At 70.1% G+C, this 55,162-nt stretch carries 59 protein-coding genes and 4 tRNA genes (2 of these 63 cut by a window edge); 38 read left to right on the top strand and 25 right to left on the bottom strand.

All coding sequences use genetic code 11. The annotated features are described in order from the left end of the window. From IF17_RS0103580 to IF17_RS0103560, 5 genes are all read right to left on the bottom strand, one after another. Positions 1–458, bottom strand: the 5' portion of a protein-coding gene (locus IF17_RS0103580; protein WP_078615772.1) for a helix-turn-helix domain-containing protein. It extends 376 nt beyond the left edge of the window; the window shows 458 of its 834 coding nt (coding positions 1–458); the start codon lies at positions 456–458; the stop codon falls past the left edge of the window. After that, the gene (locus IF17_RS0103575) at positions 455–970 is read right to left on the bottom strand and encodes a DUF6879 family protein (protein WP_030562007.1); all 516 of its coding nucleotides are present in this window, start codon (positions 968–970) and stop codon (positions 455–457) included. Before IF17_RS0103575 ends, IF17_RS0103580 begins: the two co-directional genes overlap by 4 nt. Then, on the bottom strand, positions 963–1,157 hold the full coding sequence (locus IF17_RS0103570; RefSeq protein ID WP_030562005.1) for a hypothetical protein: 195 nt from the start codon (positions 1,155–1,157) through the stop codon (positions 963–965). The genes IF17_RS0103575 and IF17_RS0103570 overlap by 8 nt, the downstream gene beginning before the upstream one ends. A gap of 220 nt (positions 1,158–1,377) precedes the next feature. Then, a complete protein-coding gene (locus IF17_RS0103565) occupies positions 1,378–1,593 on the bottom strand; it encodes a DUF397 domain-containing protein (RefSeq protein WP_030562002.1) in 216 nt (71 codons plus the stop codon). Then, positions 1,590–2,450 carry a helix-turn-helix domain-containing protein gene (locus IF17_RS0103560; RefSeq protein WP_030562000.1) on the bottom strand — a complete coding sequence of 287 codons (861 nt, stop codon included), beginning with the start codon at positions 2,448–2,450 and terminating at the stop codon, positions 1,590–1,592. Before IF17_RS0103560 ends, IF17_RS0103565 begins: the two co-directional genes overlap by 4 nt. Before the next feature lie 73 nt (positions 2,451–2,523). Between IF17_RS0103560 and IF17_RS0103555 the strand changes: the two genes are divergently transcribed. From IF17_RS0103555 to IF17_RS01000000136115, 3 genes are all read left to right on the top strand, one after another. Next, complete coding sequence (locus IF17_RS0103555; RefSeq protein WP_030561998.1) at positions 2,524–2,784, top strand: hypothetical protein; 261 nt, start codon at positions 2,524–2,526, stop codon at positions 2,782–2,784. Continuing rightward, positions 2,781–3,152, top strand: coding sequence for a hypothetical protein (locus IF17_RS0103550; RefSeq protein ID WP_030561996.1), 372 nt, complete (start codon positions 2,781–2,783; stop codon positions 3,150–3,152). Before IF17_RS0103555 ends, IF17_RS0103550 begins: the two co-directional genes overlap by 4 nt. 202 nt (positions 3,153–3,354) lie before the next feature. Next, complete coding sequence (locus IF17_RS01000000136115) at positions 3,355–3,741, top strand: hypothetical protein (RefSeq protein WP_425315157.1); 387 nt, start codon at positions 3,355–3,357, stop codon at positions 3,739–3,741. Here the strand turns inward: IF17_RS01000000136115 and IF17_RS0103540 are convergent. Beyond that, positions 3,738–4,127, bottom strand: a complete 390-nt coding sequence (locus tag IF17_RS0103540) for a VOC family protein (protein ID WP_030561994.1) — start codon at positions 4,125–4,127, stop codon at positions 3,738–3,740. The genes IF17_RS01000000136115 and IF17_RS0103540 overlap by 4 nt on opposite strands. A gap of 101 nt (positions 4,128–4,228) precedes the next feature. Beyond that, on the bottom strand, positions 4,229–4,684 hold the full coding sequence (locus IF17_RS0103535; protein WP_030561992.1) for a VOC family protein: 456 nt from the start codon (positions 4,682–4,684) through the stop codon (positions 4,229–4,231). A gap of 22 nt (positions 4,685–4,706) precedes the next feature. Here IF17_RS0103535 and IF17_RS0103530 point away from each other — a divergent pair, with 22 nt between their 5' ends. After that, the gene (locus IF17_RS0103530) at positions 4,707–5,330 is read left to right on the top strand and encodes a CGNR zinc finger domain-containing protein (protein ID WP_167344502.1); all 624 of its coding nucleotides are present in this window, start codon (positions 4,707–4,709) and stop codon (positions 5,328–5,330) included. 66 nt (positions 5,331–5,396) lie between these two features. Next, a complete protein-coding gene (locus IF17_RS0103525; RefSeq protein ID WP_030561989.1) occupies positions 5,397–5,786 on the top strand; it encodes an SRPBCC domain-containing protein in 390 nt (129 codons plus the stop codon). Between the two features lie 30 nt (positions 5,787–5,816). Here the strand turns inward: IF17_RS0103525 and IF17_RS0103520 are convergent, their stop codons facing one another. From IF17_RS0103520 to IF17_RS0103500, 5 genes are all read right to left on the bottom strand, one after another. Further along, positions 5,817–6,557 (bottom strand): carbonic anhydrase, encoded by a 741-nt coding sequence (locus IF17_RS0103520; RefSeq protein WP_030561987.1) that lies wholly within the window; start codon positions 6,555–6,557, stop codon positions 5,817–5,819. A 129-nt stretch (positions 6,558–6,686) separates the two neighbouring features. Further along, positions 6,687–7,154: a hypothetical protein gene (locus IF17_RS0103515; RefSeq protein WP_030561985.1), complete on the bottom strand. Its 468-nt coding sequence runs from the start codon at positions 7,152–7,154 to the stop codon at positions 6,687–6,689. 18 nt (positions 7,155–7,172) lie between these two features. Further along, positions 7,173–8,813 carry an FAD-dependent oxidoreductase gene (locus IF17_RS0103510; RefSeq protein WP_030561983.1) on the bottom strand — a complete coding sequence of 547 codons (1,641 nt, stop codon included), beginning with the start codon at positions 8,811–8,813 and terminating at the stop codon, positions 7,173–7,175. A gap of 67 nt (positions 8,814–8,880) precedes the next feature. Beyond that, positions 8,881–9,921 (bottom strand): EamA family transporter RarD, encoded by a 1,041-nt coding sequence (gene rarD, locus IF17_RS0103505; protein WP_030561982.1) that lies wholly within the window; start codon positions 9,919–9,921, stop codon positions 8,881–8,883. A 154-nt stretch (positions 9,922–10,075) separates the two neighbouring features. After that, positions 10,076–10,936 carry an SDR family oxidoreductase gene (locus IF17_RS0103500; RefSeq protein WP_030561980.1) on the bottom strand — a complete coding sequence of 287 codons (861 nt, stop codon included), beginning with the start codon at positions 10,934–10,936 and terminating at the stop codon, positions 10,076–10,078. A 101-nt stretch (positions 10,937–11,037) separates the two neighbouring features. Between IF17_RS0103500 and IF17_RS0103495 the strand changes: the two genes are divergently transcribed. Beyond that, on the top strand, positions 11,038–11,466 hold the full coding sequence (locus IF17_RS0103495) for a winged helix-turn-helix transcriptional regulator (protein WP_030561978.1): 429 nt from the start codon (positions 11,038–11,040) through the stop codon (positions 11,464–11,466). Positions 11,467–11,594: 128 nt separating this feature from the next. Here IF17_RS0103495 and IF17_RS0103490 read toward each other — a convergent pair whose 3' ends face one another. The 5 genes from IF17_RS0103490 to IF17_RS0103470 all read right to left on the bottom strand — a co-directional run bounded on the left by IF17_RS0103490 (position 11,595) and on the right by IF17_RS0103470 (position 18,783). Further along, positions 11,595–12,668, bottom strand: a complete 1,074-nt coding sequence (locus IF17_RS0103490; protein WP_030561976.1) for a 2-oxoacid:ferredoxin oxidoreductase subunit beta — start codon at positions 12,666–12,668, stop codon at positions 11,595–11,597. Then, a complete protein-coding gene (locus IF17_RS0103485; protein ID WP_030561974.1) occupies positions 12,661–14,625 on the bottom strand; it encodes a 2-oxoacid:acceptor oxidoreductase subunit alpha in 1,965 nt (654 codons plus the stop codon). The genes IF17_RS0103490 and IF17_RS0103485 overlap by 8 nt, the downstream gene beginning before the upstream one ends. A gap of 337 nt (positions 14,626–14,962) precedes the next feature. Then, on the bottom strand, positions 14,963–15,622 hold the full coding sequence (locus IF17_RS0103480) for a response regulator transcription factor (RefSeq protein WP_018510635.1): 660 nt from the start codon (positions 15,620–15,622) through the stop codon (positions 14,963–14,965). Positions 15,623–15,920: 298 nt separating this feature from the next. Beyond that, positions 15,921–17,300 carry a sensor histidine kinase gene (locus IF17_RS0103475; RefSeq protein ID WP_030561972.1) on the bottom strand — a complete coding sequence of 460 codons (1,380 nt, stop codon included), beginning with the start codon at positions 17,298–17,300 and terminating at the stop codon, positions 15,921–15,923. A 292-nt stretch (positions 17,301–17,592) separates the two neighbouring features. Then, on the bottom strand, positions 17,593–18,783 hold the full coding sequence (locus IF17_RS0103470; RefSeq protein ID WP_030561970.1) for a sensor histidine kinase: 1,191 nt from the start codon (positions 18,781–18,783) through the stop codon (positions 17,593–17,595). Positions 18,784–18,966: 183 nt separating this feature from the next. Here IF17_RS0103470 and IF17_RS0103465 point away from each other — a divergent pair, with 183 nt between their 5' ends. From IF17_RS0103465 to IF17_RS0103400, 14 genes are all read left to right on the top strand, one after another. Continuing rightward, complete coding sequence (locus IF17_RS0103465; RefSeq protein ID WP_018510632.1) at positions 18,967–19,416, top strand: NADH-quinone oxidoreductase subunit A; 450 nt, start codon at positions 18,967–18,969, stop codon at positions 19,414–19,416. After that, entirely contained in the window at positions 19,407–20,099 is a 693-nt protein-coding gene (locus IF17_RS0103460; protein ID WP_030561967.1) for an NADH-quinone oxidoreductase subunit B, read from the top strand. Before IF17_RS0103465 ends, IF17_RS0103460 begins: the two co-directional genes overlap by 10 nt. Continuing rightward, entirely contained in the window at positions 20,096–21,346 is a 1,251-nt protein-coding gene (locus IF17_RS0103455) for an NADH-quinone oxidoreductase subunit C (RefSeq protein WP_030561965.1), read from the top strand. Before IF17_RS0103460 ends, IF17_RS0103455 begins: the two co-directional genes overlap by 4 nt. After that, the gene (locus IF17_RS0103450; RefSeq protein WP_030561964.1) at positions 21,343–22,311 is read left to right on the top strand and encodes a complex I subunit 1/NuoH family protein; all 969 of its coding nucleotides are present in this window, start codon (positions 21,343–21,345) and stop codon (positions 22,309–22,311) included. The genes IF17_RS0103455 and IF17_RS0103450 overlap by 4 nt, the downstream gene beginning before the upstream one ends. After that, complete coding sequence (locus IF17_RS0103445) at positions 22,311–22,877, top strand: NuoI/complex I 23 kDa subunit family protein (RefSeq protein WP_030561962.1); 567 nt, start codon at positions 22,311–22,313, stop codon at positions 22,875–22,877. Before IF17_RS0103450 ends, IF17_RS0103445 begins: the two co-directional genes overlap by 1 nt. Then, positions 22,874–23,530: an NADH-quinone oxidoreductase subunit J family protein gene (locus tag IF17_RS0103440; protein ID WP_030561960.1), complete on the top strand. Its 657-nt coding sequence runs from the start codon at positions 22,874–22,876 to the stop codon at positions 23,528–23,530. The genes IF17_RS0103445 and IF17_RS0103440 overlap by 4 nt, the downstream gene beginning before the upstream one ends. After that, positions 23,530–23,979: an NADH-quinone oxidoreductase subunit NuoK gene (nuoK, locus tag IF17_RS0103435; RefSeq protein ID WP_030561959.1), complete on the top strand. Its 450-nt coding sequence runs from the start codon at positions 23,530–23,532 to the stop codon at positions 23,977–23,979. The genes IF17_RS0103440 and nuoK overlap by 1 nt, the downstream gene beginning before the upstream one ends. Then, positions 23,976–25,976 (top strand): NADH-quinone oxidoreductase subunit 5 family protein, encoded by a 2,001-nt coding sequence (locus IF17_RS0103430; protein ID WP_030561958.1) that lies wholly within the window; start codon positions 23,976–23,978, stop codon positions 25,974–25,976. The genes nuoK and IF17_RS0103430 overlap by 4 nt, the downstream gene beginning before the upstream one ends. Further along, complete coding sequence (locus IF17_RS0103425; RefSeq protein ID WP_030561956.1) at positions 25,973–27,625, top strand: NADH-quinone oxidoreductase subunit M; 1,653 nt, start codon at positions 25,973–25,975, stop codon at positions 27,623–27,625. Before IF17_RS0103430 ends, IF17_RS0103425 begins: the two co-directional genes overlap by 4 nt. Continuing rightward, positions 27,622–29,190, top strand: coding sequence for an NADH-quinone oxidoreductase subunit N (locus tag IF17_RS0103420; protein ID WP_030561954.1), 1,569 nt, complete (start codon positions 27,622–27,624; stop codon positions 29,188–29,190). Before IF17_RS0103425 ends, IF17_RS0103420 begins: the two co-directional genes overlap by 4 nt. 116 nt (positions 29,191–29,306) lie before the next feature. Then, entirely contained in the window at positions 29,307–29,762 is a 456-nt protein-coding gene (gene mscL / locus IF17_RS0103415; protein WP_030561952.1) for a large conductance mechanosensitive channel protein MscL, read from the top strand. 241 nt (positions 29,763–30,003) lie between these two features. Continuing rightward, positions 30,004–30,867 (top strand): zinc metalloprotease HtpX, encoded by an 864-nt coding sequence (gene htpX, locus IF17_RS0103410; protein ID WP_030561950.1) that lies wholly within the window; start codon positions 30,004–30,006, stop codon positions 30,865–30,867. Continuing rightward, on the top strand, positions 30,864–31,256 hold the full coding sequence (locus IF17_RS0103405) for a YccF domain-containing protein (protein WP_030561948.1): 393 nt from the start codon (positions 30,864–30,866) through the stop codon (positions 31,254–31,256). Before htpX ends, IF17_RS0103405 begins: the two co-directional genes overlap by 4 nt. 85 nt (positions 31,257–31,341) lie before the next feature. Next, a complete protein-coding gene (locus tag IF17_RS0103400) occupies positions 31,342–31,614 on the top strand; it encodes a GlsB/YeaQ/YmgE family stress response membrane protein (protein WP_015610677.1) in 273 nt (90 codons plus the stop codon). A gap of 13 nt (positions 31,615–31,627) precedes the next feature. On the opposite strand, the gene IF17_RS0103395 is transcribed toward IF17_RS0103400, so the two are convergent. The 3 genes from IF17_RS0103395 to IF17_RS0103385 all read right to left on the bottom strand — a co-directional run bounded on the left by IF17_RS0103395 (position 31,628) and on the right by IF17_RS0103385 (position 33,557). Then, positions 31,628–32,311 (bottom strand): alpha-ketoglutarate-dependent dioxygenase AlkB family protein, encoded by a 684-nt coding sequence (locus IF17_RS0103395; protein WP_030561945.1) that lies wholly within the window; start codon positions 32,309–32,311, stop codon positions 31,628–31,630. 14 nt (positions 32,312–32,325) lie between these two features. Then, on the bottom strand, positions 32,326–32,853 hold the full coding sequence (locus tag IF17_RS0103390) for a methylated-DNA--[protein]-cysteine S-methyltransferase (RefSeq protein WP_030561943.1): 528 nt from the start codon (positions 32,851–32,853) through the stop codon (positions 32,326–32,328). 215 nt (positions 32,854–33,068) lie between these two features. After that, entirely contained in the window at positions 33,069–33,557 is a 489-nt protein-coding gene (locus tag IF17_RS0103385; protein ID WP_018510616.1) for a YajQ family cyclic di-GMP-binding protein, read from the bottom strand. Positions 33,558–33,724: 167 nt separating this feature from the next. Between IF17_RS0103385 and IF17_RS0103380 the strand changes: the two genes are divergently transcribed. Beyond that, positions 33,725–33,806, top strand: a tRNA-Tyr gene (locus IF17_RS0103380). An 81-nt stretch (positions 33,807–33,887) separates the two neighbouring features. Here IF17_RS0103380 and IF17_RS0103375 read toward each other — a convergent pair. Next, a complete protein-coding gene (locus IF17_RS0103375) occupies positions 33,888–34,544 on the bottom strand; it encodes an SDR family oxidoreductase (protein ID WP_030561941.1) in 657 nt (218 codons plus the stop codon). 34 nt (positions 34,545–34,578) lie between these two features. Then, a complete protein-coding gene (locus tag IF17_RS0103370) occupies positions 34,579–35,856 on the bottom strand; it encodes an amidohydrolase family protein (protein WP_030561939.1) in 1,278 nt (425 codons plus the stop codon). 286 nt (positions 35,857–36,142) lie between these two features. Here IF17_RS0103370 and IF17_RS0103365 point away from each other — a divergent pair. The 6 genes from IF17_RS0103365 (at position 36,143) to IF17_RS0103340 (ending at position 38,791) form a co-directional block, all read left to right on the top strand. Beyond that, a tRNA-Thr gene (locus IF17_RS0103365) sits at positions 36,143–36,215 on the top strand. Positions 36,216–36,260: 45 nt separating this feature from the next. Next, positions 36,261–36,333, top strand: a tRNA-Met gene (locus IF17_RS0103360). An 88-nt stretch (positions 36,334–36,421) separates the two neighbouring features. Beyond that, entirely contained in the window at positions 36,422–36,586 is a 165-nt protein-coding gene (gene rpmG / locus IF17_RS0103355; RefSeq protein ID WP_003956487.1) for a 50S ribosomal protein L33, read from the top strand. A gap of 117 nt (positions 36,587–36,703) precedes the next feature. After that, positions 36,704–37,156 (top strand): MaoC family dehydratase N-terminal domain-containing protein, encoded by a 453-nt coding sequence (locus tag IF17_RS0103350; protein ID WP_030561938.1) that lies wholly within the window; start codon positions 36,704–36,706, stop codon positions 37,154–37,156. Further along, complete coding sequence (locus IF17_RS0103345) at positions 37,156–37,584, top strand: MaoC family dehydratase (RefSeq protein WP_030561935.1); 429 nt, start codon at positions 37,156–37,158, stop codon at positions 37,582–37,584. The genes IF17_RS0103350 and IF17_RS0103345 overlap by 1 nt, the downstream gene beginning before the upstream one ends. A gap of 151 nt (positions 37,585–37,735) precedes the next feature. After that, positions 37,736–38,791, top strand: a complete 1,056-nt coding sequence (locus tag IF17_RS0103340; protein ID WP_030561933.1) for a UDP-N-acetylmuramate dehydrogenase — start codon at positions 37,736–37,738, stop codon at positions 38,789–38,791. A 67-nt stretch (positions 38,792–38,858) separates the two neighbouring features. On the opposite strand, the gene IF17_RS0103335 is transcribed toward IF17_RS0103340, so the two are convergent. Further along, positions 38,859–39,494, bottom strand: coding sequence for an NAD(P)-dependent oxidoreductase (locus IF17_RS0103335; protein WP_030561931.1), 636 nt, complete (start codon positions 39,492–39,494; stop codon positions 38,859–38,861). 85 nt (positions 39,495–39,579) lie between these two features. Between IF17_RS0103335 and IF17_RS0103330 the strand changes: the two genes are divergently transcribed. Then, on the top strand, positions 39,580–40,170 hold the full coding sequence (locus IF17_RS0103330; RefSeq protein WP_030561929.1) for a TetR/AcrR family transcriptional regulator: 591 nt from the start codon (positions 39,580–39,582) through the stop codon (positions 40,168–40,170). Here IF17_RS0103330 and IF17_RS0103325 read toward each other — a convergent pair. Then, on the bottom strand, positions 40,163–41,176 hold the full coding sequence (locus tag IF17_RS0103325) for an adenosine deaminase (protein ID WP_018510608.1): 1,014 nt from the start codon (positions 41,174–41,176) through the stop codon (positions 40,163–40,165). The two genes, IF17_RS0103330 and IF17_RS0103325, sit on opposite strands and share 8 nt — an antisense overlap. 115 nt (positions 41,177–41,291) lie before the next feature. Then, positions 41,292–42,518 carry a pyridoxal phosphate-dependent aminotransferase gene (locus tag IF17_RS0103320; protein WP_030561926.1) on the bottom strand — a complete coding sequence of 409 codons (1,227 nt, stop codon included), beginning with the start codon at positions 42,516–42,518 and terminating at the stop codon, positions 41,292–41,294. A gap of 213 nt (positions 42,519–42,731) precedes the next feature. Here IF17_RS0103320 and IF17_RS0103315 point away from each other — a divergent pair. The 10 genes from IF17_RS0103315 to IF17_RS0103270 form a co-directional block, all read left to right on the top strand. Beyond that, positions 42,732–42,804 (top strand) — tRNA-Trp (locus tag IF17_RS0103315). A 106-nt stretch (positions 42,805–42,910) separates the two neighbouring features. After that, the gene (gene secE / locus IF17_RS0103310; RefSeq protein WP_030561924.1) at positions 42,911–43,198 is read left to right on the top strand and encodes a preprotein translocase subunit SecE; all 288 of its coding nucleotides are present in this window, start codon (positions 42,911–42,913) and stop codon (positions 43,196–43,198) included. 73 nt (positions 43,199–43,271) lie between these two features. Continuing rightward, a complete protein-coding gene (gene nusG, locus IF17_RS0103305) occupies positions 43,272–44,162 on the top strand; it encodes a transcription termination/antitermination protein NusG (protein ID WP_030561922.1) in 891 nt (296 codons plus the stop codon). Positions 44,163–44,337: 175 nt separating this feature from the next. Continuing rightward, positions 44,338–44,772, top strand: coding sequence for a 50S ribosomal protein L11 (gene rplK, locus IF17_RS0103300; protein ID WP_010058817.1), 435 nt, complete (start codon positions 44,338–44,340; stop codon positions 44,770–44,772). 80 nt (positions 44,773–44,852) lie between these two features. Beyond that, on the top strand, positions 44,853–45,575 hold the full coding sequence (gene rplA / locus IF17_RS0103295; RefSeq protein WP_030561920.1) for a 50S ribosomal protein L1: 723 nt from the start codon (positions 44,853–44,855) through the stop codon (positions 45,573–45,575). A gap of 99 nt (positions 45,576–45,674) precedes the next feature. After that, positions 45,675–46,235: an SCO4651 family lipoprotein gene (locus IF17_RS01000000136110; RefSeq protein ID WP_051883858.1), complete on the top strand. Its 561-nt coding sequence runs from the start codon at positions 45,675–45,677 to the stop codon at positions 46,233–46,235. A gap of 363 nt (positions 46,236–46,598) precedes the next feature. Further along, positions 46,599–47,156 carry a 50S ribosomal protein L10 gene (rplJ, locus tag IF17_RS0103285; RefSeq protein ID WP_018510603.1) on the top strand — a complete coding sequence of 186 codons (558 nt, stop codon included), beginning with the start codon at positions 46,599–46,601 and terminating at the stop codon, positions 47,154–47,156. Between the two features lie 84 nt (positions 47,157–47,240). Continuing rightward, positions 47,241–47,624, top strand: a complete 384-nt coding sequence (rplL, locus tag IF17_RS0103280; protein WP_010058811.1) for a 50S ribosomal protein L7/L12 — start codon at positions 47,241–47,243, stop codon at positions 47,622–47,624. Between the two features lie 624 nt (positions 47,625–48,248). After that, entirely contained in the window at positions 48,249–51,734 is a 3,486-nt protein-coding gene (gene rpoB / locus IF17_RS0103275) for a DNA-directed RNA polymerase subunit beta (protein WP_030561917.1), read from the top strand. Positions 51,735–51,864: 130 nt separating this feature from the next. After that, positions 51,865–55,162 carry the 5' portion of a DNA-directed RNA polymerase subunit beta' gene (locus IF17_RS0103270; protein WP_030561915.1) on the top strand. It continues 602 nt past the right edge of the window, so only the first 3,298 of its 3,900 coding nucleotides appear in the window; the start codon lies at positions 51,865–51,867; the stop codon falls past the right edge of the window.

The following is a 55,162-nucleotide window of genomic DNA, read 5'->3' as shown; positions in this document are numbered from 1 at the left end:
AGAGCCTCTTGCCGCTCGATCCGCGCACTGGCTGTGCGGCGGACAGTCTCTTCGGACAGATCGTCGTAGCGGGACAGGATCGCCCGCATGTATTCGGGAGTCTGGAGCAGTCCGGGCACCAGGGCCGGCTGGAAAACCCGCAGGAGACTCATCTGGGCTTCCGCGTCCCGCAGCCGCTGCTGAGCCTTGTGAAGACCCGCGCGCTGGATCAGGCGCCAGGCCGTGGCCTCGGTCGCCACGGCGCGGGCGGCGCCCATGTACTCCGCCTTGACGTCGTCAGAGACGCCTATGGCAGTCAGGATGCGGTTGACGTCGTCTGCGCTCGGAGCGATCTTGCCTGTCTCGATCCTGCTGAGCTTGCTCGGCGACATGACAGCGCTGCGGGCAACTGCCTTGGCTTCCTTTCCGGAAGCGTTCCGCAGCACCCGCAGCGCGATGCCAAGCTCTGAACGGTTCACGTGCCGTGCTCTGCCCACCAGTCTGCGAACGGTACGGCGTGTGCCAGGGCTGTGTTCCTGTGGCCGACGTACTCGTCGGCCCGGTCTCCGGAGAGGACATCGGCCCCGGCGAACTCACCGTCAGAGGTGTAGCGCATGGGTGCCGCGGTGACCGAGTCGAACAGCCAGAAGTCGCCCACGTCTGCGAGCGGGTTGGCCTGCTCTGTCACGTCCAGGATGAAGAACTCCTCGCCGGCCGTGCTGTTCGTGGTGTATCCCCAGCCCAGTTCATACCGCAGATAGGGCGTGAGCGGCCGGGTGACCACGTGTACGCGGTACATTCTCCGGCCGGCGTCGACATTCTTGCGCACCTCGTCCAGCCAGTCGGTGTTGTAGCCCTCCGGCTTAGGCTTGCCATCGAGGAACAGCCGGTACGCGTCCGCGTTGCCCGAGCGGCCGTAGTCGTCGAGGGTCTCCAGGCGGAATGCCTCCTGCTTGAAGTCGTCGAACAGGTCCCCCAAGGTCTTAGGCACCGAGCTGACCTCCGAAAGCTTCGCGGATTAGCTCCATGGGAATTTCGACAAGGGTTTCGTGGGCCGGAATCGTGAGTCCGTGGTCGGTCGGAGTCTCACCCTGAACGATGATCGTGCCCCGGTCCGTCTTGTAGACCGTCGGGCAGTTCTTCTTCTCGCATGTTGTAGCAAGCACCGTCATCTTCACGGGTGTTCCCCTCTGCCGCTACCGATGTCCCGTCCGATCCTTCCGGTCTGCGACGGGCACGGCAAGAGGTTCCGGTTTCCGGAACGGGAAACTCAAGCCTCTTCACCGATCCGGCTGCCCGAGCCGAACTCCGCGCGGCCCCTCGGACAGTGGGAAGCCCCACCGCACACCTGCGGTGGGGCTTCCCTGCCCGGCCGCCTGCGCGCGGCCGGGCGGCTTTTCAGACCGCGCCGAACTCCCCGGTGCGGACGCCCGCGACGAACGTCGTGAACGCGGTGGCGGGCACCGTGAGGACCGGGCCGGTGGTGGTGTCGTTCTTGGAGTCGCGGACGGGCACGATCCCGTGCGGGGCCGCGAGGTTGGTGGCGACCTCGACGCACGCGCCGCCGTTTTCGCTGTACGAGGACGTGAACCAGCGGGGGGTCTCGGTTGTCACGTGATGCCCTTTCGCAACTGCTTGATGATGTCGACGGAGGCCGCCTGAGAGGGCGCTACCGCCTGCATCCGATGGTAGTCCGTGTGCAGGGGGAGCACAGCGGTCATTTCCCGTTCGACGTAGCCCTGTTGTGCGGATTCGGCGTACGACACGAGCGAGCGGTCCACCATGGTCAGGATGTAGACCGGCAGGCTGAACGGGCGGCGCTCTCCCAGGGCGAACGGGACCACCTGAAGGACGGTGTTGGGCAGTTCGGCGAAGTCGATGAGGTGGTCGAACTGCGCCTTCATGACCTCGGGTCCGCCGACCGGGCGGAGCAGACAGCTCTCGTCCAGCATCGCGAAGACCATCGTCTCCCGGCCCGCGAAGACGGCCGCCTGCCGCTGCGCGGTGACCGCGACGCGCTCCTGAGCCTGCTCGGGAGTGATGGTCCCGCGCCGGACGACACTCTCCGCGAGGACCGTCGCGTACTCCGGGGTCTGGAGCAGGCCCGGGATGACACCGACCTCGTACAGCCGGATCTCCGCCGCCCGGCGCTCCAGGCCGAGGAATTCGGGGAAGCCCGCCAGCAGACTGCCGTGCTTGATCTCCCGCCATTCGCGTTCGAAGGACTCGGGGCTGCCGACCAGGCCGAAGATCTGATCGGCTCTCCGGGAGAAGGGCAGGGTTGCGGATTTGCGGCCAGTTTCCATCGCCGAGATATGCCTGCCGCTGCACCCGGCTTTGTCGCCCAACTCGTCCTGGGTCCAGCCCCTGGTGTCCCGTAACTTGCGCAGACGCGCACCGTACGCCGCCTGAGGGCTGGCCTCGGAATTCAGTTCCTTGCGATACACGAACGTGCCCTCCCGAACCGCCATGTTGAAGACACTTCGACGGTAGGTCACGCTGAGCTTCCCCGGTAGTCGTATGGCTACAGAGAGGAGCCTTTTGGTGTACGGCGAGAACGTGTGCCCGAATCACGAGAGGTGCCCACGCGTCCCTGATCCCGGAACTCTCCTTGTGGACACCAGTCGTGGGGACCGCGTGGGGGAGTTCCGAGGGGTCGCCGGCTTCTACTGGTCGCTGCGGCCGGTGGGCGGCGGCAGCGAGTGGGAGGTGGAGCCCCGCTACGTACGCCCCGCGCTCCTCATGGAGCAGCTCCGCGCCCGTACCGCCCGCCTCAACGCCCGCAGCCGGGGAGAAGTGCTGTGAACCCCGCCCAGGCGCCCGTCCGTTGGTACGTCGCCGAGAGCCGCGCGGGAGATGCCGCCCGGTCCGTCCGGCTCGGCGGGACCGTCGCTCCGACCCGGCGGCTCGCGCTCCGGTGGCTGCGGCGGCAGGCGCGGCGGTTCGCGGACGCGCTGGACCCCGACCCGTACGCCCCGTGGATTCCGGCCGGCGCCCTGCACCCGGTCACCCGCGCTCCGCGCGACGCACCGGCCGAACTCCGCTCCTGGGCAGGCAGCTTGCGCGAGCACGACTACGCGCTGCTGCGGCTCGCCGACGGGCTGCCGTACGAGTTCGTCGCCCGCGACGCCCTGGCCTGGTACGGGCTCGTCGTCCGTCCGGTGGGCCGGTAGCCGGAGAGTCTTCCCCTCCCTCCCCTCCCTCCCCTCAACCACCAAGGAATCATCCACGTGTTGCAGTGCACCGCCTTCGCCGAAGTCCCCGAGATGGGCACGCTCGTCGTGCTCACCGCCATGCACGCCGAACCGGGCCCGACCCCGACCCCGGCCGTGCCCGGAGTGCCGGAACTGCCTGAGCTGGACGACACGCTGCTGTGTGAAACTGGGCGAGCACGACGAGAAGACCGAGCACGCCGCACAGTTCTGGGCGGGCGAGATGGCCGCCACGCGGGACCTGTGGATGTTCTGGACCGACACGGACACCGACACCGGCATGCGCCGCAGCTTCCGGTTCGCCGAACTGCCCCCGTGCCCCGCCGTCATGCGCACGCTGGCCACCGATGAGCGGGAGGTGTGCGTCCTGTTCGACCGGCACTCCGCCCCGCACTCCTGGGACGTGACCGACCCCCTCGCGGACCTGATGGCGGAGCGGATGCGGGAGGAGGTGGAGCGCGAGCGGGGCGGCGGGGGCGGAGGTGCCGACGGGGGTGGGAAGGAGGGGGATGCTGATGAGGGGGGCGCGGGCGTGACGCCCTCCGGTTAGCCGCCCTGCGCGATCTGGATCAGGTTGCCGCACGTGTCGTCCAGGATCGCCGTCGTCACCGGGCCCATCTCCAGCGGCTCTTGGGTGAACCGCACGCCGAGCCCCCGCAGCCGGTCGAACTCCGCCCGTACGTCGTCCACGGCGAAGGCGGCGGCCGGAATGCCGTCCTCGACGAGGGCCGTCTTGTACGGGCCGACCGCGCGGTGGCGGTCCGGCTCCAGCAGGAGTTCGGTGCCGTCAGGGTCCTCCGGCGAGACGACGGTCAGCCAGCGGTCCGGGCCGCCCATCGGCACGTCGTGCTTCGTCACGAACCCCAGAACGCCCGTGTAGAAGCGAAGGGCCTTCTCCTGGTCGTCGACGAAGACGCTGGTCAGGTGGATCTTCATGAGAGTGCTCTCCTGGTCGGTCGCAGTCGGGAGGGTCCTTAAGGAGGGTCCTCAAGGGGGGCTTCTTAAGGGGGGTCTTAAGGGGTCACGCGTGACTTGTATTAGTTCACGCAGAACTCGTTGCCCTCAGGATCCGAGAGTACGAGCCAGCTCCCGCCCGGTTCGTCGACCGCGCGAAGGGTGCGCGCGCCCAGCGCCACCAGCCGTTCCGCCTGCGCGTCGCGCTCGCCGGGGGCCGTGTGCACGTCGATGTGGAGGCGGTTCTTGACCGTCTTCGGTTCCGGGACGCGCTGGAACAGCAGCCGCCGCCCCAACCCCGTACCGCTCGTCTCGTCGTGCGGGTCGTCCGGGTGCCGGGCTGCCGCGAGGTCGAGCCAGGCGCGGCGGCCGTGGGCGTGGGTGGTGATGGCCTCGGGGACGGCTCCGGCGGCGAGCAACTGCTCGACCAGGGCGCTGTTGTCCTCGATCAGATAGCCGAGGGCCTCGGCCCAGAATCCGGCCTGGGCGTGCGGGTCGGCGCTGTCGATGACGAGCTTCCAGGACAGTGTGCGTGTCATGGAAACCGTTTATAGTGGTTACATGAGTACGAGCGCAATGGACACGCCGGGACGGCCGGAGCCGACCGGGATGTTGCTGGTGCATCCGGACGGCAGCTCGTTCCGGTTCGACCCGGGCGCCCTGTGTCTGGAGCTCCTGCCGACCGGTGGACCCGGGCCCCTCGCGTACTTCGAGGTGCTGCACGGCCCCGATGACGTGGTGCGCTGGGCGGGGGAGAGCCGGCTGCCCGGCGGGCTGGACCTTGCCGTGAGCCCGGCCGAGGTGGCGGCCGCGCGCCTCCTGCGCGACGCGCTCTGGCAGCTGACGGAGGCCCAGGTGGCCGGGCTGCCGCCCGCGCCGGACGACCTCGCCACCGTGAACGACGCGGCGGCGCACCCGCCCCTGACCGCCCGGCTGACCGCCGAGGGGGCGCGGGAGTGGGCGGCGGGCGCGACCGGGACCGCGCTGCTCTCCACCGTCGCGCGGGATGCCGTCGACCTGTTCACGGGGGCGTACGCCCACCGGGTCCGTACGTGCGGCGCCGACGACTGCCGCCTGCTGTTTGTCGACACCTCGCGGCCCGGCAAGCGGCGCTGGTGCTCGATGGAGCGGTGCGGCAACCGCCACAAGGTCCGGGCCCACCGCGCCCGGCTGACCGCTGACTGAAGCTGACCACTGACTGAAGCTGACCACTGGCCGACTGAAGCTGACCACTGACTGAAGGGGTGTGCCATGCCTACCGGACTCACTCAGGACGCGGGCTGGGAGATCGGTGTCTCCCGCACGATCCAGCAACCGCCGCAGGACGTCTGGGAGTTCATCACCGGACCGGAGGGCGTCGCCCTCTGGCTCCGCGCCGAGGGGCCGCTCCCGACGGAGAGGGGCGCTCCGTACCGTACGGCGGACGGGGTCGAGGGCGAGATCCGCAGCTATCGCCCGGGCGACCGCGTCCGCCTCACCCACGGCACGTCCACCGTTCAGGTCGCCGTGTCGCCCGGCAGCACCGAGGACCGGGCCGTCCTCCGCTTCCACCAGGAGCGGCTGGCGAGCGCGGAGGAACGGGAGGAGCGGCGTACGTACTGGAAGGGTGTGATGGACCGGGTGGTGGCCGAGCTGAGCTGACCTGAGCTGACCTGACGGGCTTCGGCCGGGTTACCTCACCCGGTGCACCAACTGCGTGCTCAGCTCGTAGCGGGCGCCGACGATCGCCAGCTGTCCCGCGTTCACCTTGGCGGCGAGATCGGCCTCCCGCGACAGCCGCGAGCGGACCAGCCGCACCTGCGCGTCGATCGTCGCGTCCACCCGTGCGGCGCCGTGGTGCGTGTGGTCGATCGCGGGCTTGATCTGGTCGGCTATGTACTGGATGTGGGCGGGCAACTCCGCTCCCGTCTCCTCCGCCTCCACGGCGGCGGCGACCGCCCCGCACGCCTGGTGGCCCAGGACCACGACCAGGGGGATGCCGAGCTCCAGGACGCCGTAGGCGATGCTCCCGAGAACGGCCTCGTCGAGGACCTCACCGGCCGAGCGCACGGTCATCAGGTCGCCGAGCCCCTGGTCGAAGACCAGCTCCGGCGGTACACGGGAATCGATGCAGCCGAGGATCAGGGCGAACGGGTGCTGGCCGGAGACCAGCGACTGGCGCAGCGGGCGCGCCTCGTGCGGGTGCCGCTGGTGCAGGGTGCGCCACCGCCGGTTGCCCGTCGAGAGCTCCGCCAGCGCGGCGGCGGGGGTGTCGGGTCTGGGGGAGGGGCGTCTGAGGGCCGTGGCTCCGGCCGGGGAGGCGCCGGTGACGAGGCCGGTTCCGGCGGCTACCGCGGCGGTGGCCACGGAGGCGCGGAGCAGGGCACGGCGGCTGGTGGCCACCCGGATTTGATCATGTGGGGTCGTTTTCACGCACGGACGGTAACTCCGTTGTCGTTACCGGACTTTCGTGGCGCCCAAGTCTTGGCGAACTCTTGAACTCTCCTTGGCCCTGGGGCACTTGGAGTCGGCCGCCCGTGATCCAGTGGTCGTGCGCCGACGTCAGTCCGTACGCGGTCGGCAGGCGGCGCAGACGTGCTCGTCCGTCGCCGCCAGCAGCCGCGCGGCGGCCTCCCGTACGGACTGGGGCTGGGCCGACGAGGTGCCCGCGGCCAGCCGGGCAGCCGTCGGGCGGCCCTCCGCCACCGCCTCGTGCGCCGCGTGCGTCCACTCGGGGTGCTGGGCGTGGCCGGCGGCGAGGATCGTGGCGAGCAGGTCCAGCACGCCCGCCCGGTCCTTGACCGTCTCCGTCGCCGCCAGCTCCCACAGGAACGGCACCGCGGCCACCGTCGCGTCGAACACGGCCGGGGCGCCGATCCACTGGTCCAGGTCCCTCAGGGCGTCCTCGGCGGTCGGGCCGTCACCCCAGGCGATCCGCGACAGCATGCCGGGAACCTGGGACGCGGAGCCGTGCGCATGCTGCAGCTCGTGCCACCGCACGTTCCTCATCTCGCCCAGGACAGTCCCCATCCGGGCACTCAATCAGCCTTATCGCACCGCGTCCACCATGCCGGGTGCCCCGTGCAGCCGCCGCAGGTACTCCCGTACGGAACCGGGGTCGCCGGCCGGGGCCACGATCCCCACATGATGGTCGGGCCGGATGACGACAAGACCGCTTCCACCTGCGCCGAAGCCGTACGCGGCTGCCGCATGCCCCTGGTCGTCGATCAGCGATCCGGGCTCCGCCGTGCCGTGGTCCTCGTCGGCGGCGTACACCCGGCAGGCGCGGACCCCGGGCCCCTCTCCGTACGTAGCCGCCACCTCCCGCAGTACCGCCGCGCTCGCGGGGCCGAAGCCGAGGACGGTGGTGTGCGGGCCCGCGAAGGTGCCGTACAGATGCGTGCGCTCCCCGGTCGCGGCGTCCCGGCAGGGGGCGTCGGGGGCGCGGTCGCCGGGGTGCGGGCCGGTGGCCGGGGCATCGGGCGCCTTGCCGGCTTCCGTGCCCGCTTCCGTGCCCGCCAGGCTGCTCCACCGGTAGCCGATGCCGAGCCCCGCCGTCTCCGGGGTCATCGCGGAACTCAGGTTCCCGCCCGGTTCGCGGATCGCCTCCAGAGTGGCCCGCAGCCGGTCGGAGGTCAGGTCGAGGGTCCAGGCGGCGACGGGGAGCCGCTCCTCCTCGTACGTGTCCAGCAGCCCCGCGTCCGCCTGCCCGGTGAGCACCTGGCCCAGCTTCCAGCCCAGGTTGAAGGCGTCCTGGATCCCGGTGTTCATCCCGAGCCCGCCCGCGATGGCGTGCACATGGGCCGCGTCCCCGGCGAGGAGGACCCGGCCCACCCGGTAGCGGTCGGCCATACGGACGTTCACCCGGTACGTCGACAGCAGCTCGGCCCGGGTCAGGTGGCGGCCCGGCAGGCCGGTGTGCTGGGTCAACAGCCGCCGGAAGCCGTCGAGGGTGGGCGCGAGCGGCCGGCCGTCCGCGTCCCGCTCGGGCCCGGCCTGGAACCACCACCCCGTCCGCGTACCGGGAATGGGGCAGAGCATGACCGCCCCGTCCGCGTCGAACCACTGGTGCCACCGGTCCCGGCCCAGGTCCTCGTGGTCCAGCTCCACATCGCCGCTGACCATCACCTGGTCTTCGGCGGTCGTCCCGTCGAAGGTGATCCCGAGCAGTTTGCGTACGGGGCTGTGGGCGCCGTCGCACCCGACGACGTACCGCGCGCGTTCCGCCCGGCCGTCCGCGAACGTCACGTCCACGTGGTGCCCGTCGGCCTCCTCCTCCAGGCCCACGACCTCGCGGCCCAGCTCGACGCGGACGCCGTGACCCGCCAGCCGGGCGCGCAGGATCTCCTCCAGCCGCCACTGGGCGATCAGCCACGGCCGGTCGAACCGCGTGGCCGGTGTCGGGGCCGCGTCCGCCCAGGGGTCGGTCTCGGCGACCGGGCGGTGGTCGCGGTACACGCGCATGGGCAGCGGCGCCGAACCGGCGGCCAGCACCTCGTCCACCACCCCCAGGTCCGCCAGGATCTCCAGGGACCGGGGGTTGGGGCCCTTGGCGCGCGAGGTGCGGGGGTGGGCGGGGGACTTGTCCACGATGCGTACGGCGGCGCCCCGCCGGGCCAGGTCGAGGGCCAGGGTGAGGCCGGTGGGGCCCGCGCCCACGATGAGTACGTCGGTCGAGGCGTCGGTCATGGCTGCTGCTCCTCGGTCACGGTTCCGTCGGAGCCACCAGGGAAACGTAACTGAGTAATAAAAGCAACTAGGTAATCTTTTGTTGGGTCGCGGTCTCCGGCGTTGCGGTCTCCGAGGTCACGGCCTCCGGGGTTGCGGCCTCCGGGGTTGCGGCCTCCGGGGTCGCCGGTGCCGGGGCCGCAGCCGCGGTCGCCAGCAGCTTCGCCGCCAGGACCCGGTTGCGGCGGGCGTTGCGCAGCGCGTCCCAGGTCAGCAGGGAGAGGGCCAGCCAGACCAGCGCGAACCCGGCCCACCGCTCGGGCGGCATCTCCTCGTGGAAGTAGACGATGCCGAGGACGAACTGGAAGACCGGCGCCAGGTACTGGAGCAGCCCCAGCGTCGAGAGCGGCACCCGGATCGCCGCCGCGCCGAAGCAGATCAGCGGGACCGCCGTGACGATGCCCGTCGCGGCGAGCAGCGCCCCGTGGCCCAGCCCCGCGTCTCCGGCGGTGAACGTCGACGCGCCGGTGGCCGTCAGCCAGAGCAGGAAGCCGAGCGCGGGCAGGAACAGGATGGCGGTCTCGGCGGCCAGTGACTCCAGGCCGCCCATGTTGACCTTCTTCTTGACCAGGCCGTAGGTGGCGAAGGAGAACGCCAGGATCAGCGAGATCCACGGCGGCCGCCCGTACCCGATCGCCAGCACGAGTACGGCGGCCAGGCCGGTGGCGACCGCGATCCACTGCACCGGCCGCAGCCGCTCGCCGAGCAGCAGGACGCCCATGGCGATGGTGACCAGCGGGTTGATGAAGTAGCCGAGCGAGGCCTCGACCACCTGGCCGTTGTTGACGGCCCAGATGTAGAGGCCCCAGTTGAGGGTGATGGTCGCCGCCGCCACCGATATGAGGCCCAGCTTGCGCGGGTCGCGCACCAACTCGCCGATCCAGGCCCAGCGCCGGACGACGAGGAGGGCGATCCCGACGACGGCCAGGGACCAGACCATGCGGTGGGCGAGGATCTCGATCGCCCCCGACGGCTTCAGGAGCGGCCAGAAGAGGGGGACGAGGCCCCACATCCCGTACGCGCCGACTCCATACAGCAGGCCGGCCCGCTGTTCGTTCTTCCCCTTCACGGGCCCCTCCCGGACTGCCTGTGCCGGCGCGTCTGCCCGACGGGATGACGGTAACGCCGGAAGAGCCTCATGTCATAGCCGTCTCAGGTAAACACTCATGACACTCGCGACACAGGTGGGGGGAGGGGCTGGTGAGGGTCCTGCGGGCAGGAGGTCAGACGGCGGCGAGCGCCGCGCGTACGGTCGTGGCCAGCGGGGTCGTCGGGCGGCCGGTCAGCCGGGCCAGGTCGCCGCTCGTCCCCGCCAGCCGCCCGCGCGCGATGGCCTCGTCCACGTCGGTGAGGATCGCGGCGAACCCCTCGGGCAGGCCCGCGCCGACCAGGATCTCCTGGTGCACGGCGGCCGGGACCTCCTTGTACGCGATCTCCTTGCCGGTCACCTCGGACAGCAGGGCCGCGTACTCGGCGAGCGACCAGGCGGTGTCGCCGCTCAGCTCGTAGGCCTTGCCGAGGTGGCCCTCGCCGGTCACCACGACCGCAGCCGCGGCGGCGTAGTCGGCCCGGGAGGCGGAGGCGATCCTGCCCTCGCCCGCGTTGGCGACGACCGCGCCGTGCTCCAGGACGGGAGCGAGGTTGGCGGTGTAGTTCTCCGTGTACCAACCGTTGCGGAGGAAGGTGTAGGGCAGCCCGGAGTCCAGGATCAGTTGCTCGGTGGCCTTGTGCTCGTCGGCCAGCAGGAAGTCCGCGTCGGGTCCGCCGAGGATGCCGGTGTACGCGAGCTGCGCCACGCCCGCCGCCTTCGCCGCCTCGACGATCGCGGAGTGCTGCGCGACCCGCTTGCCCACCTCGCTGCCGGAGATCAGCAGCACCCGGTCACCGGCCCGGAAGGCCTCGGCGAGGGTCTCGGGATGGTCGTAGTCGGCGATACGGAGCTCCACGCCCCGGGCCGCCAGCGCGGCGGCCTTCTCCTTGTTGCGGACGACCGCGACGATCTCGCCGGCCGGGACCGTGGCCAGCAGTTCGTCGATGACGAGGCGGCCGAGTTCTCCGGTGGCTCCGGTGACGACGATGCTCATGGGGGGCTCCTGCTGTCGGTGATTGCTTTCGTGCTTTCCCGATCCAGCGTAGGGCGAGCACTAACTAATGGAAAGTACCCACTTTGAAGTAAGGTACTGGCATGGGAGTGAGTGAGCGCAGTACGGGAGCGGCCTCGGCGGGTCCGATCGGCCTGGAAGGTCTGCCGAAGCCCGTCCAGGACGTCAACCAGCCGATGTGCCCGTCGCGCGGGGTGCTGGAGCATGTGACGAGCCGCTGGGGTGTCCTCGTCCTGGCGGCTCTGCTGGAGCGCTCGTACCGCTTCAGCGAGCTGCGCCGCACGATCGGCGGGGTCAGCGAGAAGATGCTCGCCCAGACCCTCCAGACCTTGGAGCGCGACGGCTTCGTCCACCGGGACGCGAAGCCGGTGATCCCGCCCCGGGTGGACTACTCGCTCACCCCGCTCGGCACCGAGGCCGCCGAACAGGTGTGGGCGCTCGCCCGCTGGACCGAGCGCCAGGTGGACACGGTGCAGGCGGCGCGCAAGGCGTACGACAAGGCCCGGGCCTGATCCCCCTGGTCGTTCCGGTGGTGCCGGTCGTTCCAGTCGTTCTGGTCGGGGGATCGGGTCCGGGCCGTGGCCGTGACTCCGCGGCGGGTCAGTGACTCCGCGGCGGGCCAGCCGATGGCGGCGGCGGGTCAGCCGATGACGGTCCAGGTGTCGGCCCCGGCGAGGAGCGCGCCGAGGTCGCCCTTGCCGTCGCGCTCCACGGCGGCGTCCACCTGGTCGGACATCAGGGTGTCGTAGACGGGCCGCTGGACGCTGCGCAGCACCCCGATGGGGGTGTGGTGCAGGGTGTCCGCGTCGGCGAGCCGCGACAGCGCGAACGCCGTCGTGGGGGAGTCGGCGTGGGCGTCGTGGACGAGGACCTGGGAACGGTTCTCGTCGGTGACGGCGACGACCTCCAGGTCACCGGTGGCCTGGTTGCGGACCACGCCCTTGGTGCCCTCGGCACCGAAGAGGATCGGCTCCCCGTGTTCGAGGCGGATGACGGCCTCGGCGGCCTGCTCCTTGTCCTTGAGGACCTCGAAGGCGCCGTCGTTGAAGATGTTGCAGTTCTGGTAGATCTCCACCAGTGCCGTGCCCGGGTGCTCGGCCGCCGCGCGCAGCACGCTGGTGAGGTGCTTGCGGTCGGAGTCGACCGTGCGTGCCACGAACGAGGCTTCCGCGCCGAGGGCGAGGGACACCGGGTTGAAGGGCGCGTCGAGCGAACCCATCGGCGTCGACTTGGTGATCTTGCCGACCTCGGAGGTGGGGCTGTACTGGCCCTTGGTCAGCCCGTAGATCCGGTTGTTGAAGAGCAGGATCTTGAGGTTGACGTTGCGGCGCAGGGCGTGGATCAGGTGGTTGCCGCCGATGGAGAGCGCGTCGCCGTCACCCGTGACGACCCAGACCGACAGATCGCGGCGGGAGGTGGCGAGCCCGGTGGCGATGGAGGGGGCGCGGCCGTGGATGGAGTGCATCCCGTACGTGTTCATGTAGTACGGGAAGCGGGAGGAGCAGCCGATGCCGGAGACGAAGGTGATGTTCTCCTTGGCCAGCCCCAGCTCCGGCATGAAGCCCTGCACCGCGGCGAGGACGGCGTAGTCGCCGCAGCCGGGGCACCAGCGCACCTCCTGGTCGGACTTGAAGTCCTTCATGGACTGCTTCGCCTCGGCCTTGGGCACCAGCTGCAGCAGCTCGTTGTGGAGCAGTTCCTGGGTGTCAGGCATCGATGGCCTCCTTGAGCGCTGTGGCGAGCTGCTCGGCCTTGAAGGGCATTCCGTTGACCTGGTTGTAGCTGTGGGCGTCCACCAGGTACTTCGCCCGCAGCAGCATCGCGAGCTGTCCGAGGTTCATCTCCGGGACGACGACCTTGTCGTAGCTCTTCAGCACCTCGCCGAGGTTTCTCGGGAAGGGGTTGAGATGTCTGAGGTGGGCCTGGGCGATGGGCTGCCCGGCGGCGCGGAGCCGGCGGACGGCGGCGGTGATCGGCCCGTACGTCGAACCCCAGCCGAGCACCAGCGTCGCCGCTCCGGCGGGGTCGTCGACGACGAGGTCGGGGACCTCGATGTTGTCGACCTTGGCCTGGCGGGTGCGGACCATCAGGTCGTGGTTGGCGGGGTCGTAGGAGATGTTGCCGGTGCCGTCCTGCTTCTCGATCCCGCCGATGCGGTGTTCGAGGCCGGGGGTGCCGGGGATGGCCCAGGGGCGGGCCAGGGTCTGCGGGTCGCGCTTGTAGGGCCAGAAGACCTCGGTGCCGTCGGCCAGGGTGTGGTTCGGGCCGGTGGCGAAGGGGGTGGTGAGGTCGGGCAGGCTGTCGGTCTCCGGGATGCGCCACGGCTCGGAGCCGTTGGCCAGATAGCCGTCGGAGAGCAGGAACACCGGGGTCCGGTAGGTCAGGGCGATCCGGGCCGCATCGATCGCGGCGTCGAAGCAGTCGGCCGGGGTCTGCGGGGCCACGATCGGCACCGGGGCCTCGCCGTTCCTGCCGTACATCGCCTGGAGCAGGTCGGCCTGCTCGGTCTTGGTCGGCAGGCCGGTGGAGGGCCCGCCGCGCTGGATGTCGATGATCAGCAGCGGCAGCTCCAGGGAGACCGCGAGCCCGATCGTCTCCGACTTCAGCGCCACACCCGGCCCCGAGGTCGTGGTCACCCCCAGCGCCCCGCCGAACGCCGCGCCCAGCGCCGCCCCGATCCCGGCGATCTCGTCCTCCGCCTGGAAGGTGCGCACGCCGAAGTTCTTGTGGCGGGACAGCTCGTGCAGGATGTCCGAGGCCGGGGTGATCGGGTACGAGCCCAGGTAGAGCGGCAGGTCCGCCAGCTGCCCGGCGGCGATCAGGCCGTAGGAGAGGGCGAGGTTCCCCGAGATGTTGCGGTAGGTGCCGGTGGGGAAGGCCTGCGCGGCCGGAGCGACCTCGTAACTGACGGCGAAGTCCTCGGTCGTCTCGCCGAAATTCCACCCGGCCCGGAAGGCGGCCACGTTCGCCTCGGCGATCTGCGGCTTCTTCGCGAACTTCTGCCGCAGGAACGTCTCCGTCCCCTCGGTCGGCCGGTGGTACATCCAGGACAGCAGCCCGAGCGCGAACATGTTCTTCGACCGCTCGGCCTCCTTGCGGGAGAGCCCGAACTCCTTCAGCGCCTCGATCGTCAGCGTCGTCAGCGGCACCGGGTGGACGTTGTACGCCTCCAGCGACCCGTCCTCCAGCGGATTGGTCGCATACCCCACCTTCGCCATCGGGCGCTTGGTGAACTCGTCGGTGTTGACGATGATCTCCGCGCCGCGCGGCACGTCGTCGATGTTCGCCTTCAGGGCGGCGGGGTTCATCGCGACCAGGACGTTGGGTGCGTCGCCGGGCGTGAGGATGTCATGATCGGCAAAGTGGAGCTGGAAGGAAGAAACCCCTGGCAGGGTGCCTGCGGGGGCCCGGATCTCGGCGGGGAAGTTCGGCAGGGTGGAGAGATCGTTCCCGAACGATGCCGTCTCCGAGGTGAACCGGTCACCCGTGAGCTGCATCCCGTCACCCGAGTCACCCGCGAAACGGATGATCACCCGGTCCAGGCGGCGGACCTCTTTCCCGTCGCCTTCGGTGGTTCCCGTCGTTCCTGACAGGGGGGCGCGCTGACCCCCGAGGACGGCGTCGTTGGCCTCATCGGCCTTCTCTGCCGCGCTACTGACCTGGCTCGTCACTGAACTGGACCTCCCTTGGGGCGGCGGTTCGGAACCGTCCGGCCAGCCGGCGGCTCCAGAGGCAACCCTACGTCCGTGCGGTTCGCCCTCCAGGGGCCGATCATATGGTGGACGCTGTTTTGAGACGCTTTTTTAGCCCGTTTTGTCATCTTTCTCAAGCCCCCCGATCGCTGATGGAAGTGCTCTGCTCGTAGGTCTTTGGTGCTAGGTCCTCCCGCCCAGGACTGCCCGGTGGAGGTTCGCCGGACACCCTCGGGGGAGATCCATAGGGTGCACGCCGGGTGCTCACCCGGCGCTCACCGGCGGGTCTGGCGATCGCTGACAGAGTGTCAGATCGCTAGGAGTTCAGGTAGGTCAGCACGGCGAGGACGCGCCGGTGATCGCCGTCGCTGGGCGAGAGCCCGAGCTTCTGGAAGATGTTGCTGACGTGCTTCTCCACCGCCCCGTCGCTCACCACGAGCTGCCGGGCGATCGCCGAGTTCGTCCGGCCCTCGGCCATCAGACCCAGGACCTCCCGCTCGCGCGGCGTCAGGCCCGTCAGCACGTCCTGCTTGCGGCTGCGGCCCAGCAGCTGCGCCACCACCTCCGGGTCCAGCGCCGTCCCCCCGTGCGCCACCCGTACGACCGCGTCCACGAACTCGCGGACCTCCGCCACCCGGTCCTTGAGGAGGTACCCCACGCCCCGGCTGCTGCCCGCCAGCAGCTCGGTGGCGTACTGCTCCTCCACGTACTGCGAGAGGACCAGCACCCCTATCCCCGGGTACTCCTTCCGCAGCCGCACCGCCGCCCGAACGCCCTCGTCGGTGTGGGTCGGAGGCATCCGCACATCGGCCACCACCACATCGGGCAGCGCCTGCTCCGCCCCGAGGTCGGCCACGGTCTTCAGCAGGGCCTCGGCATCGCCCACCCCCGCGACCACGTCGTGCCCGAGGTCGGTGAGCAGGCGGGTGAGCCCTTCCCGCAGCAGGACCGAATCCTCGGCGATGACTACCCGCACTCTGTTCTCCACGTGCTGCACGACGCTGCGTCCCCCGCTGTCCTGAGTCTCTGAGGCGCCGTGCTTCTGTGCGCACCGCGCCCGACACCCCCAGCATCCCAGGCCCGGGGCACGGATGGGGGCCCTGTGGATAACGTGCCCGATCCGGCCACCCAGCGGGAAACTCCGCCACCGGCGCGGAGCCGGCGGCGGGGCCGGCGGCGGGGCTGGCGGTGGAGCGCCGACGGGGCCGGCGGTGGAGCGCCGACGGGGCCGGCGACGCTGCCGCCCACGGCTGCGCGGGCGGTTGCGCGGGTGGTCAGCCGCGCCAGGGCAGCTCCGCGGTGACCGTCGTCGGGCCGCCGGCCGGTGAATGCACCACCAGGACCCCGTCCACCGCGTCCAGGCGCTCCGTCAGCCCGGCCAGACCGCTGCCGGCCGAGGTGGACGCGCCGCCCCGCCCGTTGTCCGTGACCTGGAGCATCAGCCGGTCGGACGTCCGCCACACATCGACCGTGGCCCGGGTCGCCCGCGCGTGCTTGCTGACGTTCTGCAAGAGCTCCGACACGGTGAAGTACGCGATGCCCTCGATGGCCTGCGCGGGCCGGGCGTCCAGGTCCACCTCGACCGTGACGGGGACGGTGCAGCGGGAGGCGATGGCGGAGAGGGCGGCGTCGAGACCGCGGTCGGTGAGGACGGCGGGGTGGATACCCCGGGCGAGGTCGCGCAGTTCCTGGAGGGCCACCTTGACCTCGCCATGGGCCTCGTCCACCATCCGCGCGGCCGCCTCGGGGTCGTCGCTGAGCTTCTCCTTCGCCAGCCCCAGATCCATGGCCAGGGCGACGAGGCGGGCCTGCGCGCCGTCGTGGAGGTCCCGTTCTATCCGGCGCAGGTCGGCGGCGGCGGTGTCCACCACCACGCCCCGGTCCGACTCCAGCTCCGTGACCCGGGCGGAGAGCGCGGACGGGCCCAGCAGGCCGGACACCATCAGCCGGTCCACCGAGAGCAGCCCGCGCACGATCCACGGCGACACCAGCACCAGCACCAGGCCCACCGCGCTCGTCGCCGCCAGCTCGACGGGCGAGTCCAGATACTGCGCGTGGGTACGGTCCCCGTACAGCTGGAGGCCGTCGATGCCCGCGAACACCGGGAAGACCCAGTGCCACAGCGGATACGTCAGCGCCGCCAGGCCGTACGTCCAGAACGTCACCGACACGCAGAACGTGAACACGGCCCAGGGGAAGTGCAGCAGCGCGTAGAGAAGGTGACGCCAGGAGACCCCACTCTTCAGGACGGCACCGATCCACGACATCGGGCCGCCGCTCTTCCCCCGCACCCGCACGGGCTCCGCCACGTCCAGCTTCAGCAGCCCGCGCGCCCGGGCCCGCTCCATCACCCCGAACCCCCGGCAGGCGGCCAGGCCGACGGCCAGCAGCGGGATCCCGATGAAGGTGATGAGCAGGCCCGCGCTGACCGAGGTCATGGTGATCGCGAAGACGAACACCACCGTGCTCAGCGGCAGGCTCAGCACGACATAGAGCAGCTCGCGCCAGCTGCGCGCCTCCAGAGGCGCCCGCAGGGCCGCCGGGAGGAAGTGCTTCACCGGCGCCTGCCCCTGGGGCCCGGCGCCCTGACCTGTGTGGCCGCGTGTGCCCGATCCCTTGTGGTCCCGGGTGTCCGGTCCGTATGCCGTGGCCATGAGTGCCGTCCGTTCCGTCTCTTCTGTCGATCGGCGGGGTGTTCCGCTTCCCTGCTCCGCGATTTCCCTGCTCCGCGGTCGTGTTCGTCCGCCGCGGACCGTGCTGCGTCAAGCCGTGTCACTTCAAGCTCTGCTACTTCAAGCTCTCTGCTACTTCAGGCTCTGCTACTTAGAGCTCTGCTACTTCGAGCTGTGCTCCTTCAAGGGTGCTGGGCCGCCCTCTCCGGCACCATGTGGCCGGTCTCCGTATCGGTACGGGGGTTTTCCCCACCCCCGTACGCCGGCGGAGCGCTCAGGAGGCCCGGCTCTCCGCCGGGACCCGGTCGCGCCAGGGCAGCTCGGCGGTGACGGACGTCGGCCCGCCCACCGGAGAGTCCAGGACGAACAGCCCGTCCACCGCCCCCAGCCGCTCGGCCAGCCCCGCCATCCCCGTACCGCCGTCCATCCGAGCCCCGCCCGAACCGTCGTCCGTGACCTGGATCAGCAACCGCTCCGCCGCACGCCACACCTTGACGGAGGCGGAGCGGGCACCGCTGTGCTTGCTGACGTTCTGAAGGAGCTCCGAGACGGTGAAGTAGGCGATGCCCTCGATCGCCTCCGCCGGGCGCCCCGGCAGATCCACCGACACCGTGACGGGGACGGTGCAGCGGGAGGCGATGGCGGAGAGGGCGGCGTCTAGACCGCGGTCGGTGAGGACGGCGGGGTGGATACCCCGGGCGAGGTCGCGCAACTCCTGGAGGGCCACCTTGACCTCGCCATGGGCCTCCTCCACCATCCGCGCGGCCGCTTCCGGATCGTGCGTCAGCTTCTCCTTCGCCAGCCCCAACCCCATCGCCAGGGCGACGAGCCGGGCCTGCGCGCCGTCGTGGAGGTCCCGCTCGATCCGGCGCAGGTCGGCGGCGGCGGTGTCCACCACCACGCCCCGGTCCGACTCCAGCTCCGCGATCCGCCGCTCCAACTCGTCCGAGGGCGACAACAGCCCCCGCACCATCGCCCGGTCGGCCGTCGTCAGCCCGCGGGCGATGAACGGGAGGACCGGCCACAGCACGAACAGGCTCACCAGCGTCACCGCGAACGTCAGGACCCCCCACGGCAGCCGGATGAACGCGTAGAGCAGGGAACGCCACCCCACCGGGTCCTTCAGCCCCGACCAGAGCCAGGTGAAGACCCCCTCGTCCCCGCGGCCTCGCGGCAACGGGCTCGGCTCCTCGATCCGTACCCCGAGCAACGACCGCGCCCGGCCCCGCTCCACCCGGCCCAGCCACCGCGCGCCCCGCAACCCGCTGACGAGCACCGGCAGTCCGATCACGGTGACGGAGAGGCCCACACCGACGGTGATCACGAGGAGCGCGTAGACGAAACCGGCGATGGCCATCGGCAGATCGGCCAGCAGGTGCGCGATCTCCCGCCAGGTCCACCGGTCGAGGGCGAGGCGGGCGGGCGGCAGCCGGTCGGGGGCCGGCACGGAAGGGCTCATGGTCATGGCACCAGCCTGCCGGGCGGTGTCCGCGCACGCCATGGGGCTCGTAGGTGGCGTGAAGTAGGGATAACCCCACCTGTGTGCGACGCGGCTGCTTACTGTGCGTTTATCAGGGCCTAGACTCCCGTGCGTACAGAGGGGCCTCGGATACGTTCGGGGCGACAACCGGATGACGAGGAACATGGGGTGGACGTGAGGGACGTGGCGTACGTGCCGGAAGTGCCGCACGTGGCGTACGTGCCGGTCCACCAACAGACCACCCTCGCCTCCGAGTACTTCCAGAGCTACTCGGTGGTCGGCCTGCTCGCCCTGGTCGGCGTCCTGTTCGTCGCCGTCGCCTTCGGGGCGGGACGGCTCCTGCGGCCGGTGGTCCCGACGCCGGAGAAGCTCCTGACGTACGAGTGCGGCGTCGACCCGGTCGGCGAGGGCTGGGCCCACACCCAGGTCCGCTACTACGTCTACGCGTTCCTCTACGTCATCTTCGCCGTCGACTCCATCTTCCTGTTCCCGTGGGCCACGGTCTTCGCGGCACCCGGATACGGCGCGACCACGCTGGTGGAAATGTTCATCTTCCTCGGCTTCCTCGCCGTGGGACTGCTCTACGCATGGAAGAAGGGCGTCCTCGCATGGGCCTGACGAGCCGGCCGACCTCCGCAGAGCAGCAGCCGGAACCCTCCGCCGGCCCGCAGGCGGCAACCGGGCCGGAACCGGTGCTCCTCCCGGAACCGAAGCGTCTCGGCATCCTCTCCCGGCTCGCGCCCGAACCGATGAAGGTCGTCCTCAACTGGGGCCGCCGCTACAGCCTCTGGGTCTTCAACTTCGGACTCGCCTGCTGCGCCATCGAGTTCATCGCCGCCTCCATGGCCCGCCACGACTTCATCCGGCTCGGCGTGATCCCCTTCGCCCCCGGCCCCCGCCAGGCGGACCTGATGATCGTCTCCGGCACGGTGACGGACAAGATGGCCCCGGCGGTGAAGCGCCTCTACGAGCAGATGCCCGAACCGAAGTACGTCATCTCCTTCGGCGCCTGCTCCAACTGCGGCGGCCCCTACTGGGACTCGTACTCCGTCACCAAGGGCGTCGACCAGATCATCCCCGTCGATGTGTACGTACCCGGCTGCCCGCCCCGGCCCGAGGCGCTGCTCCAGGGCATTCTCAAGCTCCAGGAGAAGATCGCGCGCGAGTCCCTGGCGGAGCGGTACGCCAACGGCCCCTCCAGCGGCACCCCCTCCACGGCGGCGCTGCGCAGCGGCCTGGTCACCGCACCGGCACCGGCGGCGAAGGCTCCGGGAACGGAACCGGGGGAGGAGCAGCGGTGAGCGAGCGTCAGCATCAGGCCCACCACCCGTACGACCGGCTCCCGGACGCCGTCACAGACCTCTTCGGCGAGGGTGCGACGGCGGAGTCGGCCTACGACCTGCTCACCGTCGACGTCCCCGCCACGGAGTGGATCACCGCGCTGCGGACCGCCCGCGACGACCTCGGCTGCAGCTACTTCGACTGGCTCAGCGCCGTGGACGAGCCGGGCACCGGCTTCCGCGTCTGCGTGCACGTAGCGGCGCTCGGCGACGGCACGGTCCGCCGGCTGATGCTGCGCACGACCGTCCCGCACGACGCGGCCGTCCTGCCCAGCGCCATCGACGTCTACGCGGGCGCGGCCTGGCACGAACGCGAGACGCACGAGATGTTCGGCGTCGCCTTCGAGGACCACCCGGGCCTCGCCCCGCTCCTGCTGCCGGAGGGCTTCGAGGGCCACCCGCTCCGCAAGGACTTCGTCCTGGCCGCGAGGGTCGCCAAGGCCTGGCCCGGAGCGAAGGAGCCCGGCGAGTCCGAACACGGCGGCCCCAAGCGCCGCACGATGCTTCCGCCTGGCGTCCCGGACCCGAACGAATGGGGCCCCCTCAAGGGCCAGCTCCCCCCTGCCACGGCTCGCCCGGGCCGCGCAGCCCGCCCGGCGGCGACGGCCACCGACCGCCCACCCCGCCGCACCCGCTCGGCGACCGAGGGCTCAGCAGCGCAACGCCCGCAGACGGACCCGCCGGCGCCCGGGGGCCCCGCGTCCGGACCGTCGGGCGAGGCCTCGCCGGAGGCCGTACAGCCCCCGCCCGGGTCCACGCCTCCGGGGGGCGCGTCGCCCGGCGACGTACCGGCCGGATCGCCCCGGCCCGACCGCCCGCGCCGCTCCCGCTCGGCGGCCGACGGTTCGGCGAGCCAGCAGCAGGCCCCCGAGGCCGAAGCGCCGCGCCCGCCGCGCCGCTCCCGCTCGGCCTCCCAGGGCTCGGCGAGTCAGCGCACCCGCGCCACGGACGCCCCCTGGCACGACGCCCAGCCGGCGTTCGACGACCCGGATGCCCCTTCTCAGCCCCTCCGACGTTCGAGGAGCGGGGGTTCGGGGGCGGAGCCCCCGGTTCGGGAAGGGGCGGGTAGGGGAGAAGCCCCGCGCAGCGGCCCCACCCCCGACCCCACCGAGCCCGAACCTGAGTCCCAGCCCCAGTCCCAGCCCCAGTCCAAGCCCCAGCCCGACCCCGACCACCCCGACCACCCCGCCGGAGGCGATACCGAGTGAACGACGTGTCCGATGTCGCCCTCCGCCTGGCCATCGTCTTCGTCGTGTTCCTGGTCGCCCCCCTCCTCGTGGGCCAGACCGAACACAAGGTGATGGCCCACATGCAGGGCCGCCTCGGCCCCATGTACGCGGGCGGCTTCCACGGCTGGGCCCAGCTCGTCGCGGACGGCGTGAAGTTCGCGCAGAAAGAGGACGTGGTCCCGGCCGCCGCCGACCGCCGCGTCTTCCAGCTCGCCCCCGCCGTCGCCCTCCTCCCGTACCTCCTCGTCCTCGTGGCCATCCCCGTCGGCCCCGGCGACGGCGCGGTCGGCCAGGTCGTCGACGCGGGCATCTTCTTCGTGCTGGCCGTCATGGGCATCGGCGTCCTCGGCTCGCTCATGGCCGGCTGGGCCTCGGCCAACAAGTTCTCCCTCCTCGGCGGCCTCCGCACCGCCGCCCAGCTCCTCTCCTACGAACTCCCGATGCTCCTCGCCGCCGCCTCCGTCGCCATGGCGGCCGGCACGGTTTCGCTCACCGGCATCCTCGACGCCTTCGCGTGGTGGTGGCTGCCCTGGCAGATCGTCGGCGCCCTGGTCTTCTTCGTCGCCGGCCTCGCCGAACTCCAGCGCCCGCCCTTCGACATGCCGGTCGCCGACTCCGAGATCATCTTCGGCGCGTACACCGAGTACACCGGGCTGCGCTTCGCCCTGTTCCTCCTCGCCGAGTACGCGGGCATCGTCATCCTCTGCGCCCTGACCACCGTCCTCTTCCTCGGCGGCTGGCACGGCCCCTTCGGAGCCGACGGACTCGGCTGGCTCTGGACCCTCCTCAAGACCGCCCTCCTCGCGTTCGTCGTCATCTGGCTGCGCGTCAGCTACCCGCGTCTGCGTGAGGACCAGTTGCAGAAGCTCGCCTGGACCACCCTCGTCCCCCTCGCCCTCGCGCAGATCGCGCTCACCGGCATCGTGAAGGTGGCGATCAACTGATGCCCCCGATCCCCGGTTCAGGCCTCGCCAAGGGCCTCGCCGTCACCCTGCGCACGATGACGAAGAAGACCGTCACCGCGCAGTACCCCGACACCCAGCCCGAACTCCCGCCCCGCTCCCGGGGCGTCATCGGGCTGTTCGAGGAGAACTGCACGGTCTGCATGCTCTGCGCCCGTGAGTGCCCCGACTGGTGCATCTACATCGACTCCCACAAGGAGACGGTGCCGCCTGCCGCGCCCGGCGGGCGCGAACGCAGCCGCAACGTCCTCGACCGCTTCGCCATCGACTTCTCCCTCTGCATGTACTGCGGTATCTGCATCGAGGTCTGCCCCTTCGACGCCCTCTTCTGGTCGCCCGAATTCGAGTACGCGGAGACCGACATCCACGAGCTCACCCATGAGCGGGACAAGCTCCGCGAGTGGATGTGGACCGTGCCGGAGCCGCCCGCGCTCGACCCCGGGGCGGAGGAGCCGAAGGAGATCGCCGCCGCCCGCAAGACGGCCGACAAACTCGCCGCGCAGCAAGCCCCGCAGGCCCCGCAGAGCGAGGAAGGAGGAACCCCATGACGCACTCCATCGCATCGCCCTTGGCCGCAGCCGTCGCCGACCACCCGGGCTTCCTCTCCCCGACCGGTGTCGAGATCGCGTTCGTCCTGGTCGGCCTCGCCACCCTCGGTGCCGCCGTCATCACCGTCACGACCAGGCAGCTGGTGCACGCCGCCCTCTGGCTCGTCGTGGCGCTCGGCGGACTGGCCGTCGAGTACCTCCTGCTCACCGCCGAGTTCATCGCCTGGGTGCAGGTACTGATCTACGTCGGTTCCATCGTCGTCCTCCTTCTCTTCGGCCTGATGCTCACCCGGGCCCCCATCGGCCGCTCCCCGGACGCCGACTCCGGCAACCGGTGGGTCGCCCTGGGCGTCGCCCTCGCCGCGGCGGCGGCGCTCGTCTGGATCGTCGTGGACGCCTTCCGTACGACCTGGATCGACCTCGAAGGACCGGCCCAGGGCTCCACCGCCGTCACCGGAGCCTTCCTCTTCCGGAACTGGGTCCTCCCGTTCGAGGCGCTCTCCGTCCTGCTGCTCGCCGCCCTCGTCGGCGCCATCGTCCTGTCCCGCAAGCACGACACGGACGCGGCGGTCCGGTCCGCCCCGGACACCGCCGCCCGACGCGACCAGGGCCGGAGCAAGGGCGAAGGCCCCGGCAAGGAGGGACAGAGCTGATGCACCTCGCCTATCCCGCCGTACTCGCCGCCCTCCTCTTCTGCACCGGCCTCTACGGCGTCCTCGCCCGCCGCAACGCGATCCTGGTCCTGATGTCCGTCGAGCTGATGCTCAACGCGGTCAACCTCAACCTCGTCGCCTTCGACGTCTGGCTCCGCGACACCCTCCACTCCGGCCAGGCCCTCACCCTCTTCACCATCGCCATCGCCGCCGCCGAGATCGGCATCGGCCTCGCGATCGTCCTCGCCGTCTACCGCAACCGCGGCTCCTCCGACATCGACCGGCTCCGCGACACCGCCGAGACCGACGAGGCCGACGCAGAGATCGACGCGGCCGACGCCGCCGACGCAGCGAGCGTCAGCGCCGACGCCCAGCCCCACCGCCGCGCCGAACCGGCAGGGAAGAGCACGAACGCAGGGACCACCACGAACGCAGAGGCCACCTCGTGACCACGACGACCCTCGCCGCCCTCGTCCCGCTCCTCCCCTTCCTCGGAGCCGTCGCCGGCCTCGCGCTCGGCCGCACGGCCCCCGGCTTCGTCCGCCCCCTGGCGATCCTGCCGACGCTCACCGCGGCCGTCGTCGCCGTGATCGTCGCCGTCCGCCAGGGCGGCGGCCGTGCCATCGACGCCGCGACCCAGCTCACCCCCACCGGGTCGGTCCCCATCGACCTGGCGCTGCACCTGGACGGCTTCGCCGTACTGGTCGCCGTCCTCGTCACCGTCGTCGCCACCTGCGTACAGCTCTACTCCACGGCCTACCTCCGCGACGACGCCCGCTACCCCTCCTACGCGGCCCTGGTCTCCCTCTTCACCTCCGCGATGCTGCTCGTCGTCTACTCCGGCGACCTCATGGTGCTCCTGGTCGGCTGGGAGATCATGGGCATCTGCTCGTACTTCCTGGTCGGCCACTACTGGGAGACGCCCGAAGCCCGCGCCGCGTCCCTGAAGGCGTTCCTCGTCACCAAGCTCGGTGACGTCCCCTTCCTGATCGGGCTGTTCGCCCTGGCCGCCGACACCGGCAGCTTCCGGATCACCAAGATCCTCGCGGCCGTCACCAACGGCGGCCTGGACCACCCCACCCTCATCGCCCTGCTGCTCCTCGCGGGCGTCGCCGGGAAGTCCGCCCAGTTCCCCCTGCACACCTGGCTGCCCGACGCGATGGCCGGTCCCACCCCCGTCTCCGCGCTCATCCACGCCGCGACGATGGTCGCCGCCGGGATCTACTTCGTGGCCCGGCTGCTCCCCGTCTTCGCCGCCTCCGGCGCGGCCCTGGTCGTCCTCGCCGTGATGGCGGCCGTGACGATGATCGGCTCCGGACTCGCCGCCCTCGCCCAGGACGACATCAAACGCGTCCTCGCCTACTCGACGATCGGTCAGCTCGGCTACATGTCCGGCGCCCTGGCCGTCGGCGACCGTGGTGCCGCCGTCTTCCACCTGATCTCGCACGGTGCGTTCAAAGCGGTCCTCTTCCTCGCGGCCGGCGTCGTCATCCATGCCGCCGGCACCAACTCACTCGCCGCCATGTCCCGCATGGGCGGCCTCGCGCGCCGGATCCCCGACGCCTACTGGACGATGACCGTCGCCCTCCTCGCGCTCGCCGCCATCCCGCCGTTCGCCGGCTTCTTCTCCAAGGAAGCCGTCCTCGTCGCCGCCGAGCACACCGCCATGGGGGACCGGACCGTCGCCCCCGCAGCCGCGGGCTGGACGATCCTCGTCGCCGGGCTGCTCGCCGCCGCCCTCACCGCCGCCTACGCCACCCGCTTCTGGCTCCTCGCCTTCAAGGGACGCGGCGCCGAAGTCCCCGACCACGGCCGCCAGCCGCTCGCCATGACCTCCGTCCTGTGGGTCCTGGCCGTCCCCACCATCGCCTTCGGCCTCACCGCGGGCGTGATCGGCGACTGGTTCGACGGACACGCCCTCACCCCGTCCCTCACCACGGCCGTCCTCTCCACCGGCGTCGGCCTCGTCGGCGGCCTTGTCACCTACGGCGCCTGGCGCCACACCACGGCGCTCGCCGCCCGTACCCCCATCGGTGCCGTGGCCGCCCACCCCGGCGCCGAACCCGCCCTCGTCGAAGCCGAGGCCATGACGTCCCACACCGCCGCCTACGGCACCATCGCGGACGCCGCCGACCCGGCCGACCCCGGACGCCTCCTCCTGGGCCCGCTCCACCGCCACGCGGTCACCGGCTTCCACCTCGACGCCCTGTACACGGCGGTGTTCGTCCGGCCCGTCCAGCAGGCCGCCCGTCTCGTGCGCTTCCTGGACCGCACGGTCGTCGACACCTACGTCGACGGATCGGGCGCCGCCACCCGGCTCCTCGGCACCGCCGTACGCCGCGCCCAGACCGGAAACGTGCAGACCTACCTCAGCGTCCTGCTCGCCGGTTCCCTCGTCCTGGCGATCGCCGCCGTCGTCTTCGCCAACGTCAACGCGGGGTCGTGACCGTGATGGATATCAGCCCGTCCGTGATGCAGTTCCTTCTCGCGTTCATCGTCGTCGCCCCGCTCCTGGGCGCCGTCGCGGCGCTGCTCCCCGCCCCGCCCGGGCTCAGGGGCAAGAACCCCGACCAGGCCGTGCTCCGCCACGGCGTGACCGTGACCGGCGCCGTGCTCATCGCCGCGATCGTCCTGGCCACCGGCTTCGACCACGACCAGCCCGCCACGATGCAGGCGACCACCGACATCAGCTGGATCCCGGCGCTCGGCGTCCGCATCCACCTCGGCATCGACGGCATCTCGCTCCCCCTCCTCCTGCTGACCGCGCTGCTGACCTTCCTCTGCGCGCTGTACAGCTACTTCAAGCTGCCTGCGGGCCCCTCACCGAAGGCGTTCATCGCCCTCGTCCTCGTCCTGGAATCCGGCACCCTCGCCACCTTCGCCGTCCTCGACCTGCTGCTCTTCTTCCTCGCCTTCGAGATGGTCCTCATCCCGATGTACTTCCTCATCGCCCGCTGGGGCGGTGACCAACGGCGCGCCGCCGCCTGGAAGTTCATCCTCTACACGCTGCTGGGCTCGGTCGTCATGCTGCTGGGCCTGCTCCTCATCGGGCTGAAGAGCGGCACCTTCGACATGGTGGCACTCGCCACTGACAACGGCCGTGGCCTCACCACATCCGTGCAGGTCATCGCCGTTCTCGCGATCGGCGTCGGGCTCGCCGTGAAGACCCCGATGTGGCCGCTGCACAGCTGGCTCCCCGACGCCCACACCGCCGCGCCCACCGTCGGTTCGGTGCTCCTCGCGGGCGTCCTGCTGAAGATGGGAACGTACGGATTCGTCCGGATCCTGCTCCCCATCGTGCCCGACGGCATGCGCACCTTCGCGCCCTACCTCGCCGCGTTCGCCGTCGTCGGCATCGTCTACGGGTCGCTCGCCTGCCTGGCCCTCGCCCGCAACGGCGCCAAGGGCGACCTCAAGCGGCTCATCGCGTACTCCTCCGTCGGCCACATGGGCTTCGTGCTCCTCGGCATCGCCACCATGACCCCCACCGGGGTCAACGGCGCGCTCTTCGCCAACATCGCCCACGGCCTCATCACCGGCCTGCTGTTCTTCCTGGTCGGTGCCATCAAGGACCGTTACGGCACCGCCGACCTGGACACCCTCGCCGGTGCCACCGGAGCCGCCCTCTACGGCCGGGCGCCCCGCCTCGGCGCCCTGCTGGCCTTCGCCGCAGTCGCCTCGCTCGGCCTGCCCGGACTCGCCGGATTCTGGGGCGAGATGCTCACCCTGTTCGGCGCCTACAGCCCCGCCGAGGGCCTCAGCCGCCCGGCGTTCCGCACCTTCATGGCCATCGGCGCGTTCGGCACCCTGCTCACCGCCGCGTACATGCTCATCGTGGTCCGCCGCGTCTGCATGGGCGAGCACACGCCCCACTCCCAGCTCTCGCCCGACGACCGGACCCCGCCCCCGGCGGACGGCCCCGGGCGGCCCACGGCCGCCGGAAGCCCCCCGCAGCTCGCCGACATCCAGACGTACGAAGCCGCCGCCTGGACCCCGCTCGCCGCCCTCACCGTCCTCGCCGGACTCTGGCCCGCGATCCTCCTCGGCCTCACCGATCCGGCCGTGCAGAAGCTCCTCGCAGGAGGCAAGCCGTGACCGCGGACCTCAGCACCGCCCCGGGCGCCCTCACTGCGGCGGCCGGCACCGCCCCCAGCGTCGTCCAGTCCATCGACTGGCTCGCCATCGCGCCCCCCACCCTCACCGCGCTGGCCGCCCTGCTCGTGCTCGTCGCCGACCTCTTCCTCCCCGGGCACCGCAAGAAGCTCCTCGGCTACGGAACCCTCACCGCGCTCGCCGCCGCCCTCGCCCTCCTCATCCCGCTGCGCGCCGGCGACCGCTCCACCTTCTGCGTCACCACCGGCGCCCAGGCGTGCAGCTACACCGCCGACCACTTCACCCTGGTGATCCAGGCCCTCGTCCTGGGAGGGGCGTTCCTCACCGCGCTGCTCTCCCTCGACGACACGCGGAAGCTCCCGGCGGGCGAGTACTGGTTCCTGCTCCTCGCCTCCGCGGCGGGCGCGGCCCTCCTGCCCGCCTCCCGCGACCTCGCCACCCTCGTCGTCGCCCTGGAAGTCGCCTCGCTGCCCGCCTTCGCCCTGGTGGGCATCAAACGCGGTGACCGGCGCTCCTCCGAGGCCGCGCTCAAGTTCTTCCTCTCCTCCGTCGTCGCCACCGCCGTCATGCTTCTCGGCGTCAGCTTCGTGTACGCGACGACGGGCACCCTGCACCTCACCGAGATCGCCGCCCACCTGGACGACGTACCCCCGGTGCTCGACACCCTCGCCAAGACCGGTGTCGTCCTCACCCTGGTCGGCTTCGCCTTCAAGACCGCCGCGGCCCCCTTCCACTTCTGGGTCCCCGACACCTATGTGGGCGCCCCCCTCCCGATCGCCGCCTATCTCTCCGTCGTCGGGAAGACCGTCGGCTTCTCGGGCCTCATCCTCGTCACCGTCATCGCGTTCCCCTCTTATGCCGACGTCTGGGGCCCGGCGGTAGCCGTCCTGGCCGCCCTCACCATGACCGTCGGCAACGTCGCGGCGCTCCGCCAGAAGGCCGACCGCGCCCGCAGCGCCGTCCGGCTCCTCGCCTGGTCCTCCGTCGCCCAGGCCGGCTATCTGCTCGTCCCGATCGCCGCCGCCGCGTACTCCAGCGACGAACAGATCGGCTCCACCATCGCGTACGCCCTCATGTACGCCGTCGTGAACCTCGGCGCTTTCGCCGTCGCGGCCCTCGTCGCCCGTACGGAACCAGGCAACCGCATCGCCGACTACCGGGCCCTGTACGCCACCCGCCCCCTCGCCGCCCTCGCGCTCGGCTTCTTCCTGCTCTGCCTGGCCGGACTGCCGCCCGGCATCATCGGGCTCTTCGCCAAGGTCACCGTCTTCTCGGCGGCCGTCGACGCGGGGCTCGGCTGGCTCGCCGTCGTCATGGCCGTCAACGTGGTGATCGCCCTCTACTACTACCTCCAGTGGACCGCGATCCTCTTCAGGAGCCCGGAAACCGCGGCCGCGACCACCGGAACACCTGCCTCCGGAACACCGCACCGATTCCGGGCCCCCGCCCCGCTCACCACGGCGATCGTCCTCACCACGGCCGTCGGCATCCTCCTCTCCGGGGCCCCGCAACTGGTCCTGAGGTTCGCCGCCGTCAACCTCTTCTGACGCCCTTCGGAGGCGGAAGATCGGTTTGCCCAGGGCGGCCGCCACAGGGCAAGGTCGTGGCTGCATACGTCACGTACAGGGCGAAGACGTACGAAATCCATAGAGGAGAGAGAGCAGTGCTGAACGGGTTCAAGGACTTCATCCTGCGCGGAAACGTCATCTCGATGGCGATCGGCCTCGCCGTCGGAGCAGCCTTCACCGCCGTCGTCACCGGCTTCAGCACCGCCTTCATCACCCCGCTGATCGGCCTCGCCACCGGCTCGGTCGGAGACTTCAGCACAGCGGAGTTCGCCGTCCAGGGCGCGATCTTCCCGTACGGGAAGTTCCTCGCGGCCGCGATCGCCTTCATCATCACCGCCGCGGTCCTCTACTTCTGCGTCGTCGTCCCCATGGCCAAGGTGCAGAACCGCTTCACCAAGGAGGAGGAGGTCGACATCAAGGCCGCCCTCCGCGACTGCCCGCGCTGCTTCAGCGCGATCCCCGCCGTCGCCTCCCGCTGCGCGCACTGCACCAGCGAGGTCGAACCGGACCCCGAGGCCGTCTCTCTCGCCAAGCTGCCCGTGCAGCGCTGAGCCCTCTGCCCGTCGAGCGCTGACGCACGCACGCCCCGCCACCCGTACGGCCCAGTGCCATGCCGTACGGGCCAGGATCCGGAACCGGCCGGATCACGCCGGAACGGCCCCGCCCTCCGGCCGCACGCACAAGGGAACTAGCTCCCCTCGCCTGGCGTTGACCAGTACGGGAGGCTCCACTGGGGGAGTGGAGCACCACCATGCAAAGGGTTCCCCTGCTGCACCACTTGGAGGGCGTACCGTGCACCGCCGGCACAACGGGCTGAAAACCGCCGTACTCCTCGGGGGCCTGTCCGCACTCATCATCATCATCGGCAGCTTCTTCGGACGTACGGGCCTCGTCATCGCCCTCGTCGTGGCCGTCGGCACCAACGCCTACGCCTACTGGAACAGCGACAAGCTGGCCCTGCGGGCGATGCGGGCCCGCCCCGTCAGCGAATTCGAGGCGCCACAGCTCTACCGGATCGTCCGCGAGCTCTCCACCGCGGCCCGCCAGCCGATGCCCCGCCTGTACATCTCCCCGACCCAGGCGCCCAACGCCTTCGCCACCGGCCGTAATCCGCGCAACGCGGCCGTCTGCTGCACCGAGGGCATCCTCCAGATCCTCGACGAGCGGGAGCTGCGCGGGGTCCTGGGCCACGAGCTCAGCCACGTCTACAACCGGGACATCCTCATCTCCTCCGTCGCCGGAGCCCTCGCCTCCGTCGTCATGTTCCTGGTCAACTTCGCCTGGCTCATCCCCATCGGCCGCTCCAACGACGATGAAGGCCCCGGCCTCCTGGGTATGCTCCTGATCATGATCCTGGGGCCGCTCGCCGCCTCCGTCATCCAGCTCGCGGTCAGCCGTTCCCGCGAGTACGAGGCCGACGCCTCCGGAGCGCAGCTCACCGGGGATCCACTCGCCCTCGCCAGCGCCCTGCGCAAACTCGACGCAGGAACGAAACAGCTCCCGCTGCCCCCGGAGCCCAGGATCGAGACCGCGAGCCACATGATGATCGCGAACCCCTTCCGTCCCGGACAGGGGATGGCCAGGATGTTCTCCACCCATCCGCCGATGGCGGAGCGCATCTCCCGACTGGAACAGATGGCAGGTCGCCGCCCATGAACACCATCCTGAACATCATCTGGCTCGTCCTGTGCGGCCTCTGGATGTTCCTCGGCTATCTCCTCGCAGGCGTTCTGCTCTGCATCACCATCATCGGCATCCCGTTCGGCGTCGCCGCCTTCAGGATCGGGGTGTACGCGCTCTGGCCCTTCGGCTACACCGTCGTCGACCGCAGGGACGCCGGATCGCCCTCCTGCGTCGGCAACGTCCTCTGGCTGGTCCTCGCCGGATGGTGGCTCGCCCTCGGCCACATCACCACCGGCATCGCCCTCTGCATCACGATCATCGGCATCCCCCTGGGCATCGCCAACTTCAAGCTGATCCCGGTCTCGCTCCTGCCCTTCGGCAAGGAGATCGTCCGCACGGACCAGCCGTTCGCCGCTCGCTAGGAGCCGGGAAGCAGCCGGTCAGCAACCGAACACCTGCTCGCTGCGTCTTGTGTCCCAAGACCAGGCAGAGGGTAGGAGCAGCGACATGAGCATTGTCGGTTGGATCATTCTTGGGCTGCTCGCCGGAGTCATAGCCAAAATCCTGCTCCCGGGCCGTGACCCGGGCGGCATCATCGGGACCACCATCATCGGCGTCGCCGGTGCCTTCGTCGGAGGCTGGCTCTCCAGCCAGTTCCTCGACCGTCCCATCAGCAACGACTTCTACGACACCGCGACCTGGATCGCCGCCATCGCCGGCTCCCTGGTCCTGCTGATCCTCTACCGGCTGCTCTTCGGCAACTCCCGCGAACGCCGCTGACCGCGAACGCCGCTCAGCGCAGCCCTGTCTCCCGCAACGTCACATTCAGCCGGCCGGCCCGCATCCCCGCATCCGGGTCGGCCGATCCGGCGTACACCTTCGGCACCCCGTGGAACGCGAAGCGCGACGGGCCGCCGAAGACGAAGAGGTCCCCGGAGACCAACTCCACGTCCGTGTAGGGCTGCCCGCGACTCTCAGGGTTCCCGAAGCGGAACACGCACGTCGCCCCGATGCTCAACGACACGACGGGAGCGCCCGACCGCTCCTCCTTGTCCTGGTGCATGCCCATCCGCGCCGCGTCGTCGTAGAAGTTGATCAGCGCGGTGTCCGGAGTGAACGCCTCCGCCGCACCCTCGTCCTCGTACGCCTCCGCCACCGCCGCACGCCCCAGCGCGACCAGCCACCGCGGCAGCGGGGCCACCGGGGCACCGTTCACATCGTCGGCGGTACGGGTGTAGCGGTACGGCTGCCAGTGCCAGCCCAGGCACACCGTCCGCACCGACATCACGCCGCCGCCCGGCAACACCGTGTGCCGCAGCGGAACCGGCCCCCGCGCCCAATCCCGGCACGCCGACACCAACTCCCGCCGCCGCTCCACCGGGAGCCAGTCCGGTACGTGCACGGCACCCGGCGCGACCACCTGCCGGGGCCGGGGGAACAGCCCGCCCGACGCCGCCGGAACCCCACGCGAGACCATCCGTCACGCCACCTTCAGCCGCCGGCCCGCACACCCGAAGCGCACGCGGCTCCTTCGAGCCCCAGCAACAACTGCTTGCGCTCCAGGCCACCCGCGTACCCCCGCAGCGCCCCGTCCGCGCCGATCACCCGGTGGCACGGCCGCACGACCAGCAGCGGGTTGCGCCCGATCGCCGTCCCCACCGCCCGCACCCCCGCGCCCGAGGCCCCGACCCGCGCGGCGACCTCCCCGTACGACAGGGTCCGCCCGTACGGGATGGACTCGACCACCTCCCAGACGCGCCGCTGGAACTCCGTACCCACGCCCTCCGCGACCGGCACGTCGAACCGCGTCGACCGACCCGCGAAGTACGCCTCCAACTGCGCGACGACCCAGGCGAACAGCTCGGGCGCCCGGAGCCAGCCGTCCTGGACGACGGCGCCGCCCTTCTGCCCGGGCACGGACAGCGACACCAGCCGCAGCCCCTCGGCCGTCCCGTCCGACTCGCCCACCAGCAGCAACTCGCCCAGCGGACTGGCCACCCGCGTGTACACCGTCGTCACGACCGCTCACTTCCCTTACCGACACGGACCGCGGACCTGGCGAACCCGGGCCCGCACCGGCCAGTCTGCTCCGCACCCCGCCCCCACCACCGGCGGTTTTCGGACACGGAGCCAGGCGCACCGGATTCGGGCGCACCCCCATGAACGCGGAGAGGCACCCCGTCGAGATCGCCCCCGACGGCGTGCCCCTTCTCGCTCACGAGTCGTCCTACCGGCTACCGGTAGTTCACGTACTGGATGGCGAAGTCGAGGTCCTTCTCCTTCAGCAGCGCCTGCACGGCCTGAAGGTCGTCCCGGCTCTTCGAGCTGACGCGCAGCTCGTCACCCTGGACCTGGGCCTTGACGCCCTTGGGACCCTCGTCGCGGATGATCTTCGCCACCTTCTTGGCGTTCTCCTGGGAGATGCCCTCCTCGATGGTGGCGAAGATCTTGTACTCCTTGCCGGAGAGCTGCGGCTCACCGGCGTCCAGCGACTTCAGCGAGATGCCCCGCTTGACCAGCTTGGACTGGAAGATGTCGAGGATCGCCTTGACCCGCTCCTCGCCGTTCGCCTCCATCAGGATCTTCTCGCCGGACCACGAGATCGAGGCGCCCGTGCCCTTGAAGTCGTAACGCTGGGAGATCTCCTTGGCGGCCTGGTTGAGGGCGTTGTCGACCTCCTGCCGCTCGACCTTCGAGACGATGTCGAAACTGGAGTCGGCCATGACGTGTGGCTCCTTGCGTCGAATGTGCGTGGGATACAGCGCAAAGCCTAGCCACCGCCGCACCGTCCGGCTGCTGATCAATGAGGTGGCGGAGCACCCCTGGCCATCAGGTATTGTTTACGTCGTCGCCAAGGAGCTCACCAGTGGAGATCCGACGCGTCGTTCGAGGCGGTGTGCCCGAGTGGCCAAAGGGAGCAGACTGTAAATCTGCCGGCTCAGCCTACCCAGGTTCGAACCCTGGCGCCGCCACGCGAACGAAGCCCCCGACCAGTCCTTCTGGTCGGGGGCTTCCTCGTTCACGACAGTTTCCGGCAGTGGTCGGCCGCTCCGTCAGTTGCCCGCGACGTCCTTCACGGCCACCGTGACCGGCACGTTCCCCGAGATGACCTCAAGGGTCAGACCCGCCGTCGCCGGGGTGTCCAGCAGCTCCAGGATCGTCGCCGCGACGTCGTCGCGCGGGATCGGGCCGCGCCCGGTCTTCGCGGCGAGCTGGATCTGTCCGTTGCCCGCGTCGTTGGTGAGCATCCCGGGGCGCAGGATCGTCCAGTCGAGCGCGGAGCGGGAGCGTACGTCGGCGTCCGCCGCGCCCTTCGCCCTCAGGTAGACGTCGAACACCTCGTCGCCGGGGTGGTCGGGGTCGGCGCCCATGGAGGAGACGACGATGTACCGGCGTACGCCCGCGGCTTGGGCCGCGTCGGCGAAGAGGACGGCGGCGCCCCGGTCGACGGTGTCCTTGCGGGCGGTGCCGCTGTTCGGTCCGGCGCCCGCCGCGAAGACGGCCGCGTCGGCCCCGCGCAGCACCTCCGCGGTCTCCTCCACGGAGGCCGATTCGAGGTCCAGCACGGCGGGTTCGGCGCCGATATCGGTGAGGTCCTGACTCTGTTGGGGGTTGCGGATGATCCCGACGGCTTCATCCCCGCGTGCGGCGAGCAGCCGCTCCAGCCGCAGTGCGATCTGTCCGTGTCCACCTGCGATGACAATGCGCATACCTCCGACCGTACGCCCGACGGCCGCCGTGTGCTCAGCTCCCCGGCCCGCCACCGGAGTCGGGTCGCCCCTGGCGGGGGAGATCGGGGCCGGCGATCGCGTCGGGGTCGGAGTCGCAGTACTCGCGTACGGCGCTGGTGCGCGCGACGATCCGGCCGCGATGGATGACGATCCGGCTGTAGGCGAGGGAGAGCGCGGCGGAGAGCTGTTCACCGCGTACGGCGAGGAGTTCGGCCGGGAAGCCCGCCTCCACGCGGACGTCGGGCAGACCGAGGGCGGCGCGGGCGGTGGTGGAGACCGCGGCGTAGGCGTGTTCGGGGCGCAGGCCGTGCTGCGAGGCGAGGAGGTACGCCGCCTCCAGCGGGTCGCCGCGGCCCACGGGGTTGGCCGTGTCGCGCAGTGCGCCGCTGCCCGCCGCCACGCGTACGCCCGCGGAGCGCAGGAGTCGTACGGGGGCGGTCGTGCGGCGTTCTGAGACCGTACAGCTCCCCTGGGGGAGGCAGACGACGGTGACCCCGGCGGCGGCCAGCTGGTCGGCGGCCCGGCTCGCGGTCTCCAGGGGGAGGTGGGCGAGGCCGGCGCAGGGGCCGAGGGTGACGCCGGGGCGCAGGCCCCCGGCCATGGCGGCTAGGCGGGCGAGGCGGGCCGGGTCGTCGCCGTCGGTGTGCAGGTCGACGGGACGGCCGTGTTCGGCGGCGACCTCCAGGACGGCCGCGGTGTAGCCGGTGGGGTCGGGGTCCAGGTCGGGGCAGCCGCCGACGACCGTGGCGCCCATCTTCACGGCGTCGCGGAGCATGGCGAGGCCGTCGGCCCCGGCGATGCCGGTGAGCAGGCGGGGGACGGCGACCGCGGTCAGGTCGGCCAGGCCGCGCAGGGCCCGCCGGGCCTGCAGGACGGCCTCCAGCGCGGCGAGGCCCGGGACGTCGCCGATGCGGACGTGGGCGCGCAGGGCGGTGGCGCCGTGGCCGAGCTGGAGGAGGGCGGCCTCGGTGGCGCGGCGCTGGATGTCCTCGGGGTGGTCGGAGGCGGGTCCGACGCCATCGGCGGTGAGGGCGGTGTCGCCGTGGGCGTGGGGCTCGGCCGGGGCGGGGAGCAGGAGGTAGCCGCGCAGGTCGATGCGGGGGCCCCGGGCGGTGAGGCTGCCCGCGGTGCCGACGGCCTCGATACGGCTGCCGCTCAGGCGTACGTCGACGGCGCGGCCGTCGGTCAGGCGGGCGCCGCTCAGGACGAGGGCGGGGGCGGGGTCGGTGGTGGCCGCTTCGGCGCTGTCGGGTGCGCTGTCGTCGGGCCGCCGCGGCCGGCTGTCGGGCATCGCGCTCCTGGGAGGGGTGCACGGCCGCGCGGAGCGGTCGAGCCTGGAGGTGGTCCCGTCGATCATGACCGGGTCCGCGACGCGTGGCACGGCGGCTTCCGGGAAGAGCCCATTAGTCGTACCGGTACCCCCGCGCCGACGCGGGGAAGGGGCCCGTCCGGAAGCGGACACGGGCTGGATCAAGGCCTGATCAGGGGGTGTGGGCGAGCCCGGACCGGCGGCCGGAGCGTGGGGCCGAAACGGATTTGGGCGATCGGCCGGAGAGCGTGTAATGTCTTCCTCGCTCGCCCCAATAGCTCAGTCGGTAGAGCGTCTCCATGGTAAGGAGAAGGTCTGCGGTTCGATTCCGCATTGGGGCTCTGGTGATCGGGAAACCCCGCTTCGGCGGGGGGACTCATCATCAAAGCGGTGTAGCTCAGTCGGTAGAGCAAGCGGCTCATAATCGCTGTGTCACCGGTTCAAGTCCGGTCACCGCTACTAACGGTAGCCGATTGTTGGGTCGGTCCTTCGATCGGCTACTCTTTTATGCGTTCATCCGTCCATCGTCCGTCCAAGGAGCACTCACGTGGCTGCCACCGACGTCCGCCCGAAGATCACGCTGGCCTGCGTGGAGTGCAAGGAGCGGAACTACATCACCAAGAAGAACCGGCGTAACAACCCGGACCGTCTTGAGATGAAGAAGCACTGCCCGCGCTGCAACTCGCACACCGCGCACCGCGAAACGCGCTGAATCAGGCTCGTACACGAGGCCGTCCCCTCTGGGGGCGGCCTCGTGTCGTTGTCCGGGGTGGTCCCCCGCGCAGGGGCGTGCCCTTATTCGTCATTTCCAGCAGGAGGTAGCGAGCTCATGGCGCTCGACCAGTCCTTCGTGGGCCGGACGTATCCGCCCACCCCGGCGTACGAGGTAGGCCGGGAGAAGATCCGCGAGTTCGCCGAGGCGGTGGGTGACACCCATCCGGCGTACGTCGACGTGGAGGCGGCTCGCGCGCTCGGCCACCCCGATGTGATCGCGCCCCCCACGTTCGTCTTCTCCATCACCTACCGGGCGGCCGGCGAGGTCGTCCAGGACCCGCAGCTGGGCCTGGACTACAGCCGGGTCGTCCACGGCGACCAGAAGTTCTCCTACGTGCGTCCGGTGCGGGCGGGGGACCGGCTGACGGTCACCTCCACGATCGAGACCATCAAGTCCATGGCGGGCAACGACATCGTCGACATCCGCGGCGAGGTGCACGACGAGGCCGGCGAGCTGGTCGTCACGGCGCTCACGAAGCTGGTGGCACGCGCCGCCGAGGAGGCGTGATGACGGCGAAGGTCTCCTACGGGTCGGTCGAGGTCGGTACGGAGCTGCCCGCGCAGTCGTTCCCGGTGACGCGGGCGACGCTCGTGCGGTACGCCGGTGCGTCGGGCGACTTCAACCCGATCCACTGGAACGAGAAGTTCGCGGTCGAGGTCGGGCTGCCGGATGTGATCGCCCACGGCATGTTCACCATGGCCGAGGCGATCCGCGTGGTCACCGACTGGGCCGGGGACCCGGGCGCGGTCGTCGACTACGGGGTGCGGTTCACCAAGCCGGTCGTCGTGCCCAACGACGACAAGGGCGCGCTGATCGAGGTCAGCGGCAAGGTCGCGGCCAAGCTGGAGGACAACCTGGTCCGGGTGGACCTGGTGGCCGTGTGCGACGGCAAGAAGGTGCTGGGCATGTCCCGCGCCGTCGTCCGGCTCGCCTGAGGGCCACGCGCCGGCTGTACGGCTTTCGCGCTCCCCTGTGGGTCACGCGGAAGCTGTCCGGTCCTCGCGCCTGCCTTACAGGTCACGCGGAACCTTGTACGGTCCGTGGCCCCGCCCGAGCGGCGGAGCCACGGACCGTACTCTTGTCCCCGTGCAGGAACTCCACGATGCCCCCCTCGCCCCCCTGACCACCTTCCGGCTCGGCGGCCCCGCCACCCGGCTCCTGACGGCCACCACCGACGCCGAGGTGGTCGCCGCCGTGGCCGAGGCCGACGCGAGCGGCACCCCGCTGCTGGTCATCGGCGGCGGCTCCAACCTGGTCATCGGCGACAAGGGCTTCGACGGCACGGCGCTGCGGATCGCCACCAAGGGGTTCACGCTCTCCGGTACGTCGCTGGAGCTGGCGGCCGGGGAAGTCTGGACCGATGCCGTCGCCCGGACCGTGGAGGCGGGCCTCGCGGGCATCGAGTGCCTGGCCGGCATCCCCGGCTCGGCCGGCGCGACGCCCATCCAGAACGTCGGGGCGTACGGGCAGGAGGTGTCCTCCACCATCACGGAGGTCGTCGCCTACGACCGGCACACCCGGGAGACGGTGACCCTTCCGAACGCGGAGTGCTCCTTCTCGTACCGGCACAGCCGCTTCAAGGCGGAGCCCGACCGCTTCGTGGTGCTCCGGGTCCGCTTCGAGCTGGAGGAGGCGGGCGGCCTCTCCGCGCCCCTCGCGTATCCGGAGACGGCCAGGGCCATGGGCGTCGAGCAGGGCGAGCGCGTCGCCGCATCCGCCGCCCGGGAGACCGTGCTGAAGCTGCGCGCCGGCAAGGGCATGGTGCTGGACCCGGACGACCACGACACCTGGTCCGCGGGCTCCTTCTTCACCAACCCGATCCTCGACGAGGCCGCGTTCCAGGACTTCCTGGCGCGGGTCCACGAGCGCCTCGGCCCGGACGTGACGCCCCCGGCGTTCCCCGCCGGGGACGGCCGCACCAAGACCTCGGCGGCCTGGCTGATCGACCGGGCCGGCTTCACCAAGGGGTACGGCAGCGGCCCGGCCCGGATCTCCACCAAGCACACCCTCGCCCTCACCAACCGCGGCGAGGCCACCACCGAGGACCTCCTCGCGCTGGCCCGTGAGGTCGTCGCCGGGGTCCACGCGGCCTTCGGCGTCACCCTGGTCAACGAGCCGGTGACGGTCGGCGTCGCCCTGTAAGCGTGCGCGCGCCCCTGTAAAGCGTGTACGTGACCCTATAAGCGTGCGCGTGACCTTATGAGGCAGCTCAGTAGGCGATGCCCACGCCCTGCCGCACGGCCGCCGGGTCGTCGATCAGCCCGAGCATCGCGTGCGCCACATCGGCCCGGGAGATGGACCGGCTGCTGACGGGCGCGCCGCCCACCACCGCGCGGTAGACGCCCGTGCACGGCCCGTCCGTCAGCTTCGGAGGCCGTACGGAGGTCCAGTCCGTGGCGCTGCGCTCCAGGGCCGCCTCCATCCGTGCGAGGTCCGCGTACAGGTCCGCCAGAACCGCGCCGATCGCCTTGCGTGCCAGCCGGTCCACCAAGGGCTCACCGGCCGGTACCGGCCCGACCGGGACCGCGCTCACCACCATTAGCCGGCGCACCCCCTCGGCCTCCATCGCGTCGACGATCCGCCCGGTCAGCCGCTCGGCGACCCCGTCCGCCTTCCGGCTGCGCGAGCCGAGCCCCGAGAGCACCGCGTCCCGCCCCGCCACCGCCGCACGCACGGCCGCCGGGTCGTCCAGCGGCACGGCCCCGCCCAGCGCCCGGGCGTCGAACGCCTCCGGGAGCCTCGCCGGGTCGCGGACCACGACCGTCACCTCGTGGCCCGCCGCGAGCGCCTGGCCCACGATCTCCCGGCCGACACCCCCGGTCGCTCCGAACACCGTCAGCCGCATGCGCCCTCCTCAGGTGGGTGGGTGTTCACTCACCTCTAAGGTGAGTGACTGATCATCCACCCGTCAAGCCGCAGGAGAGCCCTTTATGGAGCCGAAGCCGGCCCGCGTGCGCATCGTCGACGCCGCCCACGAACTGATGGGCTCCATCGGCCTCGCCCGGACCACCACCAAGGAGATCGCGCGGGCGGCCGGCTGCTCGGAGGCGGCGCTCTACAAGTACTTCCCCAGCAAGGAGGAGCTCTTCGTGACCGTCCTCAAGGAGCGGCTGCCGAAGCTCGGGGGGCTGCTCGGGGACCTGGTCCCGGGGGAGGGCGGCGTCGAGGCCAACCTCACCGAGGTCGCCCGGCAGGCCGCGCTCTTCTACGAGCAGACGTTCCCCATGGCCGCGTCCCTGTACGCCGAACCGCAGCTCAAGCGGCGCCACGAACAAGGGCTGCGGGAGCTCGGGGCCGGCCCCCACCTGCCCATCCAGGGGCTCGACGCGTACCTCCGCGCCGAACAGCGCGCGGGCCGGGTGCGAGCGGACGCCGACACCTACGCGGCCGCCTCACTCCTGCTCGGCGCCTGCGCCCAGCGGGCCTTCGCCTACGACGCGCTCCCCGGCGGGACGCCCCCGCAGCCACTGGACGCGTTCGCCGCCTCGCTCGCCCGCACCCTGCTGGCCGGAATCAGCTAGCCAGCCAGTCGTCGATCCCGGACAGCAGCTTGTCCCGTACGTCCACGGGCGCCGCCGATCCGCGTACCGACTGGCGGGCCAGCTCGGCCAGCTCCGCGTCGGTGAACCCGTGGTCGCGGCGGACCAGCTCGTACTGCGCGGCCAGCCGGGATCCGAACAGCAGCGGGTCGTCCGCGCCCAGCGCCATCGGCACCCCCGCGTCGAACAGAGTGCGCAAGGGGACATCGGCGGCCTTCTCGTAGACGCCGAGCGCCACATTGGAGGACGGGCAGACCTCGCAGGTCACCTGGCGCTCGGCCAGCCGCTCCAGCAGCCGGGGATCCTCGGCCGCCCGGACCCCGTGGCCGATGCGTGAGGCGTCCAGGTCGTCCAGGCAGTCGCGCACGCTGGAGGCGCCCGCGAGCTCCCCGCCGTGCGGGGCCGCCAGCAGGCCGCCCTCCCGGGCGATGGCGAAGGCCCGGTCGAAGTCACGGGCCATCCCGCGCCGCTCGTCGTTGGAGAGCCCGAAGCCGACGACGCCCCGGTCCGCGTACCGCACGGCCAGCCGCGCCAGGGTCCGGGCGTCCAGCGGGTGCTTCATCCGGTTCGCGGCGATCACCACGCGCATCCCCAGACCGGTGTCCCGGGCGGCGCTGTCCACCGCGTCGAGGATGATCTCGATCGCCGGGATCAGTCCGCCGAGCAGCGGGGCGTACGAGGTGGGGTCGACCTGGATCTCCAGCCAGCCGGAACCGTCCGCGACGTCCTCCTGGGCGCTCTCGCGGACCAGGCGGTGGATGTCCTCGGGGGACCTCAGGCAGGACCGGGCGATGTCGTAGAGCCGCTGGAAGCGGAACCAGCCGCGCTCGTCGGTCGCCCGCAGCTTCGGCGGCTCGCCGCCGGTCAGCGCGTCGGGGAGGTGGACCCCGTACTTGTCGGCGAGTTCGAGCAGGGTGGTGGGCCGCATCGACCCGGTGAAGTGCAGGTGCAGGTGGGCCTTGGGCAACAGACGTACATCACGCTCCATTTGAAGATCCTGCCGCACGGGCGGGCCGGAGCGGAAGCCGCTTTCCTCTTTGGAGTGGGCCTGAGACGAAAAGAGCCCCCGGCCGAGGCGGCCGGGGGCACAATTCGCGGGCTTCTCAGGCCTTGGCCTCGCCCAGCAGCTTCTGGAGCCGGGAGACGCCCTCGATGAGGTCGTCGTCGCCCAGCGCGTAGGAGAGGCGGAGGTAGCCGGGGGTGCCGAAGGCCTCGCCCGGGACGACGGCGACCTCGGCCTCGTCCAGGATGAGGGCGGCGAGCTCGACCGAGTCGGCCGGGCGCTTGCCGCGGATCTCCTTGCCGAGCAGCCCCTTCACCGACGGGTAGGCGTAGAACGCGCCCTCGGGCTCCGGGCAGAGCACGCCGTCGATCTCGTTGAGCATCCGCACGATGAGGTTGCGGCGGCGGTCGAAGGCGGTGCGCATCTCCGCGACGGCGTCCAGTGGGCCGGAGACCGCGGCCAGCGCGGCGACCTGGGCCACGTTGGAGACGTTGGAGGTGGCGTGCGACTGGAGGTTGGTCGCGGCCTTGACGACGTCCTTGGGGCCGATGATCCAGCCCACGCGCCAGCCGGTCATCGCGTACGTCTTGGCGACGCCGTTGACGACGATGCACTTGTCGCGCAGCTCCGGCACGATCGCCGGGAGCGAGGTGAACGTCGCGTCGCCGTAGACGAGGTGCTCGTAGATCTCGTCGGTCATGACCCACAGGCCGTGCTCGACGGCCCAGCGGCCGATCGCCTCGGCGTCGGCCTCGCTGTAGACGGCGCCGGTCGGGTTGGACGGCGAGACGAAGAGGACGACCTTGGTCTTCTCCGTGCGCGCGGCCTCCAGCTGCTCGACCGAGACCCGGTAGCCGGTGGTCTCGTCGGCGACGACCTCGATCGGGACACCGCCGGCGAGCCGGATCGACTCGGGGTAGGTGGTCCAGTACGGGGCGGGGACGATGACCTCGTCGCCCGGGTCGAGGATCGCCGCGAAGGCCTCGTAGATGGCCTGCTTGCCGCCGTTGGTCACCAGGATCTGGCCGGCGTCGACCTCGTAGCCGGAGTCCCGCAGCGTCTTCTCTGCGATGGCGGCCTTGAGCTCGGGGAGCCCGCCGGCCGGGGTGTAGCGGTGGTACTTCGGGTTGCGGCAGGCCTCGACCGCGGCGTCGACGATGTAGCCGGGGGTCGGGAAGTCGGGCTCGCCGGCACCGAAGCCGATCACCGGACGGCCGGCGGCCTTGAGGGCCTTGGCCTTGGCGTCGACGGCGAGGGTCGCGGACTCGGAGATCGCACCGATGCGGGCGGAAACCCGGCGCTCGGACGGAGAAGTTGCAGCGCTCATGGGCCCCATGCTCCCAGACCGGAAAACCCGCCGGCACACGGGTTTCAGGGACCGGACAGGACTCGGACGGGAACCGGGCAGGACCGGTCGGTAGTTGTCTGTTCGACGCAGCGGCCCTGAGCACGTACACTCACCTGTCGTTGGCCTTCACCAGCCACACCGTTTCCGCACTCGGGCACCGGGAAAGATGCGGTAGGTTGGTGGAAACCACCAAGGGTCGTAGCTCAATTGGTAGAGCACTGGTCTCCAAAACCAGCGGTTGGGGGTTCAAGTCCCTCCGGCCCTGCTACACACTCCTTCGCCAGGATGTGTGCGCATGTACGTACTTCATTGCACAGCCGTGCGGCTCCACCGGGCGCGGCACGGCCACGACCCGGAATCAGGTGAGAAGCGTGACGGACGCCGTGGGCTCCATCGACATGCCTGATGCTGAGGATGAATCCCCCGAGTCCAGCAAGAAGACTCGGAAGGGCGGCAAGCGCGGCAAGAAGGGTCCTCTGGGCCGTCTCGCGCTGTTCTACCGCCAGATCGTCGCCGAACTCCGTAAGGTTGTCTGGCCGACTCGCAGCCAGCTGACGACATACACCAGTGTGGTGATTGTGTTCGTCGTTGTCATGATTGGTCTTGTTACCGTTCTTGACATGGGGTTCGCGCGGGTCATCAAGTACGTCTTCGGCTGAGCCGGCGGAAGGCGTCCGACCGGCGCCCCCACCGCATGTTCCACCCCTTTGTATCCAGGAAGAAGCAGCCATCGTGTCTGACCCGAACCTGAACGACGCCGTCGAGCCCGAGGCTGGCGCCTTCGAGTCCGCCAAGGACGAGCTCGGCATCGTTGAGGCTGCTGATTCCGAGAAGGCCGATCAGGCCGAGGCCGACGAGGCCACCGAGACCGCTGTGGACGCCGTCGCCGACGAGACGATCGAGGCCGACGAAGACGCCGAGGTCGCCGAAGAGGCCGTCGAGGCCGAGGCCGACGACGAGAGCGCGGACGAAGCGGACGAGGAAGAGGCCGGGCCGGCCGCCCCCGTCGACCCCGTCACCGCCCTGCGCGACGAGCTGCGCACCCTCCCCGGCGAGTGGTACGTCATCCACACGTACGCCGGTTACGAGAAGCGCGTGAAGGCCAACCTGGAGCAGCGCGCCGTCTCGCTCAACGTGGAGGAGTTCATCTATCAGGCCGAGGTGCCTGAAGAGGAAATCGTCCAGATCAAGAACGGCGAGCGCAAGAACGTCCGGCAGAACAAGCTCCCCGGCTACGTGCTGGTGCGCATGGACCTGACGAACGAGTCCTGGGGCGTCGTGCGGAACACGCCGGGCGTCACCGGCTTCGTGGGCAACGCCTACGACCCGTACCCGCTGACCCTGGACGAGATCGTCAAGATGCTCGCCCCGGAGGCCGAGGAGAAGGCCGCCCGCGAGGCCGCCGAGGCCGAGGGCAAGCCGGCTCCGTCCCGCAAGGTCGAGGTCCAGGTGCTGGACTTCGAGGTGGGCGACTCGGTCACCGTCACCGACGGCCCGTTCGCCACGCTGCAGGCCACGATCAACGAGATCAACGCCGACTCGAAGAAGGTCAAGGGCCTCGTCGAGATCTTCGGCCGCGAGACCCCCGTCGAGCTCAGCTTCGACCAGATCCAGAAGAACTAGCGCTTACGCCGGTTTCTGGACACATGCCTACCCAGCAGGTCAGAGGGGCTTCGCGGCCGCTCTGACCTGCTGGGTTTTTGGTCGCACAGCTATACCCGTTATCGTTGTGCGGTATGCCTCCATCCGGATGACCGGAATTGGCGGCGAAACACTCTCATAGGACCCGGAGAGAGCAATGCCTCCCAAGAAGAAGAAGGTCACGGGGCTTATCAAGCTCCAGATCAACGCCGGTGCGGCGAACCCGGCCCCGCCGGTCGGCCCCGCGCTCGGTCAGCACGGCGTCAACATCATGGAGTTCTGCAAGGCCTACAACGCCGCGACCGAGTCGCAGCGTGGCATGGTCGTGCCGGTGGAGATCACGGTCTACGAGGACCGCTCCTTCACCTTCATCACGAAGACTCCGCCGGCCGCCAAGCTGATCCTCAAGGCCGCGGGTGTGGACAAGGGCTCCGGCGAGCCGCACAAGACCAAGGTCGCCAAGCTGACGGCCGCCCAGGTCCGCGAGATCGCCACGACGAAGCTCCCCGACCTGAACGCCAATGACCTCGACGCCGCGTCGAAGATCATTGCCGGCACCGCCCGTTCCATGGGCATCACGGTCGAAGGCTGATTCAGCCCCGTAGCCCTCAGTGGTAGGACCAAGCGCTGGTCCGCACCACGACTCCACACTCTGAAACCACAGGAGTAGAAGTGAAGCGCAGCAAGAACCTCCGCGCTGCGGACGCCAAGGTCGACCGGGCGCGTACCTACGCCCCGCTCGAGGCCGTCCGTCTCGCCAAGGACACCTCGTCCACGAAGTTCGACGGCACCGTCGAGGTCGCCTTCGCGCTGGGTGTCGACCCGCGCAAGGCCGACCAGATGGTCCGCGGCACCGTGAACCTCCCGCACGGCACCGGCAAGACCGCCCGGGTCCTGGTCTTCGCGACCGGTGACCGTGCTGCGGCCGCGGAAGCCGCCGGAGCCGACATCGTCGGCGCCGACGAGCTCATCGACGAGGTGGCCAAGGGCCGTCTGGACTTCGACGCCGTCGTCGCCACCCCGGACCTCATGGGCAAGGTCGGCCGCCTGGGCCGCGTGCTCGGTCCGCGTGGTCTGATGCCGAACCCGAAGACCGGCACCGTCACCCCCGACGTCGTGAAGGCTGTCAACGACATCAAGGGCGGCAAGATCGAGTTCCGCGTCGACAAGCACTCGAACCTGCACTTCATCATCGGCAAGGTCTCCTTCGACGAGACCAAGCTGGTGGAGAACTACGCAGCGGCGCTGGACGAGATCCTCCGTCTGAAGCCGTCCGCCGCCAAGGGCCGCTACATCAAGAAGGCCACCCTGGCCACCACGATGGGCCCCGGCATCCCGCTGGACGCCAACCGCACCCGCAACCTCCTCGTCGAGGAGGACCCGGCCGCCGTCTGAGCCACCATGCTCACCCGGTAGCCGCGTCGTACGCGTGCACTGTGTGAACGGGCCCCGCAACCTTTCGAGGTGCGGGGCCCGTCCTCGTATCCGGAGGAGATGATCCACGGGGATCACGACGAGGGGTGGGCGGGCCGGATGAGGACGAGCACGTCACGGCGCGTGGGTACGGGGGCCGCCCTGGCGGCCCTGCTGTCGGTGGCGGCCTGCAGCGGCGGAGGCGGCGGCTCCGGTACGGCGGGGAAGCCGACGGGCGCAGGCGTGGCCGACGCCGGCTCGGTGACGGCGCTCCAGCAGATCCGGAAGAGGACCGGCACCGTGCGGTCGGCCCGGATCGAGGGCACCACCGAGATGGGCGACACCGTCTCCATGAAGCAGACGGGGACCGTCGGCTGGTCCGACGGCCTGACGGACTCGCTCACCCTCACGTACACCGGCGGCACCATGGCCAAGGCCCTGAAGCAGGGCGGCGGCGACGGATCGGTGCGGGCCCGCTATCTCCAGGACGAGTACTACGCCGACATGGGCGAGGCCTTCGCGGCGACCGTCGGGGGCAGGCGCTGGGTCCGGTACGCCCACCAGGACCTCGCGGAGCTCGGCGGGCCCGCGGGCGACGCCCTGGAGGAGCGGGTGCAGAACAGCGCCCCGAGCAGGGCCTGAAGGCTCTCCTGGCCGCGGGGGACGTCAGAAAGGCCGGCCAGGAGGACGTACGGGGCGTCCCCGCCGGGCCCTCCTGACCTCTGCCTAAACCTCCCGCACCGGGGTGCGCGTCGCCGGATTTGCCCGGCGCGCCCCCGGTCGCGTACTCTCCACAAGAAGCCAAAGACCGCTGGTCGTCGCTGCGCTCTCGTCAGAGGGACAGTGACCGAAGGTTCCGCTAGATCGGACGACCTGCGCAGGTGACTGTGGAACTGCTCCCGGACTCTGTCCGGTCGAGCCGCGCCCTGGCACTTGTGCTGGGGCGTTTCGTCTTTCCCGGCCCCTTCTGAGCGGTCCTCATCACCCGGAAGGAGGCCGACGCTCATGGCAAGGCCCGACAAGGCTGCCGCGGTAGCCGAGCTCGCGGACCAGTTCCGCAGCTCGAACGCCGCCGTGCTGACCGAGTACCGGGGTCTCACCGTGGCGCAGCTCAAGACGCTGCGTCGTTCGCTCGGTGAGAACGCCCAGTACGCCGTGGTGAAGAACACGCTGACCAAGATTGCGGCCAACGAGGCCGGGATCGACACGCTGGACGACCTGTTCTCGGGTCCGACGGCGGTTGCCTTCGTCACCGGTGACCCGGTGGAGTCGGCGAAGGGTCTTCGTGACTTCGCCAAGGACAACCCCAACCTCATCATCAAGGGCGGTGTCCTTGACGGTAAGGCGCTGTCCGCCGATGAGATCAAGAAGCTCGCGGACCTCGAGTCCCGCGAGGTTCTGCTCTCCAAGCTGGCCGGTGCTTTCAAGGGCAAGCAGACGCAGGCGGCGCAGGTCTTCCAGGCCCTGCCCTCCAAGTTCGTCCGCACCGCGGAAGCTCTTCGTGCCAAGAAGGAAGAGCAGGGCGGTGCCGGTACTCCGGCTCCCGCCGAGGCCGCCGAGTAATTTCGCTCAGCGGTCCAGCGGGCTCCACGTACGCCCGCCGACATATACATCCGGCACCTGCCGAATAGTGGAAGGACGCCTATCATGGCGAAGCTGTCCCAGGACGACCTGCTCGCGCAGTTCGAAGAGATGACCCTCATCGAGCTCTCCGAGTTCGTGAAGGCCTTCGAGGAGAAGTTCGACGTCACCGCCGCCGCGGCCGTCGCCGTCGCCGGTCCGGCCGGCCCGGGCGCCGTTGCCGAGGCCGCTGAGGAGCAGGACGAGTTCGACGTCATCCTCACCGGTGCCGGCGAGAAGAAGATCCAGGTCATCAAGGTCGTGCGTGAGCTGACCTCGCTGGGTCTCAAGGAGGCCAAGGACCTCGTCGACGGCACCCCGAAGCCGGTCCTCGAGAAGGTCGCCAAGGAGGCCGCCGAGAAGGCTGCCGAGTCCCTCAAGGCCGCCGGCGCTTCCGTCGAGGTCAAGTAACACTCCGGGAGTCCGCGGACTCCCCTCGGGCGCGTCACGCGCCCGTACCGAAGGGCGATCACCCATCCGGGTGGTCGCCCTTCGGCGTACCCGTGGCGGCTGCCTTGCTCTTCCGCCGTCGGCGAGTAGGGTGATCTTCGCCGTGCGCCTCTGGAGGGGCGCCCAGGGGCCTCCTGAGGGCTTCCCGGGGGCGGTCGGAGCGAGCCCCTGGGGGCCCGTCCGGACCGGTGGGCCTTGACGAACGGCACGAGGCGCGCAATTCTCAGGACGCGTCATCACTTCGATCCGTATCCGAGGCATGGATCGAGAGTGAAGAGGGCAGTAAAGAAGAGCGCACCCCGCGCGAGGGCCTAACCACACAGGTAGTTGAGAACAGCTGTTGAGAGCAACGTGGGTCTCTGAGAACCCCGACTGGACATCAGTGTGCCGCTTGGCTACACTGACCCTTTGCGCTGCCTGTTAGCTGCCTCCTGCCCGTCACCAGGGGCATACCCACGCTTTGAGCATCGATGACAGATCCTCTCCGAGCCGGCCTTTTGGGGCCGATTCGGGACGGTGTGTCTGGATGTCCAATGTGGGACCGGTACGCGCGTAGTGAGTCCGAGCCCTCGGAAGGACCCCCTCTTGGCCGCCTCGCGCAACGCCTCGACCGCGAATACGAACAACGGTGCCAGCACCGCCCCGCTGCGCATCTCTTTTGCAAAGATCAAGGAGCCCCTCGAGGTTCCGAACCTCCTCGCGCTGCAGACCGAGAGCTTTGACTGGCTCCTCGGCAACGCCGCCTGGAAGGCTCGCGTCGAGGCTGCTCTGGACAGTGGACAAGACGTCCCCACCAAGTCCGGCCTGGAGGAGATCTTCGAGGAGATCTCACCGATCGAGGACTTCTCCGGGTCGATGTCGCTTACGTTCCGCGACCACCGCTTCGAGCCCCCGAAGAACTCGATCGACGAGTGCAAGGAGCGCGACTTCACGTTCGCCGCGCCGCTCTTCGTCACGGCCGAGTTCACCAACAACGAGACCGGCGAGATCAAGTCCCAGACGGTCTTCATGGGCGACTTCCCGCTCATGACCAACAAGGGCACCTTCGTCATCAACGGCACCGAGCGTGTCGTCGTGTCGCAGCTGGTCCGCTCGCCGGGTGTCTACTTCGACTCCTCCATCGACAAGACGTCCGACAAGGACATCTTCTCCGCCAAGATCATCCCTTCCCGGGGTGCCTGGCTGGAGATGGAGATCGACAAGCGCGACATGGTCGGTGTCCGTATCGACCGCAAGCGCAAGCAGTCCGTCACCGTCCTCCTGAAGGCTCTCGGCTGGAGCACCGAGCAGATCCTCGAGGAGTTCGGCGAGTACGAGTCGATGCGCGCCACCCTGGAGAAGGACCACACCCAGGGCCAGGACGACGCGCTGCTCGACATCTACCGCAAGCTGCGCCCGGGCGAGCCGCCCACGCGCGAGGCCGCTCAGACGCTGCTCGAGAACCTCTACTTCAACCCGAAGCGCTACGACCTCGCGAAGGTCGGCCGCTACAAGGTGAACAAGAAGCTCGGCGCCGATGAGCCGCTGGACGCCGGGGTGCTCACCACCGACGACGTCATCGCGACCATCAAGTACCTGGTCAAGCTGCACGCCGGTGAGACCGAGACGATCGGTGAGTCGGGCCGGGAGATCGTCGTCGAGACCGACGACATCGACCACTTCGGCAACCGTCGTCTGCGCAACGTCGGCGAGCTCATCCAGAACCAGGTCCGTACGGGCCTGGCGCGGATGGAGCGCGTCGTGCGTGAGCGCATGACGACCCAGGACGTCGAGGCGATCACCCCGCAGACCCTGATCAACATCCGGCCGGTCGTCGCCTCCATCAAGGAGTTCTTCGGCACCAGCCAGCTGTCGCAGTTCATGGACCAGAACAACCCGCTGTCGGGTCTCACCCACAAGCGCCGTCTGTCGGCTCTTGGCCCGGGTGGTCTCTCCCGTGAGCGGGCCGGCTTCGAGGTCCGTGACGTGCACCCGTCCCACTATGGGCGCATGTGTCCGATCGAGACCCCTGAAGGCCCGAACATCGGCCTGATCGGTTCGCTCGCCTCGTACGGCCGCGTCAACGCGTTCGGCTTCATCGAGACGCCGTACCGCAAGGTCGTCGACGGCCAGGTCACCGACGACGTCGACTACATCACGGCCGACGAGGAGGACCGCTTCGTCATCGCCCAGGCGAACGCGATCCTCTCCGAGGAGCTGCGCTTCACCGAGCCCCGCGTCCTGGTCCGCCGTCGTGGCGGAGAGGTCGACTACGTGCCCGGCACGGACGTCGACTACATGGACGTCTCGCCGCGCCAGATGGTGTCCGTCGCCACCGCGATGATCCCCTTCCTGGAGCACGACGACGCCAACCGTGCCCTCATGGGCGCGAACATGATGCGGCAGGCGGTGCCGCTCATCAAGTCGGAGGCCCCGCTCGTCGGCACCGGCATGGAGTACCGCTGCGCCACCGACGCCGGTGACGTGCTCAAGGCCGAGAAGGACGGTGTGGTCCAGGAGGTCTCCGCGGACTACATCACCGTCACGAACGACGACGGCACGTACACCACGTACCGCATCGCCAAGTTCATGCGCTCCAACCAGGGCACCTCGGTCAACCAGAAGGTCGTCGTCTCCGAGGGCGACCGGATCATCGCCGACCAGGTCCTCGCCGACGGCCCGGCCACCGAGAACGGTGAGATGGCCCTCGGCAAGAACCTCCTCGTGGCGTTCATGCCGTGGGAGGGTCACAACTACGAGGACGCGATCATCCTGTCGCAGCGCCTCGTGCAGGACGACGTCCTCTCCTCGATCCACATCGAGGAGCACGAGGTCGACGCCCGTGACACCAAGCTCGGCCCGGAGGAGATCACCCGGGACATCCCGAACGTCTCCGAAGAGGTCCTCGCCGACCTCGACGAGCGCGGCATCATCCGGATCGGTGCCGAGGTCGTCGCCGGTGACATCCTCGTCGGCAAGGTCACGCCCAAGGGTGAGACCGAGCTGACCCCCGAGGAGCGCCTGCTCCGCGCGATCTTCGGTGAGAAGGCGCGCGAGGTGCGCGACACCTCGCTGAAGGTGCCGCACGGTGAGATCGGCAAGGTCATCGGCGTCCGCGTCTTCGACCGCGAAGAGGGCGACGAGCTGCCGCCGGGCGTGAACCAGCTGGTCCGCGTCTACGTCGCGCAGAAGCGCAAGATCACCGATGGTGACAAGCTCGCCGGCCGTCACGGCAACAAGGGCGTCATCTCGAAGATCCTGCCGATCGAGGACATGCCGTTCCTGGAGGACGGCACCCCGGTCGACATCATCCTCAACCCGCTGGGTGTCCCGTCCCGAATGAACCCGGGACAGGTCCTGGAGATCCACCTCGGCTGGCTCGCCAGCCGCGGCTGGGACGTCTCCGGCCTCGGTGACGAGTGGGCCAAGCGCCTGCAGTCCATCGGCGCCGACCAGGTACCCCCGGGCACCAACGTCGCCACGCCCGTCTTCGACGGTGCGCGCGAGGACGAGATCTCCGGCCTCTTCCAGGCCACGATCCCCAACCGCGACGGCGACCGCCTGGTGCAGCCCTCCGGCAAGGCCCAGCTGTTCGACGGCCGCTCCGGCGAGCCGTTCCCGGACCCGGTCTCGGTCGGGTTCATGTACATCCTCAAGCTCCACCACCTGGTCGACGACAAGCTGCACGCGCGTTCGACCGGTCCGTACTCCATGATCACCCAGCAGCCGCTGGGTGGTAAGGCTCAGTTCGGTGGACAGCGCTTCGGTGAGATGGAGGTGTGGGCGCTGGAGGCATACGGCGCCGCGTACGCCCTCCAGGAGCTGCTGACGATCAAGTCCGACGACGTGACCGGCCGCGTGAAGGTCTACGAGGCCATCGTCAAGGGCGAGAACATCCCCGAGCCGGGCATCCCCGAGTCCTTCAAGGTGCTCATCAAGGAAATGCAGTCGCTCTGCCTCAACGTGGAGGTGCTCTCCTCGGACGGCATGTCCATCGAGATGCGCGACACGGACGAGGACGTCTTCCGCGCAGCGGAGGAGCTCGGTATCGACCTGTCCCGGCGAGAGCCGAGCAGCGTCGAAGAGGTCTGACGGGTTCGCCGGCCGGATCCCTGTGATCCGGCCGGCTCTCCCCGGACCCGTTCAGACCATTGCTGAAGTGCCCCGATTTCTCGCTTCCGAGCGAGGGGGCTCGAACCCCCGAAAGAGGGATTGACGACAAGTGCTCGACGTCAACTTCTTCGACGAGCTGCGGATCGGCCTTGCCACCGCGGACGACATCCGGACCTGGTCCCACGGCGAAGTGAAGAAGCCGGAGACCATCAACTACCGCACGCTCAAGCCCGAAAAGGACGGACTCTTCTGCGAGAAGATCTTCGGTCCGACCCGGGACTGGGAGTGCTACTGCGGCAAGTACAAGCGTGTCCGCTTCAAGGGCATCATCTGTGAGCGCTGCGGCGTCGAGGTCACTCGCGCCAAGGTGCGTCGTGAGCGGATGGGCCACATCGAGCTTGCCGCTCCCGTCACCCACATCTGGTACTTCAAGGGCGTCCCGTCGCGCCTCGGATACCTGCTGGACCTCGCGCCGAAGGACCTCGAAAAGGTCATCTACTTCGCCGCGTACATGATCACGTTCGTGGACGAGGAGCGTCGTACCCGCGACCTGCCGTCCCTGGAGGCGCACGTCTCCGTCGAGCGCCAGCAGACCGAGAACCGCCGCGACTCCGACCTGGAGGCCCGCGCCAAGAAGCTCGAGACCGACCTGGCCGAGCTGGAGGCCGAGGGCGCCAAGGCCGACGTGCGCCGCAAGGTGCGCGAAGGTGCCGAGCGTGAGATGAAGCAGCTGCGCGACCGTGCGCAGCGCGAGATCGACCGCCTCGACGAGGTGTGGAGCCGCTTCAAGAACCTCAAGGTCCAGGACCTGGAGGGCGACGAGCTGCTCTACCGCGAGCTGCGTGACCGCTTCGGCACGTACTTCGACGGCTGCATGGGCGCCGCCGCGCTGCAGAAGCGCCTGGAGTCCTTCGACCTCGACGAGGAGGCCGAGCGCCTCCGCGAGATCATCCGTACCGGCAAGGGCCAGAAGAAGACCCGTGCGCTCAAGCGCCTCAAGGTCGTCTCCGCCTTCCTGCAGACCAGCAACAAGCCCAAGGGCATGGTGCTCGACTGCGTGCCGGTCATCCCGCCGGACCTGCGTCCGATGGTGCAGCTGGACGGTGGCCGCTTCGCGACCTCCGACCTGAACGACCTGTACCGCCGCGTGATCAACCGCAACAACCGCCTGAAGCGCCTTCTCGACCTCGGTGCCCCCGAGATCATCGTGAACAACGAGAAGCGCATGCTCCAGGAGGCCGTCGACGCGCTCTTCGACAACGGCCGTCGTGGTCGCCCGGTCACGGGCCCCGGCAACCGTCCGCTGAAGTCGCTCTCCGACATGCTCAAGGGCAAGCAGGGACGCTTCCGTCAGAACCTCCTCGGCAAGCGTGTGGACTACTCCGCGCGTTCCGTGATCGTCGTCGGTCCGCAGCTCAAGCTGCACCAGTGCGGTCTGCCGAAGGCCATGGCGCTGGAGCTCTTCAAGCCGTTCGTGATGAAGCGCCTGGTGGACCTGAACCACGCGCAGAACATCAAGTCGGCCAAGCGCATGGTCGAGCGTGGCCGCACCGTCGTGTACGACGTCCTCGAAGAGGTCATCGCCGAGCACCCGGTGCTGCTGAACCGTGCGCCCACCCTGCACCGCCTCGGCATCCAGGCCTTCGAGCCGCAGCTGGTCGAGGGCAAGGCCATCCAGATCCACCCGCTCGTCTGCACCGCGTTCAACGCGGACTTCGACGGTGACCAGATGGCCGTGCATCTGCCGCTCTCCGCGGAGGCGCAGGCCGAGGCCCGCATCCTGATGCTGTCCTCGAACAACATCCTGAAGCCGGCCGACGGTCGTCCCGTCACCATGCCGACCCAGGACATGGTGCTGGGGCTGTTCTTCCTCACCACCGACGGCCAGCTCCGTGACACCAAGGGCGAGGGCCGCGCGTTCGGCTCCACGGCCGAGGCGATCATGGCGTTCGACGCCGGTGAGCTGGCGCTCCAGTCCACCGTCGACATCCGCTTCCCGGTGGGCACCATCCCGCCGCGTGGCTGGGTGCCGCCGGTCGCCGAGGAGGGCGAGCCCGAGTACCAGCCGGGTGACACCTTCCGGCTGCGGACGAGCCTCGGCCGCGCGCTCTTCAACGAGCTGCTGCCCGAGGACTACCCGTTCGTCGACTACTCGGTGGGCAAGAAGCAGCTCTCCGAGATCGTCAACGACCTGGCCGAGCGCTACCCCAAGGTCATCGTGGCGGCGACGCTCGACAACCTGAAGGCGGCGGGCTTCCACTGGGCGACCCGTTCGGGCGTCACCGTGGCCATCTCCGACATCGTCGTGCCCGAGGCCAAGAAGGCCATCGTCAAGGGCTACGAGGACCAGGACGAGAAGGTCCAGAAGCAGTACGAGCGCGGTCTGATCACCAAGGACGAGCGCACGCAGGAGCTCATCGCGATCTGGACCAAGGCGACCAACGAGGTTGCCGAGGCGATGAACGCGAACTTCCCCAAGACCAACCCCATCTTCATGATGGTTGACTCGGGTGCCCGAGGAAACATGATGCAGATGCGGCAGATCGCCGGTATGCGTGGTCTGGTGTCGAACGCGAAGAACGAGACCATCCCGCGTCCGATCAAGGCGTCCTTCCGTGAGGGCCTCACCGTTCTGGAGTACTTCATCTCCACGCACGGTGCCCGTAAGGGTCTGGCGGACACCGCCCTGCGTACCGCCGACTCGGGTTACCTGACCCGTCGTCTGGTGGACGTCTCGCAGGACGTGATCATCCGCGAGGAGGACTGCGGCACCGACCGCGGCCTGAAGCTGAAGATCGCCGTCAAGGGCGCCGACGGCGTGCTCCGCAAGACGGAGGACGTCGAGACCTCGGTCTACGCCCGCATGCTCGCCGAGGACGTCGTGGTGGACGGCAAGGTCATCGCGCCTGCCAACGTCGACCTCGGTGACGTCCTGATCGACGCCCTGGTGGGCGCCGGCGTCGAGGAGGTCAAGACCCGCTCGGTCCTGACCTGTGAGTCCGCGGTCGGCACCTGTGCCTTCTGCTACGGACGCTCGCTCGCCACCGGCAAGCTGGTCGACATCGGTGAGGCGGTCGGCATCATCGCCGCCCAGTCCATCGGTGAGCCCGGCACCCAGCTGACGATGCGTACCTTCCACACCGGTGGTGTGGCCGGTGACGACATCACCCAGGGTCTGCCCCGAGTCGTCGAGCTCTTCGAAGCCCGTACGCCGAAGGGTGTCGCCCCGATCTCCGAGGCCAAGGGCCGCGTGCGGATCGAGGAGACCGAGAAGACCAAGAAGCTCGTCGTCACCCCGGACGACGGCAGCGACGAGACGGCGTTCCCGATCTCGAAGCGTGCCCGTCTGCTCGTGGGCGAGGGCGACCCGGTCGAGGTGGGCCAGAAGCTCACCGTCGGTGCGACCA

The sequence above is a fragment of the Streptomyces cyaneofuscatus genome, from assembly GCF_000718135.1.
GTDB classification, from domain to species: Bacteria; Actinomycetota; Actinomycetes; order Streptomycetales; family Streptomycetaceae; genus Streptomyces; species Streptomyces cyaneofuscatus.
Note: the sequence above shows the minus strand (reverse complement) of the source record. Positions and strands in the feature narration are given on the sequence as shown.

Coding starts and splice junctions, on each gene's coding strand:
- IF17_RS0103345 (WP_030561935.1), top strand. CDS start 37,156: ATGACGGCGAAGGTCTCCTACGGGTCGGTCGAGGTCGGTACGGAGCTG.
- IF17_RS0103370 (WP_030561939.1), bottom strand. CDS start 35,856: ATGCCCGACAGCCGGCCGCGGCGGCCCGACGACAGCGCACCCGACAGC.
- rplL (WP_010058811.1), top strand. CDS start 47,241: ATGGCGAAGCTGTCCCAGGACGACCTGCTCGCGCAGTTCGAAGAGATG.
- IF17_RS0103490 (WP_030561976.1), bottom strand. CDS start 12,668: ATGCCTGACACCCAGGAACTGCTCCACAACGAGCTGCTGCAGCTGGTG.
- IF17_RS0103495 (WP_030561978.1), top strand. CDS start 11,038: ATGGGAGTGAGTGAGCGCAGTACGGGAGCGGCCTCGGCGGGTCCGATC.
- rplK (WP_010058817.1), top strand. CDS start 44,338: ATGCCTCCCAAGAAGAAGAAGGTCACGGGGCTTATCAAGCTCCAGATC.
- nuoK (WP_030561959.1), top strand. CDS start 23,530: ATGCACCTCGCCTATCCCGCCGTACTCGCCGCCCTCCTCTTCTGCACC.
- IF17_RS0103330 (WP_030561929.1), top strand. CDS start 39,580: ATGGAGCCGAAGCCGGCCCGCGTGCGCATCGTCGACGCCGCCCACGAA.
- IF17_RS0103500 (WP_030561980.1), bottom strand. CDS start 10,936: ATGAGCATCGTCGTCACCGGAGCCACCGGAGAACTCGGCCGCCTCGTC.
- IF17_RS0103335 (WP_030561931.1), bottom strand. CDS start 39,494: ATGCGGCTGACGGTGTTCGGAGCGACCGGGGGTGTCGGCCGGGAGATC.
- IF17_RS0103350 (WP_030561938.1), top strand. CDS start 36,704: ATGGCGCTCGACCAGTCCTTCGTGGGCCGGACGTATCCGCCCACCCCG.
- IF17_RS0103510 (WP_030561983.1), bottom strand. CDS start 8,813: ATGACCGACGCCTCGACCGACGTACTCATCGTGGGCGCGGGCCCCACC.
- IF17_RS0103460 (WP_030561967.1), top strand. CDS start 19,407: ATGGGCCTGACGAGCCGGCCGACCTCCGCAGAGCAGCAGCCGGAACCC.
- IF17_RS0103395 (WP_030561945.1), bottom strand. CDS start 32,311: ATGGTCTCGCGTGGGGTTCCGGCGGCGTCGGGCGGGCTGTTCCCCCGG.
- IF17_RS0103385 (WP_018510616.1), bottom strand. CDS start 33,557: ATGGCCGACTCCAGTTTCGACATCGTCTCGAAGGTCGAGCGGCAGGAG.
- IF17_RS0103375 (WP_030561941.1), bottom strand. CDS start 34,544: ATGCGCATTGTCATCGCAGGTGGACACGGACAGATCGCACTGCGGCTG.
- IF17_RS0103325 (WP_018510608.1), bottom strand. CDS start 41,176: ATGGAGCGTGATGTACGTCTGTTGCCCAAGGCCCACCTGCACCTGCAC.
- IF17_RS0103320 (WP_030561926.1), bottom strand. CDS start 42,518: ATGAGCGCTGCAACTTCTCCGTCCGAGCGCCGGGTTTCCGCCCGCATC.
- IF17_RS0103475 (WP_030561972.1), bottom strand. CDS start 17,300: ATGGCCACGGCATACGGACCGGACACCCGGGACCACAAGGGATCGGGC.
- IF17_RS0103400 (WP_015610677.1), top strand. CDS start 31,342: ATGAGCATTGTCGGTTGGATCATTCTTGGGCTGCTCGCCGGAGTCATA.
- IF17_RS01000000136110 (WP_051883858.1), top strand. CDS start 45,675: ATGATCCACGGGGATCACGACGAGGGGTGGGCGGGCCGGATGAGGACG.
- IF17_RS0103470 (WP_030561970.1), bottom strand. CDS start 18,783: ATGACCATGAGCCCTTCCGTGCCGGCCCCCGACCGGCTGCCGCCCGCC.
- rplJ (WP_018510603.1), top strand. CDS start 46,599: ATGGCAAGGCCCGACAAGGCTGCCGCGGTAGCCGAGCTCGCGGACCAG.
- IF17_RS0103440 (WP_030561960.1), top strand. CDS start 22,874: ATGACGCACTCCATCGCATCGCCCTTGGCCGCAGCCGTCGCCGACCAC.
- IF17_RS0103540 (WP_030561994.1), bottom strand. CDS start 4,127: ATGAAGATCCACCTGACCAGCGTCTTCGTCGACGACCAGGAGAAGGCC.
- IF17_RS0103515 (WP_030561985.1), bottom strand. CDS start 7,154: ATGGGGACTGTCCTGGGCGAGATGAGGAACGTGCGGTGGCACGAGCTG.
- IF17_RS0103445 (WP_030561962.1), top strand. CDS start 22,311: ATGCCCCCGATCCCCGGTTCAGGCCTCGCCAAGGGCCTCGCCGTCACC.
- IF17_RS0103405 (WP_030561948.1), top strand. CDS start 30,864: ATGAACACCATCCTGAACATCATCTGGCTCGTCCTGTGCGGCCTCTGG.
- IF17_RS0103535 (WP_030561992.1), bottom strand. CDS start 4,684: ATGACACGCACACTGTCCTGGAAGCTCGTCATCGACAGCGCCGACCCG.
- IF17_RS0103560 (WP_030562000.1), bottom strand. CDS start 2,450: ATGGCGGTTCGGGAGGGCACGTTCGTGTATCGCAAGGAACTGAATTCC.
- IF17_RS0103530 (WP_167344502.1), top strand. CDS start 4,707: ATGAGTACGAGCGCAATGGACACGCCGGGACGGCCGGAGCCGACCGGG.
- IF17_RS0103525 (WP_030561989.1), top strand. CDS start 5,397: ATGCCTACCGGACTCACTCAGGACGCGGGCTGGGAGATCGGTGTCTCC.